This is a genomic window from Mycobacterium sp. IS-1590 (assembly GCF_001500025.1).
Lineage (GTDB): Bacteria > Actinomycetota > Actinomycetes > Mycobacteriales > Mycobacteriaceae > Mycobacterium.
This window is the reverse complement of record NZ_LQIW01000045.1, coordinates 285693-343363: the sequence shown is the minus strand read 5'-3', so window position 1 is coordinate 343363 and position 57671 is coordinate 285693. Positions and strand designations below refer to the sequence as shown.

General features: G+C 67.1%; 49 protein-coding genes and 1 tRNA gene (1 of these 50 only partly in view). 28 read left to right on the top strand and 22 right to left on the bottom strand.

Annotation, left to right across the window (positions count from 1 at the left end; genetic code table 11):
* The first annotated feature begins 167 nt into the window (after positions 1–167).
* From AU197_RS20990 to AU197_RS20965, 6 genes are all read left to right on the top strand, one after another.
* The gene (locus tag AU197_RS20990; RefSeq protein WP_064405112.1) at positions 168–1946 is read left to right on the top strand and encodes an Hsp70 family protein; all 1779 of its coding nucleotides are present in this window, start codon (positions 168–170) and stop codon (positions 1944–1946) included.
* 4 nt (positions 1947–1950) lie between these two features.
* The gene (gene iniR / locus AU197_RS20985) at positions 1951–4491 is read left to right on the top strand and encodes an isoniazid response ATPase/transcriptional regulator IniR (protein ID WP_064405033.1); all 2541 of its coding nucleotides are present in this window, start codon (positions 1951–1953) and stop codon (positions 4489–4491) included.
* Positions 4492–4611: 120 nt separating this feature from the next.
* On the top strand, positions 4612–6312 hold the full coding sequence (locus tag AU197_RS20980; RefSeq protein WP_064405032.1) for an Hsp70 family protein: 1701 nt from the start codon (positions 4612–4614) through the stop codon (positions 6310–6312).
* Positions 6313–6448: 136 nt separating this feature from the next.
* Positions 6449–9520, top strand: a complete 3072-nt coding sequence (locus AU197_RS20975) for a heterodisulfide reductase-related iron-sulfur binding cluster (protein WP_064405029.1) — start codon at positions 6449–6451, stop codon at positions 9518–9520.
* Between the two features lie 46 nt (positions 9521–9566).
* Complete coding sequence (locus AU197_RS20970) at positions 9567–10841, top strand: pyridoxal phosphate-dependent aminotransferase (protein ID WP_064405028.1); 1275 nt, start codon at positions 9567–9569, stop codon at positions 10839–10841.
* 95 nt (positions 10842–10936) lie between these two features.
* Positions 10937–12178: a YibE/F family protein gene (locus AU197_RS20965; RefSeq protein ID WP_064405025.1), complete on the top strand. Its 1242-nt coding sequence runs from the start codon at positions 10937–10939 to the stop codon at positions 12176–12178.
* On the opposite strand, the gene AU197_RS20960 is transcribed toward AU197_RS20965, so the two are convergent.
* The 5 genes from AU197_RS20960 to dcd all read right to left on the bottom strand — a co-directional run bounded on the left by AU197_RS20960 (position 12175) and on the right by dcd (position 18188).
* Positions 12175–12918 carry a maleylpyruvate isomerase family mycothiol-dependent enzyme gene (locus tag AU197_RS20960; protein ID WP_064405023.1) on the bottom strand — a complete coding sequence of 248 codons (744 nt, stop codon included), beginning with the start codon at positions 12916–12918 and terminating at the stop codon, positions 12175–12177. The genes AU197_RS20965 and AU197_RS20960 overlap by 4 nt on opposite strands.
* Before the next feature lie 78 nt (positions 12919–12996).
* Positions 12997–14307, bottom strand: a complete 1311-nt coding sequence (locus tag AU197_RS20955) for a cytochrome P450 (protein ID WP_082696787.1) — start codon at positions 14305–14307, stop codon at positions 12997–12999.
* A gap of 46 nt (positions 14308–14353) precedes the next feature.
* Positions 14354–15691 carry a UDP-glucose dehydrogenase family protein gene (locus AU197_RS20950; RefSeq protein WP_064405021.1) on the bottom strand — a complete coding sequence of 446 codons (1338 nt, stop codon included), beginning with the start codon at positions 15689–15691 and terminating at the stop codon, positions 14354–14356.
* 74 nt (positions 15692–15765) lie between these two features.
* Complete coding sequence (locus AU197_RS20945) at positions 15766–17400, bottom strand: DUF7159 family protein (protein ID WP_064405020.1); 1635 nt, start codon at positions 17398–17400, stop codon at positions 15766–15768.
* A 215-nt stretch (positions 17401–17615) separates the two neighbouring features.
* A complete protein-coding gene (dcd, locus tag AU197_RS20940; protein ID WP_064405018.1) occupies positions 17616–18188 on the bottom strand; it encodes a dCTP deaminase in 573 nt (190 codons plus the stop codon).
* A 45-nt stretch (positions 18189–18233) separates the two neighbouring features.
* Between dcd and AU197_RS20935 the strand changes: the two genes are divergently transcribed.
* The 10 genes from AU197_RS20935 (at position 18234) to AU197_RS20890 (ending at position 28198) form a co-directional block, all read left to right on the top strand.
* Positions 18234–18307, top strand: a tRNA-Gly gene (locus AU197_RS20935).
* A gap of 348 nt (positions 18308–18655) precedes the next feature.
* The gene (locus AU197_RS20930; protein ID WP_231745113.1) at positions 18656–19879 is read left to right on the top strand and encodes a glycosyltransferase 87 family protein; all 1224 of its coding nucleotides are present in this window, start codon (positions 18656–18658) and stop codon (positions 19877–19879) included.
* A 64-nt stretch (positions 19880–19943) separates the two neighbouring features.
* Positions 19944–21287, top strand: coding sequence for a lipase family protein (locus tag AU197_RS20925; RefSeq protein WP_064405016.1), 1344 nt, complete (start codon positions 19944–19946; stop codon positions 21285–21287).
* A gap of 56 nt (positions 21288–21343) precedes the next feature.
* Entirely contained in the window at positions 21344–22408 is a 1065-nt protein-coding gene (locus AU197_RS26710) for an ABC transporter substrate-binding protein (RefSeq protein WP_231745106.1), read from the top strand.
* A gap of 118 nt (positions 22409–22526) precedes the next feature.
* Positions 22527–24365, top strand: a complete 1839-nt coding sequence (locus AU197_RS20915) for a serine/threonine-protein kinase PknD (protein WP_064405013.1) — start codon at positions 22527–22529, stop codon at positions 24363–24365.
* A gap of 12 nt (positions 24366–24377) precedes the next feature.
* The gene (locus tag AU197_RS20910; RefSeq protein WP_064405010.1) at positions 24378–25541 is read left to right on the top strand and encodes a BTAD domain-containing putative transcriptional regulator; all 1164 of its coding nucleotides are present in this window, start codon (positions 24378–24380) and stop codon (positions 25539–25541) included.
* Between the two features lie 99 nt (positions 25542–25640).
* The gene (locus AU197_RS20905; protein WP_064405008.1) at positions 25641–26024 is read left to right on the top strand and encodes a hypothetical protein; all 384 of its coding nucleotides are present in this window, start codon (positions 25641–25643) and stop codon (positions 26022–26024) included.
* A gap of 105 nt (positions 26025–26129) precedes the next feature.
* Positions 26130–26312 (top strand): hypothetical protein, encoded by a 183-nt coding sequence (locus AU197_RS20900; RefSeq protein ID WP_064405006.1) that lies wholly within the window; start codon positions 26130–26132, stop codon positions 26310–26312.
* On the top strand, positions 26309–27664 hold the full coding sequence (locus AU197_RS20895; RefSeq protein WP_064405004.1) for a hypothetical protein: 1356 nt from the start codon (positions 26309–26311) through the stop codon (positions 27662–27664). Before AU197_RS20900 ends, AU197_RS20895 begins: the two co-directional genes overlap by 4 nt.
* Positions 27665–27778: 114 nt before the next feature.
* The gene (locus tag AU197_RS20890; protein WP_064405002.1) at positions 27779–28198 is read left to right on the top strand and encodes a hypothetical protein; all 420 of its coding nucleotides are present in this window, start codon (positions 27779–27781) and stop codon (positions 28196–28198) included.
* Positions 28199–28227: 29 nt separating this feature from the next.
* Here the strand turns inward: AU197_RS20890 and AU197_RS20885 are convergent, their stop codons facing one another.
* The gene (locus AU197_RS20885; RefSeq protein WP_197415614.1) at positions 28228–29217 is read right to left on the bottom strand and encodes a GlxA family transcriptional regulator; all 990 of its coding nucleotides are present in this window, start codon (positions 29215–29217) and stop codon (positions 28228–28230) included.
* 88 nt (positions 29218–29305) lie between these two features.
* On the opposite strand from AU197_RS20885, the gene AU197_RS20880 reads away from it, so the two are divergent.
* The 3 genes from AU197_RS20880 to AU197_RS20870 are packed head-to-tail and all read left to right on the top strand — an operon-like array spanning position 29306 to position 31234.
* Positions 29306–29959 carry an HD domain-containing protein gene (locus AU197_RS20880; protein ID WP_082696773.1) on the top strand — a complete coding sequence of 218 codons (654 nt, stop codon included), beginning with the start codon at positions 29306–29308 and terminating at the stop codon, positions 29957–29959.
* A 17-nt stretch (positions 29960–29976) separates the two neighbouring features.
* The gene (locus AU197_RS20875; protein ID WP_064405000.1) at positions 29977–30681 is read left to right on the top strand and encodes a nitroreductase family protein; all 705 of its coding nucleotides are present in this window, start codon (positions 29977–29979) and stop codon (positions 30679–30681) included.
* 10 nt (positions 30682–30691) lie between these two features.
* A complete protein-coding gene (locus AU197_RS20870; RefSeq protein ID WP_064404996.1) occupies positions 30692–31234 on the top strand; it encodes a cupin domain-containing protein in 543 nt (180 codons plus the stop codon).
* A gap of 16 nt (positions 31235–31250) precedes the next feature.
* On the opposite strand, the gene AU197_RS20865 is transcribed toward AU197_RS20870, so the two are convergent.
* The 3 genes from AU197_RS20865 to AU197_RS20855 all read right to left on the bottom strand — a co-directional run bounded on the left by AU197_RS20865 (position 31251) and on the right by AU197_RS20855 (position 36220).
* Positions 31251–32117 (bottom strand): cyclopropane mycolic acid synthase family methyltransferase, encoded by an 867-nt coding sequence (locus tag AU197_RS20865; RefSeq protein WP_064404994.1) that lies wholly within the window; start codon positions 32115–32117, stop codon positions 31251–31253.
* 567 nt (positions 32118–32684) lie between these two features.
* Positions 32685–35258, bottom strand: a complete 2574-nt coding sequence (locus AU197_RS26705; protein WP_064404992.1) for a PE-PPE domain-containing protein — start codon at positions 35256–35258, stop codon at positions 32685–32687.
* A 293-nt stretch (positions 35259–35551) separates the two neighbouring features.
* Entirely contained in the window at positions 35552–36220 is a 669-nt protein-coding gene (locus AU197_RS20855; protein ID WP_064404991.1) for a VldE C-terminal domain-containing protein, read from the bottom strand.
* 88 nt (positions 36221–36308) lie between these two features.
* Here AU197_RS20855 and AU197_RS20850 point away from each other — a divergent pair, with 88 nt between their 5' ends.
* Positions 36309–37079, top strand: coding sequence for an SDR family NAD(P)-dependent oxidoreductase (locus AU197_RS20850; RefSeq protein ID WP_064404989.1), 771 nt, complete (start codon positions 36309–36311; stop codon positions 37077–37079).
* A gap of 6 nt (positions 37080–37085) precedes the next feature.
* Here the strand turns inward: AU197_RS20850 and AU197_RS20845 are convergent, their stop codons facing one another.
* Genes AU197_RS20845 through AU197_RS20825 form a run of 5 tightly spaced genes read right to left on the bottom strand, consistent with a single transcriptional unit; the run spans position 37086 to position 41930 of the window.
* The gene (locus tag AU197_RS20845; RefSeq protein ID WP_156431511.1) at positions 37086–37493 is read right to left on the bottom strand and encodes an ATP-binding protein; all 408 of its coding nucleotides are present in this window, start codon (positions 37491–37493) and stop codon (positions 37086–37088) included.
* A 9-nt stretch (positions 37494–37502) separates the two neighbouring features.
* On the bottom strand, positions 37503–37835 hold the full coding sequence (locus tag AU197_RS20840) for an STAS domain-containing protein (protein WP_064404987.1): 333 nt from the start codon (positions 37833–37835) through the stop codon (positions 37503–37505).
* A complete protein-coding gene (locus AU197_RS20835; RefSeq protein WP_197415613.1) occupies positions 37832–39772 on the bottom strand; it encodes a glycosyltransferase in 1941 nt (646 codons plus the stop codon). The genes AU197_RS20840 and AU197_RS20835 overlap by 4 nt, the downstream gene beginning before the upstream one ends.
* A gap of 26 nt (positions 39773–39798) precedes the next feature.
* Positions 39799–41037 carry a PP2C family protein-serine/threonine phosphatase gene (locus AU197_RS20830; protein ID WP_064404983.1) on the bottom strand — a complete coding sequence of 413 codons (1239 nt, stop codon included), beginning with the start codon at positions 41035–41037 and terminating at the stop codon, positions 39799–39801.
* Positions 41034–41930, bottom strand: coding sequence for a glycoside hydrolase family 26 protein (locus AU197_RS20825; RefSeq protein WP_064404981.1), 897 nt, complete (start codon positions 41928–41930; stop codon positions 41034–41036). Before AU197_RS20825 ends, AU197_RS20830 begins: the two co-directional genes overlap by 4 nt.
* Positions 41931–42128: 198 nt before the next feature.
* Between AU197_RS20825 and AU197_RS20820 the strand changes: the two genes are divergently transcribed.
* Positions 42129–43334: a DUF7159 family protein gene (locus tag AU197_RS20820; RefSeq protein WP_064404980.1), complete on the top strand. Its 1206-nt coding sequence runs from the start codon at positions 42129–42131 to the stop codon at positions 43332–43334.
* A gap of 2 nt (positions 43335–43336) precedes the next feature.
* On the opposite strand, the gene AU197_RS20815 is transcribed toward AU197_RS20820, so the two are convergent.
* Both AU197_RS20815 and AU197_RS20810 read right to left on the bottom strand, forming a co-directional pair.
* Positions 43337–43780, bottom strand: a complete 444-nt coding sequence (locus tag AU197_RS20815) for a cupin domain-containing protein (protein ID WP_064404978.1) — start codon at positions 43778–43780, stop codon at positions 43337–43339.
* A gap of 25 nt (positions 43781–43805) precedes the next feature.
* On the bottom strand, positions 43806–45521 hold the full coding sequence (locus tag AU197_RS20810) for an Hsp70 family protein (protein WP_064404976.1): 1716 nt from the start codon (positions 45519–45521) through the stop codon (positions 43806–43808).
* 111 nt (positions 45522–45632) lie between these two features.
* Here AU197_RS20810 and AU197_RS20805 point away from each other — a divergent pair, with 111 nt between their 5' ends.
* The gene (locus AU197_RS20805) at positions 45633–47138 is read left to right on the top strand and encodes an FAD-dependent oxidoreductase (protein WP_064404975.1); all 1506 of its coding nucleotides are present in this window, start codon (positions 45633–45635) and stop codon (positions 47136–47138) included.
* On the opposite strand, the gene AU197_RS20800 is transcribed toward AU197_RS20805, so the two are convergent.
* Positions 47122–47883, bottom strand: coding sequence for a DUF3159 domain-containing protein (locus AU197_RS20800; protein ID WP_156434499.1), 762 nt, complete (start codon positions 47881–47883; stop codon positions 47122–47124). The genes AU197_RS20805 and AU197_RS20800 overlap by 17 nt on opposite strands.
* 46 nt (positions 47884–47929) lie before the next feature.
* Here AU197_RS20800 and AU197_RS20795 point away from each other — a divergent pair, with 46 nt between their 5' ends.
* Positions 47930–48388 (top strand): nuclear transport factor 2 family protein, encoded by a 459-nt coding sequence (locus AU197_RS20795; RefSeq protein ID WP_064405105.1) that lies wholly within the window; start codon positions 47930–47932, stop codon positions 48386–48388.
* Position 48389: 1 nt separating this feature from the next.
* Here AU197_RS20795 and AU197_RS20790 read toward each other — a convergent pair whose 3' ends face one another.
* The 3 genes from AU197_RS20790 to AU197_RS20780 are packed head-to-tail and all read right to left on the bottom strand — an operon-like array spanning position 48390 to position 50476.
* Positions 48390–49049, bottom strand: coding sequence for a L,D-transpeptidase family protein (locus AU197_RS20790; protein WP_064404973.1), 660 nt, complete (start codon positions 49047–49049; stop codon positions 48390–48392).
* Between the two features lie 9 nt (positions 49050–49058).
* Positions 49059–49886: an SRPBCC family protein gene (locus AU197_RS20785; protein ID WP_064404971.1), complete on the bottom strand. Its 828-nt coding sequence runs from the start codon at positions 49884–49886 to the stop codon at positions 49059–49061.
* A complete protein-coding gene (locus tag AU197_RS20780) occupies positions 49877–50476 on the bottom strand; it encodes an ArsR/SmtB family transcription factor (protein ID WP_064404970.1) in 600 nt (199 codons plus the stop codon). The genes AU197_RS20785 and AU197_RS20780 overlap by 10 nt, the downstream gene beginning before the upstream one ends.
* Positions 50477–50533: 57 nt before the next feature.
* Here AU197_RS20780 and AU197_RS20775 point away from each other — a divergent pair, with 57 nt between their 5' ends.
* Positions 50534–52027 carry a bifunctional phosphatase PAP2/diacylglycerol kinase family protein gene (locus tag AU197_RS20775; RefSeq protein ID WP_064404968.1) on the top strand — a complete coding sequence of 498 codons (1494 nt, stop codon included), beginning with the start codon at positions 50534–50536 and terminating at the stop codon, positions 52025–52027.
* Here AU197_RS20775 and AU197_RS20770 read toward each other — a convergent pair.
* Positions 51981–52652, bottom strand: a complete 672-nt coding sequence (locus AU197_RS20770; protein ID WP_064404966.1) for a phosphatase PAP2 family protein — start codon at positions 52650–52652, stop codon at positions 51981–51983. The two genes, AU197_RS20775 and AU197_RS20770, sit on opposite strands and share 47 nt — an antisense overlap.
* 47 nt (positions 52653–52699) lie before the next feature.
* On the opposite strand from AU197_RS20770, the gene AU197_RS20765 reads away from it, so the two are divergent.
* Complete coding sequence (locus AU197_RS20765) at positions 52700–53182, top strand: hypothetical protein (protein WP_064404964.1); 483 nt, start codon at positions 52700–52702, stop codon at positions 53180–53182.
* Positions 53183–53221: 39 nt separating this feature from the next.
* Here the strand turns inward: AU197_RS20765 and AU197_RS20760 are convergent, their stop codons facing one another.
* On the bottom strand, positions 53222–54709 hold the full coding sequence (locus tag AU197_RS20760; RefSeq protein WP_064404963.1) for an HNH endonuclease signature motif containing protein: 1488 nt from the start codon (positions 54707–54709) through the stop codon (positions 53222–53224).
* Positions 54710–54899: 190 nt separating this feature from the next.
* Between AU197_RS20760 and AU197_RS20755 the strand changes: the two genes are divergently transcribed.
* The 3 genes from AU197_RS20755 to cysD all read left to right on the top strand — a co-directional run.
* Positions 54900–56267: a sulfatase family protein gene (locus AU197_RS20755; RefSeq protein WP_064404961.1), complete on the top strand. Its 1368-nt coding sequence runs from the start codon at positions 54900–54902 to the stop codon at positions 56265–56267.
* A 65-nt stretch (positions 56268–56332) separates the two neighbouring features.
* The gene (stf0, locus tag AU197_RS20750) at positions 56333–57133 is read left to right on the top strand and encodes a trehalose 2-sulfotransferase (protein ID WP_064404960.1); all 801 of its coding nucleotides are present in this window, start codon (positions 56333–56335) and stop codon (positions 57131–57133) included.
* A protein-coding gene (cysD, locus tag AU197_RS20745; protein WP_064404957.1) for a sulfate adenylyltransferase subunit CysD crosses the window boundary here: on the top strand, positions 57130–57671 show its 5' portion. Its footprint extends 370 nt past the window's final position; the window shows 542 of its 912 coding nt (coding positions 1–542); it begins with the start codon at positions 57130–57132; the stop codon falls past the right edge of the window. Before stf0 ends, cysD begins: the two co-directional genes overlap by 4 nt.

The following is a 57671-nucleotide window of genomic DNA, read 5'->3' as shown; positions in this document are numbered from 1 at the left end:
CCACGATGCTATCGATGGCAACCGCCGCGGTGATCGGTGCGAATCCCACCTACTCGGCCGGGTCGTTAGGGGATGCCGCGTTAGGGGATTTTCTTCCACTAGGGGCAGCTCCCGTCTCCGACGACATCGAGCCGCTATCGTGATGGACGGCCGAAGCAGAGGTGGAGATGAGCGACTCACTCGGGTTGTCGATCGGTTCGACGAATTTGGTGGCGGCCCGCATCGGCCGTCCCCCGGTCATGCGCCGATCGATACTCACCGTATTCGACGATCGCGCGCCGGAGGTCGGCGTACCGGCCGAGAACCCCAACCTGAACCAACCCGGCATGGTGCTCAGCGGTTTCGTCGAACGTGTCGGCGATCCGGTGCCGTTGGTCGCCGCCGATGGTTCGCCGCATCGCGGAGAGCAGGTGCTGGTCGAGGCGCTCGACGCCATGTCGCGCACGGTCGGCGGCGGTGCCCCGGTCGTGATCGCGGTGCCCGCGCACTGGGGAGCGGCCACGACGGGCGCGCTGCGGGGCGCCCTGCGGGGGGCGCGGGGCCTGGCCCCCGACGGGGTCGCGCCGGCGCTGGTGCCCGATTCGGCGGCCGCGCTCGCCGCCCTGCAGGCCGCGCCGGGGTTGCCGTCGAGCGGTGTCGTGGTGCTGTGCGATTTCGGCGGCAGTGGAACCAGCATCAGCCTGGCCGACGCGTCAGCCGGCTTCGGCCCGATCGGCGAAACGGTCCGCTACACGGATTTCTCCGGCGACCAGATCGATCAGCTTCTGCTCAACCACGTCGTAGCGGGCATCGCGGCGGCCAACGACGCCGACCCGGCGGGCACCGCCGCCGTGAGTTCGCTGGCCCGGCTGCGCAACGAGGCCCGCGCGGCCAAGGAGCAGCTGTCGGCCGATACCGCCGCGGTCGTGCACGCCGACCTGCCCGGCTTCAACTCCGACGTGCGCATCACCCGCACCGAGTTGGAGCAGCTGATCAGCGAGCCGCTCGACGGGGTGCTCAATGCGGTGCAGGAAACGTTGCAGCGCAATCACATTCCGCCGGCGACGGTCTCGGCCGTCGCGACCGTCGGCGGCGGGGCGAACATCCCGCTGGTCACCCAGCAGCTGTCCACCCGGCTGCGCGCGCCGGTCATCACCACGCCGCAGTCCCAACTCAACGTCGCCGCGGGTGCCGCGCTGATCGCCGACGCCGCCGAAGCGGCCACCGGGATGGCTGCTGCCGCCGCCGATGCCCCGACCGGAATGGCGCCGACGAGCATGTCCGCCGCCGCGTGGGCCGCCGGAGCCGCAGGCGTCGCGGCTGCCGAGTCGGCCGCCGACGGCGCGGGCTCGGCGACCTTCCGCGCGCTGGCGTGGTCGCAGGACGACTCACCGGCCGATGAGCCCGTGCCCTATGCCGGTGAGGATTACACGTTCGAAGCCGGCGGAACCGGCGCTCGACCCGCGATGGAGTTCGCTCACGAGGAAGAGCAGTACGAACCCGAGCCCGAGCCACTGCCGTGGTACCGCAGACCGGTGGTGCTGTTCGGCGCGGCGGCCGCGGCCGCGCTGCTGGCCGCCGGTGGACTCGCGGTCACGCTGACGAGCACGACCGGCGACAGCTCCCCCGTCACCGAGACCGCGACAACCTTCGAGTCGGGGCCGTCGCCGGAGACGACGACTTCGGTTGCGCCCCAGACGGTTACCGTCACGGGAACCGATGGGCGTCCGACCACCAGCGTGGTCCCTCCGCCCCCGCCCCCGGAGACGACGACAACCACGGCGCCCACCACCACCACGACAACGCCCACCACCACCACCCCGCCCACGACCACCACGACGCCGCCGACGACCACCACGACGCGTCCCACGACCACGCAGCCGACGACCACCCAGCCGCCGACCACCGACCCGCCCACCACATCGGTCGAACCGGAGCCGGACATCCCCGTTCCGGACGCGCCATAGGCACATGACCGCGTCGGACCCGCGGACCGATATCCCGCCGCCCGCACGCGAGGCGGTCGCAAGGTTGGTGGCCGCACCGACCGAGCCGGTCAAACTGCTTGTGTCCGGCGGGATCGGCACCGGCAAGAGTTCGGTGCTGACCGCCGTTCGATCCGCGCTGCGGGCTGCGGGCCTACCAGTGCTCACCCGCAGCCCGCGCGCCGATGACGATCCACGGGCAGCGGTCGTCATCGACGATGCCCATCTGCTGGACGACCATGAACTCGACCAGCTCGCGCAGCGGGCGTCGGATCTGCCCGCGACCCTCGTCGTCAGCAGTGAGCCCATCGCGCATCGCCCGGCAATGCGCGCCTTGTTCACGGCACTCGAACGCGAGAACCCGACCATCGCCCTGGGGCCACTGACCCCGGCGGAGGTTGCAGGCCTCGCCGCCGAAAAGCTCGGCACCACCGCACCATCCGACATGGTGCGGTCCCTGCTCGTCGCGACTGCGGGCCTGCCGTTCCTGCTGCAGCCGGCGATAGCTGCGATCACCCAACCGCAGGACGAGGCACCGGCCACCGCGATCCTGCCGACGGTGGCGTACACGTTGACCGAACGGCTGCGCCGCATCGACGACCCCACGCTCGACACCCTTCTGATCACCTCGCTGAGCAGAGATCTCGGCCCCGACGACGTCGCCGCGGCGTTACGGATGGACGCCGAGCAGGCTCACGCGGTGGTCGACCGCGCACGCGCTACCGGACTGGTCGAGCCGTCCTACAGCCGGGCCTTCTTGCGCGCGCTGCACCGTTGCGTCGCCCAGATTCTCGGCACCGCACGTCATCACGACACCGAGGTCGCGCTTCTGGTATCGCAACTCGGATCGTCCACGCTCACAGCCGAGTTGGCACTCCAGATGGCCGAGCACGGTCTGCGCGACGATCGGCTCGCCGCCGCGCTGGCCGAAATGGCCGCCCGTAGCCATGGCCAACCCGCGAGGGCGGCAAGGCTTTACCGCGCCGCCGTCGATGCGGGGGCGACCACGCTGAGTCCGCAGCTGGCCGACGCGCTGGCGCTGACCGGTGACTGCGTCACAGCGGGCCGGCTCACCGATCAACTGCTCGGCTCCGACGATGCCGCCGAGAAGGCCGCCGCGGTCCGGATCGCCGCCAGCATCGCCCTGCACGACGGCAGCGCAGCACAGGCCGCGGACTTGTTCCGCTGGCTGGGCCCATATCCGGACGCGTTTGTGAGCGCGGCGGGCGCGGTGGTGACCCTGGCCGCGGGTGACCTGTCGGCCGCTCGGACGGCGATGTCCACCGAGAGCGTCGGCCCACCAACGTCGACGGCCCGCGCCGCGCGCAGCCTCGGCGAGGGGTTGTTGATGTCACTGGATGCCCCGTACCCCGCCGCCGTCTCCCGGTTGGGGCAGTCGATCACCGCCGACCAGCCCGCGGCCGGCGTGGCACCCGACACCCCCGCGGCGCTCGTGACCCTGTCCGCCCTGCACGGTGGCGATCCGGTGCGGGCCCGCAGCGTGATCGCCCGCGCGGTGCGCGCCGGTCTCGAAGAGGGTTCGGAGGCCGCGCTTTTCGTCGCCCGCAGACACCGGCTGCTGCTGGGCTGGGTCCGGATGCAGGACGGGCAACTGTCCGCGGCGACGTCCGATGTGGCGATCGCGTCCGCCGACGCCGTCACCTCCTCGCTCCACCGGCGCGACGCGTTGTGGGCGGCCGCGCTGCAGACGGCGATCGCCCGGCGCAGCGGTGACACCGGGGCGATGCAGAAGCACTGGTACGCGGCGGTGGAGGTGCTGGCCGAGTATTCGATGGACCTCTTCTCCCTATTACCGCTCGGCGAGCTGTGGGTGGCCGCATCCCGGATGCGTCAGATCGACCGGCTGCAGCACACCCTCGACGAGGCCTTCGCGCTGCTCGGCTCTCTCGGCGACCCCGTGTTGTGGTCGACCCCACTGCGCTGGGCCGGCGTGCACGCGGGCATCCTCGCCAACGCCCCGGACGCCGTCGCCCCGCACGGCCAGGCGCTGACCGCCGCAGCTGCGCACAGCCCCTTCGCCAAGACGCTGGCCACCGCGGGCCGCACGTGGCTGCGGGTGCTGGCCAATCACGTCGACATCGACGAGGTCACCACGGCCGCACGCCTGCTCGCGCAAGTGGGCCTCACCTGGGATGCGACCCGGTTGGCGGGTCAGGCCGCCCTGCAGACCCCCGATGGGCGGGTGTCCGGCGCGATGCTGCAGCTCGCGCGCGACCTGAAGCAGACGGTCGCACCCGACGACGCCCCGGGGGCCGACCAGCTCGCGGCGCCCGAGACCGCGCGGACCGGCTCGACACGTCCGGTGGCGTCTCGTCTGTCCGACCGCGAGCGCGAGGTCGCCGAACTGCTGCTCCTGGGCATGCCCTACCGCGACATCGGCGCGCAGTTGTTCATCTCGGCGAAGACCGTCGAACATCACGTCGCCCGGATTCGTCGTCGTCTCGGCGCGGAATCCCGCTCGGAGATGTTGTCGATGCTGCGGGCCATGCTGGCGCCGCAGTCGTGATCCCGCAGTCGTGATCCCCCAGTGCGCCGTCATCCCCTAACCGAGATCCCCTAACCGCCGTGTGCGACGACGGGCCCGGCGCCGGATTCGCACGCCGACGTCGCGCCATAGCGTCATGCCATGTTCAATCACCAGGCACATCCGGACCGGCCGCTGGGTGTTTCGGTCGGCGCGACCTACCTCGCCGCGACTCGTGACGGACACGCCGCGGTGGTCCGCCCCTCCGAACTGACGCTGCAAGGGCAGCGGCTCACCGGGTTCGTCGACCGCGTCGGCGACCCGGTTCCCCTCGTCGCCCCCGACGGCTCCGCCCATCGCCCCGAGCGGCTACTCGCCGAGGCGCTGCGCTCACTCACGCAATCGGCCGAGGACATCACGGTGGCCGTACCCGGGCACTGGCGGCCGTCGATCGCCGATTCCCTGCGCACCGCCCTGGGCAACGTGCCGGTGGTCTCGGACGCCACCGCAGCTCTGGCCGCGCTGAACGCCGACCCGGGGCTGCCCTCTCGTGGCGTCGTCGTGCTCTGCGACTTCGGCGGCAGCGGCACCAGCATCACGGTCGTCGACGCGTCCTCGGGCCACGCGGTCATCGGCGAGACCGTCCGGTTCGCCGACCTTTCCGGCGACCTGGTGGACCAAGCGCTCTTGACACATGTGATGACATCGCTGCCCGCAGGCCCCGATCCGACCGGAACGGCTGTCGTCAATTCGCTGGGGCGGCTGCGCGACGAGTGCCGCGCCGCCAAGGAGCGATTGTCTGCGCACACCGCGACAGCCGTTGCCGTCGATCTGCCCGAGCACCACGCCGATGTCAGGGTCACCCGCGCCGAGCTCGAGCTCATCATCGGGCGCCCGGTCGCGGATTTCCTCGCCATGGTGGACGAGACGCTCGAGCGCTACGGGGTCCAGGCCGCTGCGGTGTCGGCGGTCGCGACTGTCGGCGGCGGCGCACGCATACCCCTGCTCACGCAGAAGCTGTCCGAACACCTGCGGGTACCGGTGGTGACGACCGCCCAGCCGCAACTGGCCGCCGCCGTTGGGGCCGCACTGATCGGCGCGCGCCGGCGTGTCGTCGAACCCGCCACCACGCTCGCGCCCGCCGCGGTCGAGGAAGTCACCGCCCGAGTCGACACACCGTCGAGCACGTTCGCCGCGCTGGCCTGGTCCGAGGACGACCACGAGGATGCGCCCCTGCCGCTCGCCGATTCACGCCCCGATCTTCGCTTCCAGCACGAGCAGTGGCAGGACGAGGCGGCACCGCGACGTTCTCCGCTCGTCCTGTTCAGCCTCGCCGCGGCTGCAGCGGCGATCACGACGGCCCTGTTCGGCTTCATGCAGTTGCGCGGTGACACCGCCACCCCGGTCGAGGCGGCGACCATCTCCACGTCCGACAACGCGCCACCCCCCGCGCCTGCGGCGCCGGCTCCAGCACCCCCGGCGCCGCAGGCCCCTCAACTCACCACTGTCGTCGTACAACCGGCGCAACGGTCGTCCACGCCGAAGCAGCGCACTCCGCGCCCAGCGCCGGCCGCACCGACGGCGCCGGCCGCACCGCCCTGGACACCCCCGCCGACGACCACTGCTCCCCCACCGGCCGAACCCGAGACCCCACCCGCCGAACCCGAAACTCCGCCGGCCGAACCAGAGACCCCGCCGGCCGAACCGCAGAACCCGCCGGCATCCGACCCTCCACCCATCGATCCGGGGCCCGGCAACGGGACTCCGTCACCTGAAGACGGTCCCGTCAACCCGGATTCGAGCAGCGAGCAAACGGGTACCGACACGGTGCCCGACGAGTCCAGCCCGACCGGCGGTGCGTAGTTAGGTCAACCTTCGTAGCGGTGTTTCCTTTGGAGATGCAACTATGACTCCCGGGCTTGAGCAGGCCTGAGTTAAGTTACCCACCGGTAACTTACGATAAGTTACTCTTGGGTAACTTGAGAATGGGAGGCGCGCGGTGGATACGCAGATGCTGATCAGGCTCGTCGTCGGACTAGGGCTGACGGCCCTTGTTCTGGTCTTCGCTGCCAAACGCGTGCTCTGGCTCACGTCGTTGATCCGCTCCGGCGCGCCCACGAGCCCGGAGAACAACCGCAAGGACAACCTCGGCAAGCGCATCACCACGCAGGTTGAAGAGGTCTTCGGGCAAACACGGCTGCTCAAGTGGTCGCTGCCCGGCCTGGCCCATTTCTTCACCATGTGGGGCTTTTTCATCCTGGCGTCGGTCTACCTCGAGGCGTACGGGCTGCTCTTCGACCACGACTTCCACATCCCGATCATCGGCCGCTGGGACGTTCTGGGCTTCCTTCAGGACTTCTTCGCCGTCGCGGTGCTGCTCGGCATCATCACGTTCGCGATCATCCGGGTGAGGCAGGAACCCAAGCAGCACGGGCGCGACTCGCGCTTCTACGGATCGCACACCGGCGGCGCCTGGCTGATCCTGTTCATGATCTTCAACGTCATCTGGACCTATGCGCTGGTGCGCGGCGCCGCGGTCAACACCGATGCCCTGCCGTACGGCAACGGAGCGTTCTTCTCCCAGTTCATGGGCTGGTTGATGAGCCCGCTTGGCTATACCGCGAACTCGTGGATCGAGACCATCGCGCTGCTGGCCCACATCGCGGTGATGTTGGTGTTCCTGCTGATCGTGCTGCACTCCAAGCACCTGCACATCGGCCTGGCGCCGATCAACGTCACGTTCAAGCGGATGCCCGACGGGCTCGGCCCGCTGCTGCCGGTCGAGTACGAGGGCAAGCGCATCGACTTCGAGGATCCGCCGGAGGACGCGGTGCTGGGCCGCGGCAAGATCGAGGACTTCACGTGGAAGGCCTACCTCGACATGACCACGTGCACCGAGTGCGGTCGGTGCCAGTCGCAGTGCCCGGCGTGGAACACCGGTAAGCCGCTGTCGCCCAAGCTCGTGATCATGAACCTGCGCGATCACCTGTTCGCCAAGGCGCCCTACATCCTCGGCGACAAGGAATCGCCGCTGGAGAACACCCCGGAGGGCGGTCTCGGCGAGGAACTGCGCGGCGAGAAGAAATCCGAGGAGCACTCGCACGACCACGTTCCCGAGTCCGGCTTCGAACGGATCCTCGGGTCGGGTCCCGAGCAGGCCACCAGGCCACTGGTGGGCACCGAGGAGCAGGGCGGGGTCATCGACCCCGACGTGCTGTGGTCCTGCACGACGTGCGGCGCCTGCGTCGAGCAGTGCCCCGTCGACATCGAGCACATCGACCACATCGTCGACATGCGCCGCTACCAGGTGATGATGGAGTCCGAGTTCCCCGGCGAGCTCGGCGTGCTGTTCAAGAACCTGGAGACCAAGGGCAACCCGTGGGGCCAGAACGCCAAGGACCGCACCAACTGGATCGACGAGGTCGATTTCGACGTACCGGTGTACGGCAAGGACGTGGAGTCGTTCGACGGCTACGAGTACCTGTTCTGGGTCGGTTGCGCGGGCGCCTACGAGGACCGCGCGAAGAAGACCACCAAGGCCGTGGCCGAACTGCTGGCCGCCGCGGGCGTGAAGTACCTGGTGCTCGGCGAGGGCGAGACGTGCAACGGCGACTCGGCGCGCCGCTCGGGCAACGAGTTCCTGTTCCAGCAGCTGGCCGCGCAGAACGTGGATACGCTCAACGAGTTGTTCGAGGGTGTCGAGCGGGTGGACCGCAAGATCGTCGTCACCTGCCCGCACTGCTTCAACACCCTGGGCCGCGAATATCCGCAGGTCGGCGGTAACTTCACGGTGCTGCACCACACCCAGCTGCTGAACCGGCTGGTGCGCGACAAGAAACTGATTCCCGTCACTCCCGCCGACGGTGGCGCGGACATCACCTACCACGACCCGTGCTACCTGGGACGGCACAACAAGGAGTACTCGGCGCCGCGTGAGCTGATCGGGGCGTCCGGCGCGAAGCTGACCGAAATGCCTCGGCACGCCGATCGGGGCCTGTGCTGCGGCGCCGGTGGCGCGCGGATGTGGATGGAAGAACACATCGGCAAGCGCGTCAACACCGAGCGCACCGAAGAGGCCATGGACACCGCCTCGACCATCGCGACCGGCTGCCCGTTCTGCCGCGTGATGATCACCGACGGTGTCGACGAGGTCTCCGCGGCCCGCGAGGTGGAGAAAGCCGAGGTGCTCGACGTGGCCCAGCTGCTGCTGGGTTCGCTGGACAAGAGCACCATCACGCTTCCGGAGAAGGGCACCGCGGCAAAGGAGGCCGAGGAACGTGCCGCCAAGCTGGCCGCCGAAGCACCCGTGGAGGAAGCCCCCACCGAGGCGGAGGCCGAAGCGGAGGCGCAGGCCGAGCCGCAGCCCAAGGTCGAAGCGGCGACGGCGACCGAAACCAAACCGGTCAAGGGCCTGGGAATCGCGGGCGGCGCCAAGCGTCCCGGCGCCAAGAAGACCGCCGCGCCCGCCGCCGACAAGCCCGCGGGCGACGAAAAGCCCGCTGCCACAGCAGCACCCGCCAAGGGGCTCGGGATCGCAGCAGGCGCGAAGCGGCCCGGAGCCAAGAAGGCCGCACCGGCCGCACAGGCGGCGCCCGCCGAGGCCGAAGCCAAGACGGACGCGGAAGCCAAGCCGGAGCCCGAGGTCAAGGGCCTCGGCATCGCGGCAGGCGCCAAGCGGCCCGGCGCGAAGAAGAAGACGCAGGCCACGTCGCCCAACGAGGGCCAGGCGACTGTCACCCAACCGCCGAACGTGGACCCGGACAAGGCGGAGCCGGGTGCCAAGACCGACACCGCCGACTCGGACCGGGGCCTGGAGCCCAAGCCCGAACCCGAGGTCAAGGGCCTCGGCATCGCACCGGGCGCACGCCGGCCCGGAGCCAAGAAATCGGCGGCGCCGGCACAGCCGCCCGCCGAGCCCAAATCCGCTGCCGCACAACCGGAGCCGAAGGACAACGGCGAATCCGTAGCTGCCCCAGAGCCTTCCGGCGGGGACGACGGAGACAAGCCCGAACCGCCTCCGGTGAAGGGACTGGGTATCGCCAGAGGCGCCCGGCCCCCCGGTAAACGATGAACCGTTGACCGGCGATTTTGGTTAATCGCTGGACAAAAGTGAGAGCATGAATGATGTGACCGCCCACCACGTGCCGATCCATGCCGCCGGACATGGACCGCGGCAGCGCACGTTCACGCAGTCGTCGAAGCTGCAGGACGTCCTGTATGAGATCCGCGGACCGGTGCACGAGCACGCGTCACGGTTGGAGGCCGAGGGGCATCGCATCCTCAAGCTGAACATCGGCAACCCCGCGCCGTTCGGTTTCGAGGCGCCGGACGTGATCATGCGCGACATCATCGCGGCCCTGCCGTATGCCCAGGGCTACTCCGATTCCAAGGGCATCATGCCCGCGCGACGCGCGGTGTTCACCCGCTACGAACTCGTCGACGGGTTCCCGCGATTCGATGTCGAGGACGTCTATCTCGGCAATGGCGCGTCCGAGTTGATCCAGATGACGTTGCAGGCGTTGCTCGACAACGGAGATCAGGTGCTGATTCCGGCGCCCGACTATCCGCTGTGGACGGCGTGCACGTCGTTGGCGGGCGGCACCCCCGTGCACTACCTGTGTGACGAGACACAGGGCTGGATGCCCGACATCGCCGACCTGGAATCCAAGATCACCGAGCGCACCAAGGCGATCGTCGTGATCAATCCGAACAACCCGACCGGCGCGGTGTACACCCGCGAGATCCTCACGCAGATCGCGGATTTGGCGCGCAAGCACGAGCTGCTGCTGTTGTCCGACGAGATCTACGACAAGATCCTCTACGACGACGCCGAGCACATCGCGACGGCATCGGTGGCACCCGATGTGCTGACCCTGACCTTCAACGGCCTGTCGAAGGCGTACCGGGTGGCGGGCTACCGGGCGGGTTGGCTGGTGATCACCGGGCCCAAGGAGAACGCCACCAGCTTCATCGAGGGCATCAGCCTGCTCGCGAACATGCGATTGTGCCCGAATGTTCCTGCACAGCACGCGATCCAGGTCGCGCTCGGCGGGCATCAGAGCATCGAGGAGCTGGTGCTGCCCGGCGGCCGCCTGCTGGAGCAGCGCGATGTGGGTTGGCAGATGTTGAACGAGATCCCCGGGGTGTCCTGCGTGAAGCCCCAGGGGGCGCTGTATGCGTTCCCGAGGCTGGACCCCGAGGTCTACGACATCGTCGACGACGAGCAGCTGGTTCTGGATCTGCTGCTGCAGGAGAAGATTCTGGTCACCCAGGGCACCGGGTTCAATTGGCCGACACCGGATCACCTGCGCATCGTGACGCTGCCGTGGGCCCGCGATCTGGCCAACGCCATCGAGCGGCTGGGCAACTTCCTGGTCAGCTATCGACAGTAGCGGCGCCCCGTCGACGCGAGCGCTCAGGTGCGTACAGATGGAAGGCCGCAAACCGCACGTAAGAAAGCGCTCGCGGCTGCCTCTACCCTGACCGGGTGACGCACTCACACGGACACGCGCATTCGCACTCTCCCGCGGGCCCGGCGCCGCTGGGGCCGATCGCCGCGAAAGTCGTCGTCGGCCTGCTGATCGCAATCGGAGTGGCCGTCTTGGCGGGGGCGGCGTGGCTGTGGCCGAGCCAGCAGAAGACCGAGATACCGCTGCCGTTTCAGAACGCCGAGGGCGGCGCCGTCACCACCGAATCGGGCCTGGTCCGGTCGAGCAGCACCACGACATGCGGCAGCCCGTCGGTCGGTCAGGTGCTCACCGCCGATCCCGCCCCGTCCGCGGGTGGCGGAGCCGAGTGCGTACAGACGCTGATCGGCATCCAATCGGGTCCCAACAAGGGCGCGGCGACCCTGCTCGAATTCAGCGGAGGCCCCGGTCAACCCACCCTCGCCCCCGGTGACGAGGTCAGGATCAGCCGTCAGGTCGATGCGGCCGGCACCACCACCTATTCGTTCTACGACTACGAACGGACGTGGCCGCTCGTCGCGCTCGCCGTGGCGTTCGCCGTGGTGGTGGTCGTCGTCGCCCGGTGGCGGGGGTTTCGCGCACTCATCGGCATCGTGGTCGCGTTCCTGGTGCTCGTGGTGTTCATGCTGCCGGCGCTGCGTGACGGCGCCGCGGCCGTCCCGGTCGCGCTGGTGGCCTCAGCACTGATCCTCTACGCCGTCATCTACCTGGCCCACGGTGTGAGCCTGCGGACCAGCGCCGCCCTGCTCGGAACGCTCACCTCGCTTCTGCTTGCCGCGTTCCTCTCGTGGGGGGCAATCGAATTGGCTCACCTGACGGGTCTTTCGGAAGATCGCAACAACGAGGTCGCGGCCTACCTGGGCAACGTGTCGATCACCGGCCTGCTGCTGGCCGGTTTCATCATCGGGTCGCTCGGTGTGCTCAACGATGTCACGGTCACACAGGCCGCGACGGTGTTCGAATTGGCCGAGCTCGAGGGCAGCTCGCGGCGGACCATCTACCTGGGCGCGATGCGCGTGGGACGTGACCACATCGCGAGCACGGTCTACACGCTTGTGTTGGCGTATGCGGGTAGCGCGTTGCCCTTGCTGCTGTTGTTCAGCGTGGCCAATCGGGCCCTGGGCGACGTGCTCACCAGCGAGAGTGTGGCCATCGAGATCGCCCGCTCGGCGGTCGGCGGCATCGCGCTCGCCTTGTCGGTACCGCTGACCACGGGTATCGCCACGGTGCTGGCGACGCCCGCTCGCCCCCGACGCGGCTAGAAGTCGGTGCGCTCCAGCCACGCGTCCCACACCGCGGTGTCGCCGAACATCTCGACGCCGCTGTCTGCGGCCGTGCGCCGGCGCGTGATCGCCAGGAGCAGGTCGGCGGCGCGGCCGCGCAGAGCGGTGTCGGCCTTGCTGTGGTTGTGCGACCACCAGAGGCCGTCATCGTCGTGGACGATGGTCCACTCCCCGGTCGGCCCCAGCCCGTCGTCGGTGGCGTGCATGTGGATGCTTCTGCCGTGATCCAGCGCGGATTGCGATCCGGGGCCGACCATCAATTCGACCCATTCGCTGATCGCGTCGGCGGCCAGCTCGGGCGGCGGGTTGAAGTCGGCCCCGATGGCGAGCGCCGCATCGGCGTGGTGAACGACGACCTCGTGTAGCCGGCGGCGGATCCACCAACCCGCGGGGCGCGGGCCGCGGAAGGTCCACACCCTGGTGGCCGCCCCCGCCCGCTCGACCGCATCGACCACCAGTTGCGCGCCCTGGTTGAGCCAGTCGATCGCCCCGTCGGTGTCGTCGGGTGGTCTGCCGTCGCGCACCTCACGCGGATCCAGCGCCGACATCCGGCGTTCGGCGATGATCTGTGCCGCCCACCGGTTTCCGCGACCGACGTGGCGGAACAGGTGTTTGAGCGTCCAGTCGGGACAGGTCGGCACCGGCGTCGAGGGGTCGGCACTGCGGATCAGTTCCCCGAATTCGCGGGTCTGGTCGAGCAGCGCGGCTCGGAAATCCACGCCCCCGAACGTACTCAAAGTCGGCGCCGAATAAGGGCGATCTCGCGCCGCGTGTTCGGCTTCGAGGGATCGGACCGGTCAGGACGGTGAACTGATCGGCGAGCGCGCGGTGCCCAGGGCGATCGGCAGCGACGCCCAACCCCTCAGCACCCGGGTCTCGCGCCTGCTGCCCTCACCCGCCAGTCGCGCACTGGGGAAGCGCTCGAAGAACGCCCGCAATCCGACCTCGCCCTCAGCGCGGGCCAGGGCAGATCCGAGGCAGAAGTGCCTGCCACCGGAGAACGACAGATGTCTCCCTGCGTTTTCCCGTTCGAGGTCGAAGCGGTCCGGGTCGTCGAACACCTTGGGGTCGCGGTTGGCGCCGGCGATGTAGATGAGCACGGCTCTGCCCCGGGGGATCTGGTGGCCCGCGATCTCGGTGTGCTTTGTCGCCCGGCGCGCCGTGAGCTGCACCGGCGGGTCCAGGCGCAGGATTTCCTCGACGGCGGTCGGCCACAGTTCGGGTCGCCGCGCCAGGGTCTCGAGGTGCTGCGGGTGATCGAGCAGCATCCGGATTCCGTTGCTCAGCAGGTTGACCGTCGTCTCGAATCCCGCGGCCAGCACGAGGCCGGCGGTGGCCATCAGTTCCTGCTGGTTGAGTCGGGCGCCCTCGTCGGACGCCGCGATCAGCTGGCTCATCAGGTCGTCGCCGGGATTGCGTCGCAGCTCTTCGAGGTGCCCGGACAGCCAGTGGTTGAAGCCGACCACGCTGCCGGAGACGATGCGGTATTGCGGCCAGGTCAGGCCGATGTCGAGGCTCGCCGCACCTCGCTCGCCGAACTCCAGGACGCGGGACCGGTCTGCGTCGGGAACGCCGAGGATGTCGCCGATCACCGCGACCGGTAACTGCGCGCAGTACCGCTCGACGATGTCGACGGTGCCGGCTTCCGCGAGGTCGTCGAGCAGGGATTCGGCGGTCTCCTGCACCCGGTCCCTCAGCGCGGCAACGGCTCTGGGGGTGAACACTGAGGACACCAGTTTTCGGTACCGGGTGTGATCCGGGGGTTCGACCGCCAACATCGACGGCGGCTCCAGGGGATGGAGCAGGTCGGTCTTGGTGCGGTTCGCGACCCATCGGACCGGTTTGGGCAGGTTGGAGCCGATCGGCATAACCTCGAAGTCGTCGGAGCGCAGCAGATCGCTGCCGATCCCGTGGTCGACGGTGAGGTGCACGATGGCGGCCTCCACCATCGGTCCCCGTGCGCGCAGATCGTCGGCGAACGCTATCGGATCGGCGCGAACGGTCGGATCGGCGATCATCCGGCCCTGGGGATCGCCGCGACGGGCGAGCAGCTTCGAGGCACCGCGCACGAACCCGTGCACCGCAAGCCAGCGGATTCGTTGACGAATCGGTCCACCGTGCCGAGCCGGACGAATCGGTTCCACGCGGCCGAGCCTACCGATTCTGAGACGTCACGCCCCTGCCCAGGCAGTGGATCTGCCAACCGGCTCGTGTCCAGCGGTCGATGTCAAGGCAATTGCGGCCGTCGACAATGACTTTCGCGCGCACCGCACCGGTGAGGTCGGCGGGGTCCAATTCGACGAATTCGCGCCACTCGGTGAGCACCAGGACGGCGTCGGCCCGGTCACAGGCCTCGGTGACCGAGGTCGAATAGGTCAGCGTCGGAAACTGGCGTCGGGAGTTGTCCATCGCCTTCGGGTCGTAGACGTTGACGGCGGCACCGTTGAGTTGCAGCATCCCGGCGACGTTGAGGGCGGGTGAGTCGCGCACGTCGTCGGATTCGGGTTTGAACGCGGCCCCGAGAACTGCAATGTTGGCGCCGAGCAGCGATCCACCACACGCGACGGTCGCCAATTCCACCATCCTGCTGCGCCGTCGCATGTTGATGGCGTCCACCTCGCGCAGGAACGTCAGGGCATGGTTGGCGCCCAGTTCGCCGGCTCGCGCCATGAAGGCGCGGATGTCCTTAGGCAGACAGCCGCCACCGAAACCCAGTCCGGCGTTGAGGAAGCGACGCCCAATCCGCGGGTCGTAGCCCAACGCGTCGGCGAGAAGCGTCACGTCGGCGTCGACGGCCTCGCAGACTTCGGAGATCGCGTTGATGAACGAGATCTTGGTGGCGAGGAAGGCGTTGGCGGACACCTTGACCAGCTCGGCGGTCTGCAGATCCGTGACCAGCAGGGGGACCTGCTGATCCAGCAGCGGGGCGTACAGCTTCCTGATCGCCGCTTCGGCGGCACACGAATTCGGTTGTACGCCAAGCACGATCCGGTCGGGATGCAAAGTGTCGTGCACTGCGAAACCCTCCCGCAGGAACTCCGGGTTCCAGGCCATCTCGACGTCGACTCCGTCGGGTGCCAACGCACGTGCCCGCTCGCCGAGTTGGGCGGCGGTGCCGACGGGCACCGTGGACTTGCCGACGATGACCGCCGACGTGCGCAGCCTTGGCACCAGCATGTCAATGACGGCATCTACATGTCGCAGATCGGCGGCGAACTCTCCTTTCTTCTGCGGTGTCCCGACGGCGAGGAAGTGCAGGTCGGCGAACCCGGCGGCAGCGTCGTAGTCGGTGGTGAACATCAAGCGCCCCGCGGATATGTTGTCGCTCAAGACTTTCCGCAAGCCGGGTTCGTAGAAAGGGGTTTCGCCCGCTGCGAGTTTGGCGATCTTGCCGGCGTCGATGTCGACACCGAGCACCTCGTGGCCCAACTCGGCCATACCCGCCGCGTGGGTGGCTCCCAGATATCCCGTGCCGAAAACGGTGCACCGCATACCGCCTTGATATGCAGCTTCGATGAGCTGACCGCTACGCGACACTGATCACGCGGCCAACGGCAGGTTACGGGCTAGCGGCAGAACCCCAGGAAGCAGTTCGACCCGCCGCGACTGGACCCACCCGAGCCCGGTCCGCGGGAAGATCCACCGTCGCTGGACCCGCCCGAGCCCGGCCCGCGGGAAGATCCGCTGTCATTCGACCCACCCGAGCCGCTGCCGGGGTACCGCCCCGAACCGCTGCCGGGATAGCCACCCGAGCCGCTGCCCGGATAGCTGCCGGATCCGTTCTGCCACGGCGGCACCTGAGGTCGTGGCAGTTCTGGCTCCTCGGGTTCGTTCTGCCACGGCGGTGTCCAGCTCGGCGGCTTCGGCGGCGTCCACCTCGGTGGGTACCAGGGGTTCTGCGGCCGCGGATAGTACTGCGGCGGGGCGATCACCGGCGGCACGTACACCGGGACCGGGGCCGGAGCCACCGGGGCGGGAGCCACAGGTGCCGGCGCCGGCGGTGGTGCCGCGGGCGGAGGAGCGGGCGGCGGGGCTTGCGGCGCGGGAGGTGGCGCCTCGACGTAGACCGTTCTCGGGGCCTGCGGAGCGGGCTGCTGCTGGACGACCGGTACGGGAGCCTTGATGGTCTCCGCCTTGGGAGGCGGCGGCGCCTGGACCGGTTGCGCCTGCTCGGTCGGCGGAGCCGGTGGGGCGGGCGCGACGCTGCTGGGCACGATCGCGCTCTGTCCCGGGCTGGGCCGCTGGTCGGCCGTCGGCCGGATGCTGACCGCGAGCGAGATCACCAGGGCGACAACGCCGACGACGAAGATCGACGCCATCGCGCTGCCGACGAGCAGGAAGGGCTTGCGATCCTCGTTGGCCGCCGCGGACAGGTCGGTCTTGGGCGCATAGTCGGCGGCGTAGGCGCCGTCGCCACCGGCCGGCGCCAGTTGGGTTTCCGCGCCGGCGAGTCCGGCGTACACCGAACCCGCGGTGGTGCCGTCGGGGTCCTGGGAGTAGGCCAGCCCGACGGTCGAGGCCTCCAAGGCCGGCGCGGCCGCGGCGGCCAGCGCTGCGCCCCGCGCCAGCGCCATCTCCGGCTCGTCGGGGGCGTGCACCGGCAGGCTCACCAGATGCTCGAGATGGTTCTTCACCGAGCTCACGTCGACACCGGATCCGACGACGAACATGCCCTGCGGCGGGTTGTCCTGGGCGTCGACGGCGGCGGCCATGTCGGCCAGCACAGCCATCGCGTCCTGGATGTGCAGGCTGCTGCTGAGCACCTTGACCACAGACCCGTCGTCGGTCTGAACCACCGACAACGTCGCGGTGTCACGGTCGATGAAAAGCAGTGCGGTGGTGTCGTAGCCGACCGCCCGCCCGACGGCCTGGGCGAGCGCGGCCGCTGCGTGGCCGTCGGAGACGAGCATGACGTCGTCGATCTCGCGGGCGGCGAGCGCGTCACGCAGTTGTGCGGCCTCGGCGTGATCGCTCCACGTGACGCCGATGGCCTTCAGGTCATGCCCACCCGCCTCGGCGCTCTCCTTGGTGCCGAGTACGGCGTCCACCACCTGGGCGGCGGCACCCGATGTTGCTGAGCCGTCACTTCCGCTGACATCGAAGACGTCGTGGTCGACGGTGGCCCCATCGGCCATCTCGCCTTCGACCAGCACCATGCGGACCGTCGCAGGTGTCATCGACACACCCAAAACGATGTCCACTGCCCCTCCAAAACGTTTGCTACCAAGCCTGGATCGCCGATCGGCATCTCGCCACGCACAGGTCGGCGACTAGTAGTTCATCGCCGTGAGCAGCACAGGCGTTACGCCTCCACCGACATTTGCTGGGGTCGATGCTGCCGACGTTGGTATCTCGACCCTACTCGTGTCAACGGCCGTCCGCGCCGAGCGGTTCAACGGTTCAACACGGCGCAGGATCAACTGGACTTGATGAAGTTCTGGTACGACCGCGACGGCGTCGGACCGCGCTGCCCCTGATACTTCGAGCCGACCCGCGCGCTGCCGTACGGGTGCTCGGCGGGGCTGGTCAGCCGCAACAGGCACAGCTGGCCGATCTTCATACCCGGCCACAGCGTGATCGGCAGATTGGCGACGTTCGACAACTCGAGCGTGATGTGGCCCGAGAACCCCGGGTCGATGAACCCCGCGGTGGAGTGGGTCAACAGCCCCAGACGGCCCAGGGAGGACTTGCCCTCCAGCCGGCCGGCCAGGTCGTCGGGCAGGGTGCACAGTTCCAACGTCGAGCCGAGCACGAACTCGCCGGGGTGCAAGACGAACGGCTCGCCCGGCTCGGCTTGGACCAGGGTGGTCAGCTCGTCTTGCTGCTTGGCCGGGTCGATGTGGGTGTAGCGGGTGTTGTTGAATACGCGGAACAGGTTGTCGAGGCGGACGTCGATGCTGGACGGCTGAACCAGGGAGTCGTCGAACGGGTCGAGGCCCAGTCGCTCGGCAGCGATCTCGGCGCGGATGTCGCGGTCGGAGAGCAGCACCCGACGAGCCTAGCGGCTCGGATGTTAGCCTTCGTGCTCAAACAGGCCGGTGTAGTTCAATGGCAGAACATCAGCTTCCCAAGCTGAGAACGCGGGTTCGATTCCCGTCACCGGCTCCACGAACCCACACTCTGCGGCATGGTCGCGGCTGCCAATGCGCATCGAATCTGAACTCCGGGTGTGACGGGGAATCAATCACTCCAAAACCGTTTGCCGGACGCCGCGGCGGGAACAAGCGTTCCGGGGGCCATTCGACATAGCACCGACCGGGAATGCTTCATCCCAGTTCGCGGCGAGGTGCTATCAGGATTGTCCGCAATCTCCGCCCGCAAGAAATGTCAGGGCAGCGAATATGGCACCGATGTAGGAGTCGCCTAATAGTGCAGGCCGATCTCATCGCTCGCCCCGTCTCTCGAGCGGTCCGTGTGTTGGGGCCGGTCGTCTTGGTGGTTGGGTTGGCGTTGTACGTGGCCGCATATGTTCGGTGGCCCAGCCTGGCCAGCCAGGTGGACCTGCAGGTCTACCGGTTCGGAGCACTGCGCGTCTGGGATGGTCAAGACCTGTACTCCGTGGGGATGACCGGAGATTCGAACACGATGCTGTTCGCCTACACGCCGTTCGCCGCTCTTTGCTTTCTGCCACTTATCGGGTTGAGCCAGCCTGCCATTCTCGCCGTTGGCCTTCTGCTGAACATGGCCGCCGTGGGTTACATCGTCAACCGGATGCTCAAGGCTGCAGGAATCACGACCGCAACCGGTTTGTGGGGGTTGACGGCGCTTCTGACGGCTCCGATCATCTGGCTTGAGCCCGTCCGACTTTCGCTGCAGCTCGGCCAGATCAATTTGCTCATCATGGCCATCGTCCTCGCCGACGTGCTGGCGCAACCGCCCCGTAGGTGGACCGGAATAGGAATCGGGATCGCCGCCGGGATCAAACTGACACCCGCGCTCTTCATCGTCTTCCTCGTCGCAACCGGGCGGCGTCGCGAGGCAGTCGTCGCTGGCTTGACCTTCGTCTCGACCGTCGCGGTCGGGTTCGTAGCACTCCCAGCCGATTCGATCGAGTTCTGGCTGCGGGGGCGGTTTCAGGATGTCCGACGGATCTCCAGTGACCCCCTGGCGAATACCAGCCTGACCGGGCTCCTCGCGCGCCTTGACTGGGCGACGCGGTGGGAGAGCGCGGCCGGAGTCATACTCGCGATCTTCGCCATCGCAATCGCCGCGGTGGCGTGGCGCCGGGGTCATTTGCTCTTGGGCGTCGCCATCGCGGGCATGACGTCGGCCGCCGTGTCGCCTTTCAGCTGGAGCCACCACTGGGTGTGGTTCGCGCCGCTCCTTGTCCACCTCGGGCTTCTCGGCTTCGTGCACCGCTCGCGCGTCGCGGTGCTGGCCATGTGGACGCTCGCTGCGACCTTCGGGGGGTGGTTCATCGCATCCAGAAGCTCGCCTCCACAGGCAGGCCTGATGTCTTTGCGCCACCCGGGAACGTGGGATCAGCTTCTCCCGGCGGCTTACGTTTTCGCGCTTTGCCTCGTGCTCGTCTGCAGCGTGTACACGATCTGGCGGGGACGACAGCACCTAGCGGCCTCAACGATCGGCCTTGACGGAATCGCGGGACGCGCAGTCGGCCCACGCGAGCTCAGGAGCATCGATTCGGCTCACGGACGGTTGGCACCCCGTTACCCGGGGTAATGGATACCTCGGGCGGCGGCGAGGCGCGCGCTGTCTTCGATACGCCGAGGGGGGCCCTCACACCATGGACAACTCATCCGCGACGCCAGTCAAAGTCGCAAGTCCGCCGCACCACGCTCTGCGCCGCGGCGAACCTCCGATCTCACCGGACGACGACCCGTTCTACCGAGCACCACAGGGTTACGAGCAGGCGGACCCGGGAACGGTGTTGCGGTCACGCGACGTGGAGATCGGATTTCTCGGTCTGGTCAGCCAACGAGTGAAAGCCACTCAGTTGCTGTACCGGACGACGAACCTGCACGACGAACCGGAAGTCGCGGTGACGACGGTGCTTGTCCCGTCACAGCGCCAGTCGAACGTTGCTTGCCCGGTCCTCTCGTACCAATGCGCGATCGACGCGGTCGCGTCGCGCTGTTTCCCCTCGTTCGCGATGAGGAGAGGCGCGCGACCGATCGGGGCATTCGTCCAAGCCGAATACTTGTTGGTGGTCGCCGCGCTGGCCGAAGGCTGGGCGGTTTGCGTGCCGGACCACGAAGGCTGTCACGGCATGTGGGGTGCTCCCATCGAGCCCGGCTACCGGATTCTGGACGGCCTGCGTGCCGCGATGCGGTGCGAGCGCCTGGAATTAGCCTCGTCTGCACCAGTCGGTCTCTGGGGTTATTCAGGGGGCGGCTTGGCTTCGGCGTGGGCAGCCGAGCTGTGTGAGCGATATGCCCCGGAGCTCAATATCGTTGGCGCCGTGCTGGGTTCACCTGTCGGCGACCCGGGGAGTGTGGCGCGCCGACTCAACGGCAGTTTCTTCGCCGGTCTGGCCGCGCTGATGATCTCCGCATTGACCCAAGTCTTCCCAGGCGCACAAAACGTCGTCGACGAGCACGCGACCGACGAGGGCAAGGCCTTGCTCGAAAAGTTGCAGACTATGACGACAGCGCAGGCCGTGTGGCAGTTGCGCAACGTCGACATCGGGTCGTACGTCGACATGACGGCCGACCAGTTGTGGGACCTGCCCGAGGTGCGCCACATCTTCGACGAGACCAAGCTCGGCAAGTCCAGACCCAAACCTCCCGTGCTTGTGGTCCAGGCCGTGCACGACGGAATCATCAGCGTCGACGACGTCGATGCCTTGGTGGCCGAGTATGAACGCATGGGTGCAGCGGTCACCTACCACCGCGATCGATTCTGCGGTCACCTGCTCTTGCACCCGCTGTCGGCGCCCATGACGCTGAGGTGGCTGCGCGATCGCTTCACCGACCGGCCGGTCGACGAACACAGAACTCGCACCGTGTGGCCGACCTTGTTCAACCCGTCGACGTACTTGGGCATGGCCAAGTTGGGCATCATCACCGCAAAGGTTGTCCTCGGGCGCTCCGTCGAACGCCAACCGCTGTCGACGACGGATGCTCAGTAACCAACGAACCCGGTCCTCGTCGCGTACGGTCAGCGCAACCTACAACGAGGAGACCCATGCCACCCAGGAGCGCTCGACGCCGTGCGACGTGCTTGATAGCCGTCGGTACCGCCAGCGCACTCACGTTCGTAAGCGGTACCTCTGCTCTGGCGCAGCCGGTCGCGCCAATCACCGGGGAGTCGCTGCGCATCGTGCTGGGGGCACAACCACAGCCGTCCCAGATCCCGCTGGTCTACGGTGTAGACCGCTACGGACCCGACTTCGGACTGACCCTCAGTACCGAGCAGAACATCATCCAGTACGACACCCACACCGACGCGGTACAGACCTTGCGCGACAACGAAGCCCAGGTCCTGGCGACGTCGGTGTCCGCGATCCTGGATGCGCGTGAGCACGGCGAAGACGTCAAGATGTTCTGCCCCTACGTCAGCATGGACGACTTCGTCCTTGCCGGCGCCAACGGTGTGAACAACGCCGGCCAGCTGTTCGAACCATCGACGCGGGTGGGCATCGACAGCCCGGGCGGCTCGGGCGCCATCGTGCTCAACGCGCTGCTGAGCGGCATCGGCGAGCACCGCGACGTCCACGAGATTCCGAATCCGGTGATCCTCGAAAGCTCCCGCCTCCGACTCGATGAGTGGGTCGCAGGCCAGCTGGACGCGACGGTCATTCACGACACGCAGTACGACGGTGCGAAGGCAATGGTGAATCAACCGGTGTTGATCGCCACCCTCTATGACAATGCCCCCGGATTCATCAAGGTAGCCCAGGCCGCCCGCGGGGACTGGCTCGCACAGAACCGCGAGCTCGCCGCTAGATACTGTGCCACCACGTTGCGCGCGATGCGGACGCTGAAAAGCGACTACGCCCTGTTCCGAAGCGCGGTTGACGAATACGTCGAAGCACCCCCCTCCGAAGAATCACTCAGGGAGCTGTTCGATCTCATCCAGCAGCACCCGTTCTGGACCGATTGGGGCGGCCTCACCGACGACAGCGTGAGGTTCATGATCGACATCGCGAGCGAGTCCGGCGTCCTCACCCATCCCATGAATGCGGCCGATGTCGTCGACCGTCAGACGCTGAATCGGGCCGTCGAACTCGCCAACCTGCCGACGCAGTAGTCGGCCGACACCGCACGTCCCATGAACGTCATTGCGCAACAGCCGCCTTATTGACGTTTAGGCTGGTTAAATAGGCGCGTGCAGGCGTCCGTCGCGAGAGAGCCGAGTCGACAACACGATGGATGACACGGTCAGAGACGACGGCGCCACGCAGGGCGCGGGTCCCGGCGGCGAGGCCCCGCCGCGCGGACGCGACGAGCGCGACGAGAAACCCACCAGGCACTTCGGCCGCTACGGACTGCTGTCGCTGCTGGGCGCCGGTGGCATGGGCCAGGTGTGGCGGGCGCGCGACTCGCAGACCAATCGCGTGGTCGCGCTGAAGGTGCTGCCCGAGCACTCCGCCAACGACAAGGAGACGCGCGAACGGTTCCGTCGGGAGTGCGAGGCGGTGGCACAGCTGACCGAACCGCACATCATCCCGATCCACGACTTCGGCGATGTGGACGGCCGGCTCTTTCTCAACATGCGACTGGTGGACGGCACGGACCTCCGGACGCTGATCAAACAAGAGGGCGCACTTGCCCCGGCACGCGCGGTCGCGATCATCACCCAGGTCGCCGGGGCGCTTCAGGCGGCCCACGACGTGGGCCTGGTACATCGCGACGTCAAGCCCTCCAACATCCTGGTGTGCACCAACGATTTCGCCTATCTGATCGACTTCGGCATCGCTCACGCCTCCGGAGACGCCACGCTGACCAAGGCCGGCGAGACCATCGGCACGGCGGCCTACATGGCTCCGGAAGCCATCGGCGCAGCCGTGAAGACCCATTCGCGCGTGGACGTGTACGCGCTTGCATGTGTGCTGTACGAATGCCTCACCGGCGGACCGCCTTTCACCAGCGACATGGGCGTGCAGGGGATGATTGCCCATCACCTCCACACTCCGCCGCCGCAGCCCAGTGCCAGCAATGCCGACGTTCCTGCGGCTCTCGACGCCGTCATCGCCAAGGGGATGGCCAAGAACCCCGACGACCGCTATGCGAGCGTTCAGGATCTGGCCCTGGCCGCCCGGGCGGCGTTGGGCGACACCACCGCCATTGCCAAGACTTCGGGTAAATCACGGAAACGCTTGTCACGCAGGGCTATCGGCGTCATGTCAGCGGCCGTTGTGGCGGCGGTAGTGGTCGCGGGAGTCGTGATCGTCGGACGACAATCGTCGGACGCCGAGAGCGCTTCACCGACACCGGTCGGTCAAGGTTTCTCATCGCAGATACCGTTGCCGTTCAACGGGCTTCAAGTATCGGCGGGAATTGCGGTCGAGGCCGATGGAACAGCGTACGTCACCGGTATCGGCATCGACCAGGTGATGCGACTGGAGCCTGGCGCAGCGACGGCGACGCCGCTGCCGATCGAGGGTCTGAAGAATCCACGAGATGTCGCTGTGGATGCGAAGGGCGATGTCTACGTCACCGACTCGGGTAACGACCGCGTGATGTGGCTTCCCGTCGGCGCACCTGCGGCGACCCAGCTGCCGTTCACCGGCCTCAACGACCCTCGCGGTATCACCGTCAAGCCCAACGGCGACGTCTATGTCGTCGACCGCGGCAACAATCGAATCTTGTTTCTGCCGGCGGGCGCGACGACTCCGAGGGCGGTACCGTTCACCGACCTCAACGACCCCCGCGGCGTGGCAGTTGGCCCGGCAGGCGGTGTCGTCGTCACCGACACCGGCAACAACCGGGTACTGCAGCTGGCGGCCGACTCGACCGAGGCCACCCCCCTGCCGTTCGCCGGGGTGAACGAGCCGCACGGTGTGGCCGTGGACTCGCAGGGCAACGTCTACGTGACCGACCGCGGGAACGCCGGGATCGTCGAGCTCCGACCCGGCACGAGCGCGCCGTTTCCGCTGCCGTTCACGGGTCTCAACGACCCTCAAGGGGTGGCGGTCGACGCGGCGGGCAACGTCTATGTCACCGACGTGGGCGCCAACCCCGTGGTCAAGCTCTCGGTCGGCTGATACAACGGGCCCATGGTTGCGTCGGGCCTCGATTTCGGTGTGCTGGGTCCGCTGCGTATCAGCGTGAACCGCCAACCGGTGCCGTTGGGCACGCCGAAGCAGTGCGCCGTGCTGGCGCTGCTGCTGATCAACCGCAACCGTCCGGTGCCGCGCGACTCGATCATCGCCGCGATCTGGGACGAGGACATGCCCGAAGCCGACGCGATTCACAACCTGCACGTCTACGTGGCGAACCTGCGCAAGATCCTCGGCTCGGGCGGCGCGGACCCGAAGGCGGTCTTGGCCAGTGCCCGGCCGGGCTATCAGCTCAACATCCCGGACGCGGCCTGCGATCTGGGGCGGTTCAACACCGAGAAGGCCGCTGGGGCGCAAGCGGCGGCCGCCGGCCGGTTCGCGCTGGCCGCCGACCGGCTGTCAGCCGCGTTGGCGCAATGGCGGGGTCACGTTCTCGACGACCTGCGGGAGTTCCGCTTCGTCGAGCCGTTCGCCGCCGCCCTCGTCGAGGACAAGGTCGGAACGCATGTGTTACGCGCTGAATCCGAAATCGCCTGTGGGCGTGCCGATTCGGTGATCAGCGAACTCGAGGACCTGGTCGGTGAGCACCCGTATCGGGAACCGCTGTGGGCGCAATTGATCACGGCTTACTATCTGGCCGAGCGGCAGACCGATGCCCTTGACGCATACCGCGGGGTCAGGTCCACGCTGTCGGATGAACTGGGCATTGATCCAGGGCCGACGTTACGCGCGCTGCACGAGCGGATCCTGCGCCAGGAGCCGTTGGACGTCCAGCGGATTGCGCGCAGTGATGCCTCCGACGTCGTCACCATGATCGAGAGCCATATGTCGACCACCATCACGGCCCCGTCGAGATCCAATCGGGCACAGCTCCGTGACGTCGCCGGACGCTGCTATCCGTTGGAAACGGTGGTGACCGGGATCGGGCGCAAGGCCGACAACGCCGTCGTGATCGACGATCCGAAAGTCAGCCGGTACCACGCGACGATCATCGACACCGGCGCCAGCTTCGTGATCAACGACCTGCGGTCCGGCAACGGCATCGTGGTGGCGCACGAGCGGGTTCGCGGCAGTACAACGCTCGGCGACGGCGACGTCATCGACATCGCCGGCCACCAGTTCACCTTCGAGATCGCACCGGGTGACTCACCCGCTTTCTGACCGCTGAGCTGCACGAACGCCGCATTGAGTTTCCATTGAGGACCGCGCCCCATTCTTTTCTCAACGCCACACCAGATGGCCCCGAGAAAAGGAACTCAGATGATCAAGAACCGCATCGCCGCCACCGCCGCCCTCGTCATCTTCGGACTGGCCGCCCTGGCCGGCATCATCTCCGCGGCAAGCGCCAACGCCGAGACCGGCTCGAGCACCTCAGGCACCGAGATGACCGGTACCGCCCAGCAGTCGGTCACCAACGCCCGCCAGGCACTCGACGAGCAGCTCGACGCGGCCCGCGACGGCAACGGAGTCGGCGTCCCCGCCCCCGGCACCGCCCAAAGCGAACAGCACATCACCTTCCCCAAGACCCCCCACGGCCCCTACACCGGCAAGCCCGGCCACAACGACGGCGCCGACCCCGCCACCGGCTCGCAGGCCCCCCAGCCGATGCAGGTCGCCTCGACCCAAGTCAAGACCGCGCACTGACCAACCCACCCCACCCGCCGGCCCAACAACAGGGCCGGCGGGTTCTTGTTGTGAGCACCACTGGCCCGCAACCACTTCGCCATATCGTTCGCGTCGGTTTCGGTCGTGATCCTCGTGAACATCCCGTACGGGATGACGCTCGTCCCGGTGATGATCGTCGTCGGCATGCTGCAGCGGGAACATCCGAGAGCGGCGGGGCGCAACTTTCGCGGCGTGTCCCTCGCCACGGCCGCGAAGAATCTGCCAAGGTCGCAAGTCTGTGCCCACACGCGCCAGGAGATCACGTGAACGAAGCTCGAAGCGCCCTCTACCGGCGCGGTGCCCTCGCCTTGTCATCGGTCGCGGTCACGACGGCAATGTGGCTCGGTGCCGTGCCGCCCGCTTTGGCCGATCCGTACGACGACGGCGACGCGCCCGAGATCGTCGATGACTCCGGCTCCTCCTTCGAGCCTGTCGAAGAACCTGGCCCGGTGGACCAGGGCGAGCCGATCGGCGAGGCACCCGAACCCGAAGCGCCGGCTCCAGACCTGGAGGAACCCGCTCCCAACGTCGACGAGCCCGGCCCGGCCGAGGCGCCGGGCGAACCGGGACCGGCCGAGGCGTCCGACCCCGGCGGTGTGGAGGAACCCGGACCCGCCGGGGCGCCCGAGGAACCCGGACCCGCCGGGGCGCCCGACGAACCGGGGCCAGCCGAGGCACCGGGGGACCCGGGCGATCCCGGTGACCCCGACACGAATGTCGCCGACCCCGCCATCGATGCCGAGACCTCCGACCCCGACATCGCCGAGGTGTCCCAGGAGGACTTCGACGAGGCTCACGACGCCGAGGCGGTCGACGTCGACCCGCCGACCGCGTCCGAGACGGAGATCACCGAGATCACCGAGTCGCTGGAGTCGTTCACCAGCACCACAACCACCACGTCGTCGACGTGGAGCAGCCCCGTGACGCAATGGAATTCGCGATGGACCGGCTATGACCGCTGGTATCGACCCGTCTTCACCAATCCGTACAAAACGCCGCTGCAGATCATCTATCCGTACAACAACACCACCCGAGTCTTCGACGTCCCGCCGAGCGGACGCGCCGTTCTCACGGCCCCCGGTCCCGGCGTGTACAGCTTCACGGCGGTGAACCGCGACCCCTCCGGCAAGCCGGTCACGGTGTCCACCGGCAGCTTCTCCGGTGGCGGGTATCGGCCGGCTCCCGGTCAGCCGCCGCCCCCGAAACCCAAGCCCCCGACGAGCTTCAAGAACGTGCTCGTACAGCTCAAGTACAAAGACGGAGAATCCAAGCCGTTCCGGGTCAAGACACTGTCCGATCTCGGCGACGACCCAGCGGTCGGTGGTCACCGCGTACTCCTCGACGAGGAGACTCCCGCGTGGGGGCGCTGGACCAAGACCGCAGGCGGTGAGCGCTTGTTCGAGATCACCAGCACTCAGCAGCTACCCGGGCTGGTCCAGCCGTCGCAGGGCCCCCTGCCCGGTTACCAGGTTCAGCTGACCAGCAGCGAGACCGAGGCGCCGGCCCAGAACACGTGGGTGAAGCCGGTGGCTATCGGCGCGGCCGTTGCAGGAGTCCTGGCGATCGGTGCGGTGGTGTATCTCCTGCTGTCAGGGCGCCGACGCAAGCCGACGTCGTAGCGGCGGAAATCCACCCCGAAGGTCTCGATTCAGCGACATGACGGACACAACCCGGGATTCGCGTGTCTCGTCGCCGTCAGTACCCCTGACAGGACCGTAAATTCCTGAGTCACTATGACAAAGGTCTTGCACACATTGGCAATCGCGGTCGCGCTGCCGGCGATCACCTGCGTTGCACTCGCCGGGACGGCATCCGCCGATCCTCCGCTGCTCAACGGCGCGTACACCGAAGTGGACGGCGACTCCATCCTGGTGTTGACCTTCGCGACGAGCTGCGGGCCGACCGGTTGTACCGGTACGGTCGCCAGCAATCAGGGATGGCGGACCCCCACCACGTTCTCCGGCGGCCGTTGGAACTTCACCGTGTCCAAGCCCGGCGGTCTCACCTGCGAAGACGGCAGCTATGAACCGGCCGTGGTGTCGATGTCGGTGGACCCGACAAGTCTCGGTGGCGTGGTCGTTTCAGACTCCAATTACGGCTGCGCGGGTGGTGTCGTGACCCAGAGCCCGTTCCAGCTCCGGAAGGTCGGCTGACCCAGTGCCAAGACCGGTTCGCGCGGTTGTCAGCCCCGGATGGCGGTGCGGAATCTGTCCCGGTAGGCCTTCGGTGAGACACCGAGATGTTCGACGAACGCTCGCCGAAGGGTCTCCGTACTGCCGAACCCGGCGAGGTGCGCGGTATCGGTGACGGTGCGGCCGGCGTCGAGCGCAGCGCGGGCGGCATCGATCCGGATCATCTCGACGTATTCTGCAGGCGTCGTTCCAAGCTCGGAGCGGAACAGTCGTGTCAACTGGCGAGTGCTCAACGAAGCCCGCACCGCAAGGGATTTCACGCTGTGGTCGGCCGCGGGATCGGCGGCGATCGCCTCGGTGACCACTCGAAGCGCCGACTGGGGTGGCGGGTTCGCCTCGATGAGCGCAGAGAATTGCGATTGTCCACCCGCGCGTTTGAGATAGACGACCAGCCAACGAGCCACGTCGCGCACGAGGTCGGCCCCGTGATCCTGCTCGACCAGGGCAAGCGCGAGGTCGATGCCCGACGACACCCCGGCCGAGGTGAAGATGTCGCCGTCACGGACGAACAGCGCGTCCGGCTCGACGGTGATGTCCGGGAAAGCCCTTGCAAGCCTTCGTGTTTCTCGCCAATGCGTGGTGGCACGCCGCCCGCTGAGCAGTCCTGCCTGCGCAAGGATGAACGACCCGGTACAGATCGAACCGAGCCGCCGGGTCCGGTCCGCGATCGACTTCACCGCCTCGATCAGTAGAGGGTCGACCGGGCGCGCCGGAATGTTGTCACTGCCGGCGACCAGGACGGTGTCGGCGTGTTTGATGGACGCGATGCTGTCGGTGACGCCCAGGCGGATCCCGATCGAGCTCGTCACATCGCGTCCGTCAACGGATGCGATCTTTATCAGGTAGTCGCCGCCGAATCGGTTCGCCTCGGCGAAGACCTCCCCCGCCCCGGCGACGTCCAACATCGTGACGTCGTCGAAGACGACGATCACCACCACCCGTGAGAGGGCACTCGCCACCACAGCGTCATTGTGTCGCATTTTGTGGGCCGGACGGCGCAAACACCGTGCGTACACGGTCTGCTGTCCGCGTTGACTCAATCGCAAGGGTCCAGAACCGAGGAGGCTGATGATGACAATCGAATCGATCCACACGATCGCCGGCGTGGCGATCCCCGACACCGCACTGGTGCGCGAGGCGACCGACTACATCCGCGACGCCGAAGACGACCTGCTGTTCGACCACTCGCGCAGAGTGTTCTTGTTCGGCGCGCTGCGAGGCAACCGGTTGGGGCTGAAGCCCGACCTCGAGTTGCTCTATGTCGCTGCCATGTTCCACGATCTGGGGCTCACCGAGCGCTACCGCACCTCCGAACTCCGCTTCGAAGTCGACGGCGCCAACGCGGCCCGCGACTTCCTGCTCGAGCGCGGCGTCGACGCAGCCGATGCCCGGAAGGTCTGGCTGGGCATCGCCTTGCACACCACCCCGGGAGTGCCGCAATTCCTCGACCCCGAGACCGCTCTGGTGATCGCCGGCGTCGAGGCGGACGTCGTCGGAATCGGCCGCGAGGAGCTCTCACCGCAGGCCATCGAGGCTGTGACCGCGGCCCACCCTCGTCCCGACTTCAAGAACCGCATCCTCGCTGCCTTCAACGAGGGCATGAAGCACCGCCCGGACACCACGTTCGGGACGATGAACGCCGATGTGCTGGCGCACTTCGACCCGACGTTCGAGCGGCAGGACTTCGTCGACCTCATCTTGAACAACAGCTGGCCCGAGTAGCGGGAAGGAGTACAGAAATGGACGTCCACGAAGCGCTGTACACCACCAGGATGATGCGGCGATTGCGGCCGGATCCGATTCCGCTCGAGACGCAGGCCCGCATTCTGGATGCCGCGGTTCGCGCTCCGAACGGAGGCAACACCCAGCGCTGGCATTTCGTCGCCGTAGACGATCCGGAACTCATCCGTCAGTTCGCGCAGCTGTTTCGCCAGGCCCGCGACCTCGAATACGAGAAGTTCATGACCGGTACGGGACCGATGGTCGCGACGGCACCCGGCGCCGACCGCGCCACGCACGTCGAAACGATGCGCCGCATGAAGGGTTCGGGCAACTACCTTGCCGACCATTTCGAGGAGATCCCCTTGTTGCTCTTCGTATTCGCCATCGACGACCTCGGGGGCGCCAACATCTATCCGGCGATCTGGAGCGCATTGCTCGCAGCCCGCGCCGAGGGCGTCGGCGGCGTCATGACGATGGTGCTTCGCAACTTCGAGGACCGGGTGAACGAGCTACTCGGTGTTCCCGTCGGCGAGGGCTGGAAGATGTCGGCGATGCTGGCGCTGGGCTACCCACTGGGCAGATGGGGTGTGGCAGCCAACCGCCGTCCCGTGCACGAGGTTTCGTCGCGCAACCGGTGGGATTCACCGTTCGGTGTCGAGGTTCCGCAGCCGTTGTGGCCGCCGCAGGATGCGACGGCGGTCCGCCTGGCCGCGGCGGGATAGGGGTAGCGATATGCCTGAGCAAAATGCCGCTGAGCTGACTGTGCTGCAGCCCGGCGAAGGCAATGTGGTGGCCATTCCGGGCTTCGGGGCGGTTGTCAAGCTGACCAGTCGAACCACCGGCGGCTTGGTGTCAATCGTGGAGCATCCGTTCCCTGTCGGCACGATCACCGCGGCGCATCGCCACACCCGCGAGGATGAGCACTCGTATGTACTGGCCGGCGAGATCGGTTTCCGATCCGACGACAGCGAAGTGGTGCTCGGGCCGGGCGGCTACATCACCAAACCCCGCGGCCAGATGCACGCCATGTGGAATGCCGGAACCGAGCCCGGTCGAATCATTGAAATCATCGCTCCGGGAGGCGGTTTCGAGAACTACTTCCGCGAGCTCGGCGAGCTGCTCCTGTCCGGCGAAGCAGCGGCACGACCCGACGCCCCGTTGCACGAATCGGCCGAGTTCACCGAGCTCGCAACCAAGTACGGCCTGACATACGGAACGCCGGATTGGCTGGACGATGTGGTGCGACGGTACGGACTGTCTCCCGCCACGCACTGAGAGACTGGCACGACAGCTACTTCTTCAACGTGAACTGATTGACGTCGATGTATCCGTCGCGAAACGCCTTGGCGCAACCGGTCAGGTATCGCATGTAACGCTGATACACCTCTTCGGACTGGATCGCGACAGCCTCGGTGTGGTGCGCCTCCAGCGCCGAGGCCCAGTGGTCGAGGGTCCGGGCGTAGTGCAGTTGCAGCGATTGCCGGCGAGTGGCCGTGAAACCCAGCTTGGCCGCGTGGAACTCGACCATCTCGATCGCCGGTAGCTGACCCCCCGGAAAGATCTCCCTGGCGATGAATTCGTTGAAGCTCACCTGCTCGTCAGATAGGTCAAGCCCACGTTCGGCGATCTGCTCCGCGGTCAGCATCGTGATCGTGTGCAGCAGCATCACCCCGTCGTCGGGCATGACGCGGTGGGCCATCGCGAAGAAGTCGTCGTAGCGGTCATAGCCGAAATGCTCGAAAGCCCCGATGGAGACGATCCTGTCGACGGGTTCATCGAATTCCTCCCAGCCGTGCAGCAGCACCCGCGTGCTGCGCTGGGTGTCGAGCCCGTCGAACATGTGCTGCACGTGCGCGGCCTGGTGTTCGGACAATGTCAAGCCGATCACGTTCACGTCGTACTTCTCGATGGCGCGGCGCATCGTGCTTCCCCACCCGCAACCGACGTCCAGCAGCGTCATTCCGGGTCTCAGCCCCAGCTTCCCCAGGGACAGATCGATCTTGGCGACTTGTGCCTGTTCGAGCGGAATGTCGCGCTGGCGGTCGAAGTACGCGCAGCTGTAGGTCATGGTGGAATCGAGGAACAGCCGAAAGAAGTCGTCGGACAGGTCGTAGTGCGCCTGAACTTCTTCGAAGTGCGGTGTGAGGTTGTCGGCCATAACCGGTGCCCGCCTCTGGGGATCAACGGGATTCGCTGGGGACCTCCCGGAAGAATTTCTATGAAACCCCCGGACCAAGATCAGTACAAGGCCTGTCACACTTTGTTCACGAATGCGCGTCAATTCCACGAATTCAACGCCATATTGGCGATAGTCTCGCCTCAGCCTCGCAGTGAGCGGCTCGAATTTGCCAAGCATTCTCACCGAGGCTGTCGAAGGAGGTGTTGAATGTCCCGTCTGTCACAGGTTGTTAGCCGATGCGCCGGTGCGGCCGTTCTCGGATGCGCGCTCGCCGCGGGTTCCGTCATCACCGCGCTGGGCGGCGCCTCTGCGCAATCGGTCGCCGAACCCGCGTGCAGCGGAAGTGAATCCATTGTCGACGGCACACCGACGTGCGCGCCGTCGCCTGCGGCGCCGGGGGTGTCCAACGTGCAACCTGCCCCGGCCGACACTCAACAGCAAGACGGCGGACATCACTGAGGCTTGCGCCGCTCGTCACGACGCCGGGCCCGCGAGACGACAGCCCCGGGCCATCCGGCACCGGGGCTGCCTGAGGGCAGAGGGGCCTTAGTCGTCGCCCCCTCCGTCGCTCTTGTTGTCGCTGTCGTTGCCGCCGTTCTCGTCGCCTGCCTTGGTGACGTCCGAGGCAGCGGCCTTGTCAGCGTTCGCGGCGCTCGATCCCGGCACCCTGGCCACGGTTCCGGGCTCGACCTTGTTGGCGCCGCCGTCCCCATTGTCCTTGCTGATGCCGCGGTAGCGCGCATCCGGAGTCGCCTTGTTGGCGCCACCGTCGGCGTCGGTCCTGCTGCTGGCGCCGCTTCCATCGGTGCCGTCGCTTTCGCCGGAGCGAGCGCCGACGCGATCGAGATTCTCCACCGCCGACCGCACTCCGCCGACGGCATCGTTGACCCCATCCCGCACGGTGGCCAGCCCTTGGCCGACCTCCCGCTGCCGCTCGCCCAGGTCGGCCTGGCTCGGCCTCGGCATGTCGGGTGTTTGGCGCTCAACCTCCGAGGCCACGCTCGAGACCTGTTCTCCGAATTGGGAACTGACGATCTTCAAGATCGACCCGGGCGCCGCCAGCATTGTGTTGAGTTGAGCCCGCTGCTCGGTCGTCAGCCCGATCTGGGCCCGCTCGACCAGTCGCGTCACCGCGCGCGTCAACACATCGGTCATCTCGTCGCCAACCCCTGCACCCAGTAGACGAATGGAATCGCCTGGCAGCAGGGCCATCTGGGCCGGCGTCAGGGTCGGCGTGCCGAACAACGTCGGCTCACCGAACTTGTCCAGCGAACGGCTGTACGTCCCATCCGCATTACGGACGACGTCGGAATACCCGATGTTCACCAACATCTTGAGAACCGGCTCGAGCGCGTCCGCCAGCGGCGTGTTGACGTCTTCGCCGGTCGCCAGGCCGATGGCGGCCGAAGCCAATCGGGGCAGCGCCAACAACGGCAACTGATCCACCGGCAGCGTGTAGTAGATCGTGCCGTCCGGGCCGACATATCCACCCGCGCCGAGGTTTCCGAAGTCGACACCGGTCAACAGATTGGTCAGGAGCACAGCCGACGCGACCGAGTTCGCCCATGCGATGGGGTTGGCGGTCGCCGGAGCGTCGGAGAGCAGATCGTACTGCCAACCGACATCGGCCTTGACCGTCACGATGATCGGTTCGCCGTCCACCGAGTCGATCACGGTCTGCAGGTTGCCGAGTTCGTCGAACGTGATGTCGCCGGCGTTCCCCGTGAGCAGCTTGGTGATCAGGTCCGGGTCAAAGCCTTCGGGCAGCACGTCCTGGCGGTCGGGGGTCACCGGGTTGACCCCCGTGAGCTCTTCGTACATCGGCGCGAAGCGCGAGTAGAGACCACCGTTCGCACGGCCCGGATTTCTCACGAGCAGCAGCGACAAAAGGGTCACGTCGATCACGCCGCCCTCCTGCACCGTCTCCCAGCCCACGGGCGGCGCATCGGGGAATTCGAGGTCACCGGGTAGCGGGATCTCGAGCGGATTGTTCGTGGTGTCCGTCCGCGTCACCGTGACCTTGCCGTCGCCGAAGGTGAGGCGGATTTTGCGCGGACCGGTCTCGGGATCGCCGACAGCGAAGGGGTGGTAGCCCTCGTGGGTGTTGCCGTTGGCGCTGTCGATGAAGGCTTGATACGCCTGACCCGCCGCGATCGCCCCGTCGCCGTAGGCGATCAGGTTGACGTTGGTGAGGTACGCGGTCCAGTTCAGCACGGGCGCAAGAGCGCTGAGATCGCCGCTCTCGACAGCGTGCGCCAGATAGGCGAGCTGTCCCACCGTCGGCAAGGCGGCGACGTCGTCAGGCGACGCGACCCATTTACCCGAGGTGGTCGTGGTCCAGTAGCCGTCTTCCGTCCAACCGAATTCCGGTACCTCCGTGGTGAATTCGATGGTCTGGGGAATGTCGGTCACCGCGGCCAGTGCCGCGGCCAAGCCGGCGCTGTGCCCTGCAGCGGCGGCAGCGGCCGCAACGGTGGGGTTCTTGGCGGCGGCCTGCGCAGCCGCGACGGCGGCCTTACCCGCCTCGACGGCTGCCTCACCCTTGGCGAAGGCGTCCGCAGCCGTCTTGATCGGCCCCGAGGGATTCTTCGGATTGCAGAAGACCTTGCAGTACTTCTGGACGTACTCGTTGTACTTCTGCGAGTACACCCGGTTGTACGTCGTGTTGTACGCCGCGGTGGAAGCGTCCTCCGAGGCCTTGGCGATGTACGCCGCGCGGGCGACCTCGTAGCCGCCGTCGTAGGCGAGGTTGTACGCCTCGCCATAGAGGGGGTTGGGTTCGTTGACCGATACCGTGTGTGAGCCGGTCTGGCCCCACTCACCCGGCGTGTAGTACTGCTCCTGGCCCGGGTCCGTCGGATCCAGCGGATTGACCGGCGTGTACCACTTCACCCACACCGGCTTCAGCTGCACAGGACCCAGACCCCACGCCACCAGCGGATTGCGGTCCTTCGCCGCGATGATCGCGTTGTTGATCGCGACCGGGTCATTCGGCAGCCGGGATCCCTCGCCGATGGGCAACCAGTCCGGAACGCCCACGAAGTAGGTCTGCGACGACGCTGCGTTAGCCAGTGAGGGCGTCAAGATCATCGCCAAAGACGTCGTCGCGATGGCACCCATCAACGTCAGCTTTTTGCCGCCCCCACGGTTGAGTCGGCGCCTCCGGGCCCGAGCACCCTCTGGTTTCGCGCTGCAACTGCGCATGCGTATCCCACCCCTGAAAATAACTGTGCTTACTTACGGATGGAAATATTAACCGCGCAATGGCCGAGGCCGGCAGGAGCTGACCCGGCCAGACACCTCGGATGTGTTTGCTGGCGAAAATTTGCGTGCGCGTAGCTGGCGATTCTCAGCAAACTGTCAGATTGGTCACACCTGCTGGGGTACGCGGCGTCGCATCCCGCGACGGCAACTCAGCGCAGGTAGGTCTCTTCGCCGGTCGGATAACCGCCGCCATGCGTCGTGATGTGCACATGGTCGTAATGGCCGTAGCCGCCTCGTTGAGCGCCGTCCGGCGTGTAGTACACGCCGCGCCAGATCGCATCCTGCAGGCCGAATCGTTTCGCGTTGCGCAGCACGTAGGAGACGATCTCGTCACCGAGCGCAATTCCCTCTGCGCTGCCGTGGTTGGGGATCATCACGTCGAGCGCCAAGCCGTTGGGATGCCACCTCAACGAATCCGGCCGCACCCCGCCGATGTTGCTGATCTCGGGGAAGGCCTCGCTGATCGCGCGCGACGCCAGGATCGTCTTCACCTGAAGGCCGCGCTCGGGGGCGATGCCGACCGGGAGTGCGCGGTCGACGGTGCGGTAGCGGGCCGCCGCGACCATGGCGTCGGGCGTCACACCGAGGCTGACATGGCCGATGGACGCCGCGGGCGCTGTCGCGGGGGCCGCAACGACCTCCAAACAGCACGGTTGCGCGTCTGCGACCTCTTCGACGACGGGTTTGCTCTCGGGGGCCGGACGGGCCTGAAGGTGAACGTCGCCTCCGACCGCGAAGAAGACCGCGGCCGGGCCGAGCACCGCAGCCACGCCCAACGGTGACGTGCGCCGCTTCTTGGCTACGGAGTGCCGACCCACGCAGGGTTGTATATCAAATCGTTACATTCGCCGCAATCCAGGACGATCCGCTGAGACGGTGCTCGACCAGGGTGGATCATCTCCAGACGTGGCGGGATTGCTCGAAGACAAGGTCATCATCGTCGCCGGCCTCGGCGGCATCGGCAACGGGCTGGCGCGCAGGTTCGCCGACGAGGGAGCCCGTCTGGTGATCGGCGATATCGACGCTGAGCTGGTGAAACGGGTCACCGACGAGCTGGACCCCGCGGGCGAGCGGATCCGCGGAAGCTACCTCGACGGCTCCGATGAGCAGTCCGTCATCTCGACGGTCGCGCAGGCCGTGGACACCTTCGGTCGCCTCGACGGTATGCATGTGAACTTCACCAATGCCGCGGACGCCTACCTGCCCGGCGGGGTCGTGGAGCTTGCACTCGAAGCCTTCGACGAAGTGATGCGCGTCAACACCCGCGGTTTCGTCATCTGCGCCAAGCACGCCATCCCTGCGATGGTCGAGGGCGGCGGCGGTTCGATCGTCTTCACCGCTTCCATCGACGCCTACAACGGCGCGGGCACCCGAGTGTCGTACGCGATGAGCAAAGCGGCCGAGTTGGCCCTGATGCGGCATATCGCCCGCCGATACGGACCGAAGGGCATCCGATGCAACGCGATCGCGCCCGGCTTGATCTGGCACTACAAGTTCGATCAACAACCGATGCCCGACGGCGTCGTCGAGCAGGCCCGCGCGCGGCAGATGATCAAATCCCGGTTCGGGGCACCCAACGACGTCGCGGCGTTGGCCGCCCTGCTGCTCTCCGACGACGGCAGCTTCATCACCGCACAGACGATCAGCGTCGACGGCGGAGTCACGTTCCGGCCCTGACCCCGGTCAGTGCAGACGCGACACCAACGTCCAACGGTTTCCGGTCTCCTCGCGCCGATAGGACAGCTCGTCGAGCACCCTCAGCGTGATGGCCAGCCCCCGGCCGCTTTCCGCGAGTTCATCGGGCAGCTCCACCTGGCTGAGGTCGACGGGGGACGGTCCGCCGTCGTCGATGAGGGTCGCGATCACTTCGGTCGGCGAAACCGTGACCTCCATTCGCAACCGCACCGACTGGCCGCCCCCTGCATGCTCGATGATATTGGCGCCGATCTCTCCGACCGCCAGATCCATCGACATCCGGGTCCCATCGGGAATGTCATGCCTCTGCCACACCTCGTCCAATGTTTCCTGCAGGGCTGCAAGGGTTTCGGGTCCAGTGGCCATTTCGACGACGGCGGCGGGATTCTGCATCATCGGTCGCTTCTAGTCGAATGCGGCGTCGGCGGTGGGATGTGCGCGCAGCACTCGGTCCAGGTTCGTCAGCGACAACACGGTCTCCACCTGCGTGGTGGGCGCCGCGATTCTCAGATCCCCTCCGGCCTGCCTCGCAAGCTTGAGTCCGGAGATCAGCGCCCCGAGACCCGACGAGTCGATGAACTCCGTTGCCGACAGATCCACGACCAGCCGGGTGTTGCCGCCCTCGATGAGGCCGTGTAGTTCCTTACGCAGCGCCGGCGCCGCCACCATGTTCAGCCGCCCCTCGGGCTTGACCACCACTGCACCCGAAGATGTTGTACGCCTAGTCGATCCGGTCACTTCTCACCTTCCGCTTCATGGCCGCGATACCGCACCGCCTGGAACACCACGCTCAGGATGATCAGGTCGAAGAGCACCCAGAATAGATTCACTCCGACGCCCAGCACCGAGATTGCGCCGAAATACAGTTGGACGATCCCGATGACCGAGGCGACCACCAGCAGCACCATGGCGGCGATCTGCCATTTCACCAATCCCCACGGGATGGCGCCCGCGCCCTGCCGCGTCTTGGGTGTCACCGCAAAGCCGAGGGGCCGGTCGAAGTAGACATTTCGAAATGCCGTGATACACGCCTTGATCCACACCGGGAACAGCGCAAGGCTGTACTGCTGGCCACGCCAGGTGGGCGTGCCTCTACTGACGACGATGAAGAGGAGCTGGTTGAGGATCAGGAACGGAATCAACCGCCCGAAGAAGTCCCAGCTGTATGCCTGCACCGGCATCACGTTGAAGATCAGGAAGATCGCCGGGGCGGCGATGTAGGCCAACGCCGCGAAACCGGCCAGGTAGCTCCACATCGTCGCGAAGTACATCAGGCGCTGTCCGATGCTCAGCCCCTTGACGAACAGTGGGTTCTCCTTGAGCATCACCTGAATCGTGCCCTGCGCCCAACGCAGCCGCTGCGTGAGCATGGTTCGCACGTCGTCGGGCGCCAGCCCCTTGGCCAGGATCTCGTGGTGGTAGGCCGACTTCCACCCGAGCGCGTGCATGCGCATGCAGGTGGCCATGTCCTCGGTCACGGAGATGGTGGCCATCGGCAGCATCGGCTGGGCCTCGTCGTCCCTCCCGACGTCGACCGCGCGGATCATGGTGCGGATCGACTCCAGCGCCCCCAACGGTGACCAGTCCCGTCCGGCCAGCGATTCCAGCGCCTCGTCATCGAAGATGACTGCGGTGTCGAGTTGTTCCCCCTGCCCACTCAACGCGGCGATGGCATCGAGGTCGGCGCGCATGGCGCTGACATCGGCGTCAACCAAGCTCTTTGTCGCCGCGTCGACGCGTTGCTGGAACAGGTAGGTGATGTCGGCCAGCGGTTGCTTGTTCTTGAGCGCGGCACGGGACTCGTGCACGGCGTCCTCGACGCTCGTCAGGGCGGCCAGCACGTCCGGTTGGTCCCTGCCGATCCTGCGCTTGGCCTGCTTGAGGATCTTTCGGGAGGTGTAGAGCGCGCGTTTGATGCCGTCTTCGACCGCGCGGACATAGCCCGTCACGCCGAGTTGCATCAGCGCGTCGCGGCGCAGCACCGCGTTGGAACCGCAGAAGTAGGCGGCGTTCCAGCCGTCCTTGCCTTGCTGGATGGGACCGTAGAACAGTGGCGCCTGGCTGCCCAGCGGGTCGGAGAACGGGACGTTGACGAAGTATTGCGGCGTCTGCACCAACGCCATCTTCTCGTCGCGGAAGTACCCCAGTGTGCGGTCGAGGATCTCCGGCTCCGGCACCTGGTCCGCATCCAGGATCAGGATGAACTCGCCTTCGGTCTCCAGCAGTGCGTTGTTGAGGTTGCCCGCCTTGGCGTGACGCGGCTTGTCCAGCCAATGCGAAGATCGGACGAGGTAGCCGATCCCCCGCTCGGCAGCCGCCTCCGCCAGTTCATCCCGCTCCCCGTCGTCGAGAATGTAGGTCTGGTGCGGGAATCGAATGCGTTGCGCGGCTTCGGCTGTCGCGATCACCATGTCGATGGGCTCGTTGTAAGTCGTGATGAACACGTCGACCGTCGCATCCTCACGAGGCGGCGGCGGCGGGGGTCGACGACGCAGCCGCCACATCGTCATACCGAACAACAGCGAGTCGATCAGGCTGTAGGTCTCGGCCATCACCAGCGGTACGGCGATCCACCAGGCCGACCAATTCGTCGAGGCAAGCCACCGCCAGACAACGTAATTGATGCCCAGCACGGCGGTCACCACGATCAACAGCCGCAACCACGGAGACGGCATGGTCCCTTCGGGCGGAAGTTGATGTTTCACAGGTCGTCCCGGCGGACCGCTATCAACGTCACGTCGTCCAGTGGCGGCTTGCTGGTGGTCAAAGCGCTTACCCCCGCACAAAGGTCACCCGGGTTGGCGTGTTCGGCAACGTAATTCAGTATGTCCTGCTCCACGGCGCTGCGGCCGAGCAGGTCCAGCGACCCGTCGGATGCGACGACGAGCATGTCTCCCGGATTCAAGACGGTCTCCTGAGTCTTCCAGGTGTCGTTGGGCACGACGCCCATCGGCAGTCCACCCGTGGGCAGGCGTTCGACGGTGCCCGCCCGCCTCAACACCGCGGCGATTCCGTGGCCCGCGTCGACGTATTGCAACCGCCCGGTCGTGGTGTCCAGCCGGCTGTGAAATATCGTCACGAAAGTGTCTGTGCGGCTGAAGTCCTCGGCCAGTTGACTGGCGACCGAGTTGATTGCCGCCGACAGGTCGGCATCGTGTGCGACCTGGTCGACGGCGCGCGACGCGCCCCTCAGCGCCGACCGGACGCTGGCGGTCAGCAACGCCGCCCCCAATCCCTTGCCCATCACGTCGGCGACGGTGAACACCGCGCCGCGCTGCACGGGGTAGTAATCGTAGAAGTCGCCGCCGACCGCGAAGGCGGGCGAACACATCGCACAGACGGAATACCCCGGGAGGTCGCCGATCTCCGGCGGCAGCAGCAGCCGCTGAATGGCGGCCGCACGTTCCAGGTCATCGGACCGTTCGAGTTCATGCTGTGCCCACACGGCCAGCGCACGGAACACCTCGCGCTGCCGGGCGTCGAGTGAACGCGGTTTCAGGTCGTAGATACAGAAGGTGCCGACCGCGTGGCCGCCGGGACCGAACAGCGGATAACCGGCGTAGAACCGGATTCCGTCCTCGGCCGCGATCGCGGGCAGCGCCGCGAATTCCGGCGCGGCAGTCAGATCGTCGACGATCAGGGCCGGCTCCGACGGTTTGTCATAGGTCCGCGCGATGGTGGCCCGACACACCGAGGTCTCGCGAGGTCCGCTGATCTCCAGGCCCTCGCCCACCGCCTGCTTGCACCATTGCCGGTCGCGGTCGATGAAGTTGATGTATGCCCTCGGCACCTCGAAGATCAGTTGCGCCATCCGGATGATCCGATCGAACCGCTCTTCGGCCGGGGTGTCGAGAATGTCCAGTTGCGCCAGGGAGTGCAGCCGCTGCTCCTCCACCTCGGCCGGGAGCGCGAAGGGGTCATGCGCCACGTCCGATGTCATGACACCAACCGCAGATCCCGCATCGCCCCGGCCATCGCGGCCGCGGACTGCGGCGTGCTCTCGATCCGCCAATCGGTCTCCTTGTCATGGTCGAACCACACGAATCCGATCACATCGCGCTGCTGCCATAGGAATTCCATGAAGTTCTCGATCCATTCGGATTTGCAACCGCCGGACTCGGCGCAACCCACCTCCGCAATCAGGATGGGCTTGCCCGCGGCGATCGCCCTGAGCTCGTCGAGGGCCGCTCCGAAGAGTTGCTCGGGATCAACCCAGCTGGTGGACGGCAGGCTGGTGCCCCAGTTGTATCCGTCGACGCCCAACACATCGACGTATTCGTCGCCCGGATACCAGTCGGCCAAGTTTCCCGCGGAGGGCACGGTGGGCGCCCAGATCCATTCCACGTTCGCGACATGTCTCTCGGTGAAGATGTCGCGCACATGCCGCCACGCGTCGACGTACGCCGACGGCGGAGTGCCGCATGCGGGCGTCCAGGGGTACCAGTCGCCGTTGAACTCGTGCGCGAACCGGATGAAGGTGCGCTTCCCCCATTCGCCGATCTCATCGGCCCAGCGGTAGATGTAGTCGTCGAGGGCCCCGGCGCGTAGCGACTCCATGACCGCCGGCGACCGATCGTCGGTCCAGCACCATGGCTCCCACGAGACGATGGGATCGGCGCCGCTGTACGCCGCCACGGCCATCGCGGGCACCGGGGGTAGAGCAAAGAAATCCTCGAACGCCATCACCAGCTCGGGCCGGTGTCCGACCGCATCGGCCACCGCTTGTAGCTCGCGCCCCGCCGTGAACCCGCCCGGCGTGCTCACCCCGAAGCGCAGGCACGAGGTGCGCACCCGAGATCGCGGGTCCGAAGTCGTCTCGGCCGGCGGGTCCACGTATTGCTCCCCCTCACACACATCGGTGACGCAAATGTTTCCCCCGCGCGCCATCGTCGCAAACTCCACATCGTGCCACCGCCACAATCGTCGGATACGTGGCCCCGCCGCAATCGTTGGGTGCCGCGGCTGAGTGGGTACCGAGTCAGGCGAGAGGTAACCTCAAGGCCTGATTCACCGCAAGAACGGGGACACGATATGGACCTCGTGCTCGGCCTGTCGATGACGTCCAGCACGGTTCGGTGGGTGCTCGTCGAGGGCACCACCGGCGAGGGCGCCACTGTCGACCGCGGATCGTTGGACTTCGACTCGGATGTCGACCCTGACGATCTGCTCAATGTGGTGCTCGCCGACGTCGTCGACGGCCCGATCCACGCCATCGGCGTCACCTGGACCAGCGAAGCCGAAGCCGTGGCGTCCGGTGTGCTGGACGCCCTGACCGCCCGCGGTCACGGCAACGCGATCGCGATCTCCGAGCTCGAAGCGGGCGATGTGCTGGCGGCGGGCATCGCCGAGATCGCCGACTACGAGGACGTCGCGGTGTGCATCGTGGAACCCGACGCCGCGGTGGTCGCGATGGTCAACGGCGAGGCCGTGACCGTCGACCGCATCGCCCGGCCGCTTGACGGCGCGGACGTCGTCGAGTTGCCCAGCAGCGTGATCGCCATGCTCGAGCTCAACCATTGGCGACCGGAGGCCATCTTCGTGGTCGGGTCGGCCCGCGATCTCGAGCTCATCACCTCCACACTCGGCGACGTGACGGACTCCCCCGTGTTCTCCGCCGCCGAAGCGGACTTGGCGTTGGCTCGCGGAGCGGCGCTGGCCTCGGCACGTGCGGTCAACGGGCTGGACGCCGCGATGCCGAAGGGGCCGTCGAGGATCGGGGCGCTGGCGTCGGTTCTCGTCGCCGCGGTGGTCACCTTCGTCGTGTCGACCTCGACGGCGGTCGGCCTGAGCCTCACGGGCGAAGACACATCCACGCGCCAGGAGACGCGCGCCGCCGACAAGGCAGCTGAGGCCGTCGCGGAAGAGGCGCCGCGGCCCGACGAGAACGAGATCCACAGCAAGAAGGCCGCTACGACCCCGGCCGAGGCCAGGCCGGTCGTCGCACAGACCATCGCGGTGGCAGCCCCGCCGCCGCCCGCCGCTCCCCCGGTCGAACCGGTCTACCAACCACCGGCTTACGTACCGCCCGCACCGGCGTACACCGCACCGGAACCCGTCTACACGCCGCCGGCCCCCGTCGACACCGCCCCGGCGTACACGCCGCCCGCACCGGTTTACGCGCCACCGCCGGCACCTGCTTATGTACCGCCTCCGCAGCCACGGCTACGCGACAGAATCATCGAGCGGATCCCGATCATCAACCGCTTCCACGAACCGGACTACTCGTACGGGCGTTAGCCCTACGGGCAGGCGGCCGGCGCGTCGTCCCGCACCGCGCGGTCGGCAGGCAACGTGTAGGTAACCGTCGCCTCTGCGTGCTCAAAGCCCTTGTTGGACACCACATGTGGGACGCCGGCAGGCACGAATATGGCCTGCCCGGCACCGAATACCGCAGGCATGCAGCCACCGGCTGTCTGCAGACTCACCTCGCCGCCGTTGATCACCGAGTGCTCCGGACCGGGGTGGGTGTGCCAACCACTGCTGGACTCGGGGGCGAGCACGAGGTTCTGTATGTAGAGGGTGGTCGGTTGGCCCACGGCGACTATCGCAATGGGTGCATCTGTCGTGCCCTTCGCCACGTCGGTGCGCTCGATGTCGCCCTCGGCGGGGGTGGCGGCCGCCGACGGCGCTGTCACCGCCGCCGTGATCGCCAGGGCCGCCGCGACGGAAAGTAACCGGTTCATCGCCGCATTATCTCCACAGGTGGATCTACGGTGCCGGCTGGTAAGGGTTCTGCGGCACCTGAATCGGTATCGGAACCGGCACGAACGGCACGGTCAGATAAGTGGTCGTCATCGGCGTGGTGGTCGTCGTCGTGGTCGTCGTGGTCGTCGGCGTCGTGGTGGTTGTAGTCGTCGTCGTCGTTGTGGTTGTGGTCGTCGGTTGTGTCGTCGTGACGACCGTCGTGGTCGGTGGAGGTGGCGGCGCTTCGGTGGTCACCGGCGGAGGGGGCGGAGCATCGGTCAGCGTGACGGTCTCGACCGGCGGCGGCGGCGTCTCGGGTGCGACCGGTTCGGGCGCCGGCGCCGACGGCGGCGGCACCGGTGCGGTCCGCGGTGCCTCGGTCACGCCGGTGTTGCCGCTCGCGCTGGTCAGGGCGATCGCCACTCCGCCCACTGCGACCACTGCGATCGCGGCCGCCACGCCCATCACCAGCCCCGGTAGCCGCTGCCAGATCCGGGGTTCGTCGATCGGTCCCGTCGTCGGGCCCACGTACTGCACGGGCGGCGGGCGCATCGGCCCGGAGTCATACGGCGTTTCATAGGGCCCTGCGCCGGTGTACGGCACGGGCTCGTCCGCCGCATCGTCCTGCGACCAGGCCAGCGCGCGAAAGGTCGACGATCCCGGCGGCTCGGCCTCCGTCGGGGACACCGGCGCCAAACCCGTCGGGGCGTCCGCGGGAACCACGGGCGCCAAGCCGGTCCGCGCTTCGGCGGCCGAGGTGTACGCGCCGATCAGCGCCGCGCCCTTCGCGGCGTCCAACCCTGGCCGCGCGGTGGCGAACACCGGTATGCCGCAGTGCTCGGCCAGCCGCCGTGGAATCAGCGGCATGCCGGCGCCACCGCCGACGGCAACGAGTGCGACGATGTCTTTCCAGCCAATTCTGTTGCGCTGCAACGTGTCATCAATCGCCGCCAGGACACCGTCCAGTGGTGCCGCGACCAGAGCCTCGAGTTCCTCTCGCGTCACCCGGACCACCGAGTGATGATGCGGCAACCGCACCTCGACATCGGTGGCTTCGTGCGTCGACAACCGTTCCTTGGCGTCGCGGCAGTCTTCTCGCAGACGCGACAGTGATCCCACGGCTGCCGTGCTCGTGGGGTCGTCGCCTCCCGAACCCGCGAGCCCGGCGAGGACGTGGCTGAGCAGGGCTTGGTCCACGTAGTCACCGGAGAACTCCGCATGACGAGTCGTCTCGTCGATGGGCTCGAAGGCGTCGCCTGCATCCGCCAGCGTGATGCCGGTTGCACCGCCACCGAAGTCCACCAGCGCCACCACACCCTGTGCCGGGAGGCCGAGCTCGCTCTGCAGCGCGGTCAGCGAGGCCTTCCCATCCGAAACGAGTCGGGTGATCGTGCCATCGGCGCCGAAAATGGGATGACCACGCAGGGCGCTGCGCAGCGTCCGCAGAGTGGCCGGCCCCCAGTGCGCCGGGACGGCGACCGAGATATCGGATGACGCCGGCCCGCCAGCTTCGACGAGATCTGCGAGCGCGGCGACCAACAGTCGGTCGGCCGAGTGTGACGACCCGTCCGCGGCGACCAGTGGCACATCGTCGCCCACCCGCTCGACGAAGCCGGACATCACAGTGCCGTCCGGCACGGTGTATACCGGACGACGGAGCACGGGCTGATCGGCTCGATTGTCGATGCGTACCGCGACCAAGTTCGTCGTCCCGATCGACAACCCCAATGGGTCGCTCATAACGGACCACACGATAGTCCTCCGACCACCGGGAACCGGTCAGACACTCCGGTGCGAACCCCGTTCGGCCGCCACGGTTTTGGCGTGCGCCAAACGGGTACCTGCAATGCCATGACATCTCTTTGGCTGGCAAACCGCGTCGAGCGGCCGACACCGCCCGACCCGCTGGTCGAAGCGGACCGGTCGGCCGACGTCGTCGTGGTCGGCGCCGGAATCACCGGCCTCATCACCGCGGTGCTGTTGGCGCGCGCCGGCAAGGACGTACTGGTGCTCGAAGCGCAGCGAGTCGGGGCCGGCGCCACCGGCAACACCACCGCCAAGATCAGCCTGCTGCAGAGCACCAAACTGTCGAAGATCGTCTCCAAACACGGCCCCGGGACCGCCAGGCAGTACGTCGAGGGTAACCGCGAGGGCCTGGAGTGGCTGGTTGCGCACTGTGAGGCGCACGGGTTGTCGGTACAACGCGAGGACGCGTTCACCTACGCCCAATCCGAAAAGGGGGTCTCCTCGGTACGCCAGGAGCTGGAGGCGTGTGAGGCCGCGGGGTTGGACGTCGACTGGGTCGACGACGCCGATGTGCCGTTCCCGTTCCACGGCGCCGTGCGGCTGGCCGACCAGGCACAGTTCGACCCGATGCCGCTGCTCGACAGCTTGGTGGTCGAGCTCGACGAACGGGGCGGGCGGCTGGCGCAAGGTGTTCGGGTGCAGAAGGTTTCGAACGAGGGTGACAAATTGGCCCTCGGTGTGCGCACCGCCGCCGGTGACGAATTCGACGTGCACGCCAAGCAATGCGTCCTCGCGACGGGCATCCCGATCCTGGATCGCGGCGGCTTCTTCGCCCGCCTCAAACCGCAACGCTCTTACTGCATGGCCTACAAAGTCCCCGGAAACATCACAAGGGGCATGTACATTTCGGCCGACTCGCCGACCAGGTCGCTGCGTTACGCGCCGACGCCCGACGGTGATCGGCTGATCGCCGGTGGCGCGGGACATCCCGTCGGCCATGAGAAGAGTCCGGCGTCGTCGGTTCAGGAACTCGACCAGTGGACGAAGCTGCACTTCCCCGGGGCGATGCAGACCCACTACTGGTCCGCACAGGACTACTCACCCATCGACGAATTGCCCTATGTGGGGCCGATTCTGCCCGGCAACGACAAGATCTTCGTGGCAACGGGTTTCGACAAGTGGGGCATGACCAACGGCACCGCTGCCGCGCTGGCGCTCTCGAGTCGCATCCTCGGCGGCCGGATGGACTGGGCCCAGGCCTTCGACAGCTGGAGCCCGCACGAGTTGTCGGGCATCCCCAAGGCGATGCAGACCAACGCGCAGGTGGCGCTCTACCTGACGCGCGGATGGATTACGCCGGTCACCCGCATCCTCAACCGCACTCCCGAGGAGGGCGGTGTGGTCAGTGGCCCGCCGTGGGACCTGGAGGCGCGCAGCGTGGTCGACGGCCGCGAGTATCGCGTCTCGCCGGTCTGTCCGCACCTGGGCGGCATCGTCAACTGGAATGACGCCGATGAGTCGTGGGAGTGCCCGCTGCACGGGTCCCGCTTTGCTCCGGACGGAACCCTTCTCGAGGGTCCGGCGACGCGCAATCTCACTGCGGCGCAGTAGATATCGGCTTCTCCGGCAGGAACTTTCGGACGGCAGCCGATCCGACGATGCCGACCGCGATCAGGGTGATCGCGACGGTGTCGGACGTCGAATCCGACACCCAGCCGACGATACCGGTGACGGTGAGGAACGGCGGAAGCCAGTCGATGGCACCCGACCACGAGTCCGACTCCCCCGTCGCGTAATCGGGATAGAACTCGGTGAACGACGCGGCGAACACGAGGGCGCCGATCGGGATGATCCACGCGGTCCAGAAGTTGTCGTTGTCACGCAGAATCGCATCGCCGATACCACCCGAGATGGCCGATACCACGAACGCGGCGGCCCATGCCCCGGTGATCGCGAAGTTGATGCGCCGAAACGGTGGGCTGTCCCAGTGCTCGCGCGGCGTGGTGTCCTTCGCGTAGGCCATCGTGAACGGGCGGCGCACGATCAGGGTGCCGACGGCGAACACGGCCAGCACGATGTTGCTGAGCTCGCCCGCCCAAAGCTGTAGCCAGTCGATCACCCGATCCGGCGCGAGCAACCCGACCACGGCAAGGACGCCGAAGTAGGCGATCGTCAGCACCTCGAGGGCATGAACGGGCACGCTGCGGCGGGTGCCGACCCACAGCGTCAACAACGCAAGACCGAGTGCCGCCGAGGCGGCTTCCTCGAACCGGCCGGGACCCGCGACGATCGCCATGAGGACCCACGGCGCAAGCCCCGCGAACGGAGACTTCACATAGGCGTCGACGAATTTCATGTCCGGAATGTACGCGCTGCGGCGGTGCTGTGTTGCAATGTCGGGCATGGGCGACATCGACGAAATCCAACAAGTGAAGTTCCGCTACCTGCGCGCGCTCGACACCAAGCACTGGGATGAGTTCGCCGACACCCTCACCGAGGACGTGGTGGGCAAGTACGGCGAGTCGATCGGCGAAGAGCACCACTTCACCAACCGCGACGATCTGGTCAAGTTCATGCGGGACTCGCTCGGCCCCGAGGTCATCACCGAACACCGCGTCACCCACCCTGAGATCACCGTCGACGGTGACGAAGCGACGGGCACGTGGTACCTGCAGGATCGGGTGATCGCGCCGGACTTCAACTTCATGCTGATCGGCGCGGGCTTCTATCACGACCGATACCGGCGGACGAGCGACGGATGGCGGATCAGCGAAACCGGTTACGACCGCACGTATGACGCGTCGATGTCGCTCGAGGCACTGAACTTCAAGGTGAAACCCGGTCGTGCGCTGAACATCTGAGTCACTGTGCGACCGCGATCAACGCGCCCGGCCGAAGCCACCGCATGATCTCGACCAGCTTGCCGTCGTCGATCGCCACACATCCGGCCGTCGGTCCGCCGTCGGTGGCGTGCAGGAAGAATGCACCTCCGTTGCCGGGCACCCGCGCCTTGTTGACGCCCATCACGACCGCGTGCACATACTGCGGAATCTGGAGGTTCTCGGTACCGCTGGCGGGGTCGGTGTCGAATGCGCACTGCGCCTTCTTGCAGACCTGCATGGTGTTGTAGGTCGGGCTCTTCATGTCGCCGTCCCACCAGTGGTCCGGTCCGACCTGCACGTAGGGCAGGCCTCCGCCGGGGTTGGGTGCGGTGCCGAAGGCGAAATCGAGCGTGAAAACGCCCATCGGCGTTTTCATTTCGCCGTCGTGGCTCTGCGGGGTCATGCCGTTGGCACCGATCCAGGCCGGTATGCCCGCCGCAACCGGCTGCCACCCCGCACCGGTCCGCTGGTAGACATCCATCTTGGCTTTCGAACCACCCACGCCGACAACGGAAATCACCTGGGTAGCCCCTCCGACGGACTGAGCGAACCACGGCGTCGTCTGCGCCACTGCGACGGGGTTTGCGGCCATCACACCGGCCAACACCGTCGCGCAGATCACCGCCACCAACCGCCGCACCGGCTCATGCTAAGCGCCGACGGACTGCGACTGGAGTAGGCCACGCAGCCATGTCGACCATCGGGGTTGTTCGGCGGCGGCAACCTGTTCGGCGTCGTCGCCGTAAAAGTAGATGCTGATCGTGGTGTGGGCGCGCTCCCCGACCGTGCATGCGCCGACGAGCGCCACACCGGCCGCCGGCTGCTCGATCCGCATCGTGATCAGGCGTGCGCGCCCGTCCTGGTGGATGCGGTTGACCACACCGGCGAGGCGAGGGACGTCCGGCGCGGTTTCGCGGAGCTCGCCGACGTCGGCGCCCGCGATGCGGAGCGCTTCGGTGAGCCGCTTCCAGACCTGCAATTCGCCGGCCGGGGAATCGGCCGCGGCGTGCACCAATGCCGATCGCGCGCCGGGGAAGTCCGCGAGATAGACCTTGAGCACCTCGTAGAAGCCGGGCCACCCGGTCTCGAAGCTCTCCAGTTCGTCGTCCCAGTCGTCACGCTCGGTGAACAGGCTGTGCACCATGCGGATCACGCACCGGTCACCGGAGCGGCTGGTGACGGTCACCTCGGTGGCCAGCGGCGGCGCGTCACCGCTCCAGTCGTATTCCTGGTAGGCGAACCGGCGTGGCGGATCCCACGCCGTCACCTTCCCGGCTTGCACGGCCTCGCCGCAGTTCTCGTCACCGAAGTCGAACCGGATGGCGCCGCCGACGTGTTCTTGCACCGACGTCGGCGTGAACCAGGCACTCATCCCGGCGCCGGTGGCGATGGCCTGCCATACCTGTTCGGGTGTGCCGGGCACGAGGGTTTCCGACGCGACCCAGCGGCGGCCGGGTTCTTCTATGTTCAAGGGCATTTCGTGTCCTCCTCGTGCGGTTGCGGATAGGCGGCCACGAGTAGGCGGTAGCCGCGGGCGTTCGGATCGGATTCGTCGTGATAGCGCGCGATCAGCGAGGTGATCGTGTCGGACAGATCGCGGGTGAAGGCCGCCCGGTCAGACGGTGAGCGAAATCGGATCGCGGTGTCGATCGACAATGTCGCCAGCCTCTTGTTCTTGTCGCGGGCGGCCGCCCACAGCTCGCCCACTTCGCGGACGGCGCGGGCGGCAAGGGCGATCAGGTAGCTCGCGGACAGCCGGTCGTTGGTGCGGCCAGGATCGGCGGCGACGGGCCCCATTGCACCGGGCGACACGACGTAGGTCGCGGCCGTGGCGACCAGCAGTCGCTCACGCAGGCCGCCCCACCGCCGCTCGCCGGCTTCGGCGACCAGTCGGTGCTCCTCGAGCGCGCGCAGATGGTAGTTCACCTTCTGCCGCGATATCCCGACCCGTGTGGCGAGCGCCGCCGCGGAGGCCGGTTCGGTGAGCTCGGCGAGCAGGCGGCCGCGGATCGGGTCCAAGGCACTGACCGCGGCCGCGGGATCGGCGATCACTTCCACGTCGAGCATGACGCCACCATGGCCTTGACAAGATTACTTGTCAAGGCTCGTGGATACGGTGGGGAAATGGATGTTGCGCAGGTGGTCGGCCGGCCCGCAGGTCTTCGGCGAATCACTCACGGTCTCGGCGCTCTCGACCGGGAGATCTTCGAGGCGATCGCGGAGTCGCCGACCCCGCTGCTCGACACCGTGATGCCGCCGCTGACCCGCGCGGCCGATCACTCCAAGCTGTGGTTCGCGATCGCGGCGGCGCTGGCCGCGACCAGGAATCCGAGCGCGCGGCGCGGTGCGGTGCGCGGGGTGCTCACGCTGGCGGCGACGAGCCTGATCACCAATCAGGGCGCCAAGCGCATCCGGCGACGGCCCCGCCCGCTGTTCAACTCCGTACCGCTGGTACGCCGCACGCGTCGCCAACCCACGTCGAACTCGCTTCCGTCCGGGCACTCGGCCAGCGCCGCCGCCTTCGCGGTGGGGGTTGGACTGGAGAGCGCGTCGATCGGCCTTCCGCTTGCGCTCCTGGCGGGGCTCGTCGGCCTGTCCCGTGTCGCCGTCGGCGCGCATTACCCCGGGGACGTGATCGCCGGATTCGGCCTGGGCGCGGCGGTCGCGGTGCTGGGCGGGCGGGTGGTTCCTCCAATGGTGCCGACGAGACTTCCAACCGCCGACCCGCTGCGGGTGGAAACCCCGCCGCGCCCCGACGGGGCCGGTGTGGTGCTGGTCGTCAATCCGGCGTCCGGCAGCGGGACCGGAGCAGACATCATCGAAGAGGTCCGAGAGGCGTTGCCGCGCGCGGAGATAGTCGAACTCTCCGACGGCGATGGCTTCGACGCCGCGTTGCGGTCGGCAGCTGAGCGTGCTGAGGTTCTGGCGATCGGCGGCGGGGACGGAACGGTGTCGTGCGCGGCTGCGGCCGCCATCGAGGCGGGTGTGCCGCTGGCGGTGTTCCCGGGAGGTACGTTCAACCACTTCGCGAAGGACATCGGTTGCGACACGGTGCAAAAGACGATCGACACGATCCGGCAGGGCAGCGTCGCATGCGTCGACATGGTTTGTCTCAACGAGAAGCAGATGGTGGTCAACACCGCGAGCATCGGGGCGTACCCGGCGTTCGTCCGCACCCGAGAGAAGTACGAACGCAAGATCGGCAAACCGCTGGCCGGGCTCTACGCGATGTATCACACGTTGCGCCACGAGGATCCGGTCCGCATTCGTTACGACAACAAGACGTTGCAGACGTTTCTGTTCTTCCTCGGCAATTCGGCCTATCTGCCTTCGGGATTCGCGCCGTCGCGGCGCGACCGGATGGACGACGGTTTGATGGACGTCCGGATCCTCGAGACCGGTCACCGATTCAGCAAGCTGCGCATCCTGGTTGACGTGGCACTCGGCCGGCTCGAGCGCAGCCCGTTCTATCACGAGATGCGGGTACCCGAGTTCGAGTTCACCGCGGTTGACGGTCCGATTCTGTTGGCGCACGACGGCGAGGTCGGATCCGAGTGCGAAACGGCCAGCTTCAGCGTGCGATACCGGGCGCTTCCGGTGTTTCGGCCACTTCCATGACCGGCCACGACGGCCGCACGGCGAGAAGACAAAGCACGAAATACGCGTAGCCCAAAGCCCATCCGGCCACGACGTCGGTCGGATGATGAACGTTGAGCACTACGCGGCCAACGCCGATGAGGACGACGACGCCGAAGCCCCCAGCGATGAGCCACGCACGGACGGCCGGACGCATGGCAGGCAGACCGACGGTCAGCAGGGCGAGAACGGCGACGATCACCCCGAGGGCGTGGCCGGAGGGGAACGATGTTCCGAGCGCGGTGACGAACGCGGTGTCCGGGCGGGGCCGGTCGGCGGCGCCCTTCGCGATCTCCGTTACGAGTCCGGCCAGTTCCACGGTCACGATCAGGAATATCGCGATGCGGATCCGGCGGCGCACGAACGCGACAACTATGAAGACAACGGTCACTACGCGGAACATGCCCGGGCCCAGAGCGGTGCAGAAGAGATCCCATCCGAGCACCCATCCCGGATGGTCGACACCGAGCGGATAGAAAGCGTCGAGCGCCGCGGAATCGATGTCGGCCAACCACGTCCACTGCTGCGCGGAACCGATCCACAGCAGGGCATACACCGCGACGGCGGCCAGTGCCGATATCACCAGCCGAGGCGTGTGTGATGCCATCGTCCACCTCTACCACGTGGGTGCTGCGGCCGTTAGGGTGACTGCTCATGGCCGTATTCCTGCGCAAGCTGCTCCGTATCGGCGGTATGCCAGACGACTTACGGGCCGAGGTGGAAGCCGAGGGTGTGCTCTTCCTCGCCGAATACATCGCGGTGACCCGACGGTTCAGCGGCAAGATTCCGGGACGACGTGCGAACGCAAACGTAACCAGTTACGTGGGCTCGCTGGCGCTGACCAGCCAGCGTGTACTCGCCACGCTGTCGACCGTGCCGAAACTGGCGGGCCGCACCATCGATCAACGCTGGGACGCTACGCAGGCCGGGACCGTCACCGCCCAGCTCTCGGAGACCGGTGTGCAGCTCGATGTCGACATCGCCGGGGTCGATTCGCGCTTCACCGGCGAACTTTCGATGCATTACAAGGTCTCCATTCCCGAGGACGTCCTCTCACGCCTCCCCCGGCGATCGGTGTCCTTCGATGTCCCGCCCGAATACGTGTTCCGGGCCGTGGGAGTGCCCTACGACCCGTAGGTCGGGTCGGTCTTACACCTCGCGATCGCCCCGTCGCTTTCAGAAGGGTGGGGGTTTGTTGCGTTCGGCGAGTTGTGCGTCGACGATCGGTTGATTGTGGCGGCGTTCGTCGTTGATGGCTTGGGTTCGGGCTTGGGCTCGGGTTTGTTTGCGGCGCGGCATTTTCAGGGTGCGCGCGTCGTCGGATGTGGTGTCGATGGTGGGATCGATCAACGCTGGGGCGGTGGGGCGGCACAGTTCGGGAAACAGCAGCCGGCTGCCAGGGTGGGTGATGTAGGTCTGGCCGTGTCGCGAGGTCCATTCGATCATGCCGTCGCGGTGCTGTACTTCGCGCCAGCCGACGAAGGTTTTGAGCAGGTGGTGTTGTCGGCACAGGCATTTGAGGTTGGAGGCTTGGGTGGGCCCGACCGGATAGGCCACGCTGTGGTCGATGTCGCAGTCGGTAGCCGGGACATCACAGCCGGGGAACCGGCACGTCATGTCGCGGCAGCGCACAAACCACGCCAGCACCTCTGAGGGGCGGTAGCGCGGTTCAGGCCCGGCGTCCCCGGGATGGATGACGGGTTGGATCGTGGCGGTGCCGGCCAGCTTGGCTGCCAGCAGGGGGGCCGGTAGCAGGCCCTTACCCATCAGATAGCCCGGGTCGGTGCCCGCCGGAGCGGACGGTGGCTCCTGCTCGCTGGGGGGCACGCGCCCGTCCAACGTGGCCGGGGTGTCATCGGTCAGTGACTCTTCGCGCGCGATCATGTGCATGACCACCGCACTCGGTGTCGCCGCCGCGGCGCCGCAGTCGGGGCGCCCACAGCCACAGGCCAGGCGGTCGGCGCCCTGGCCGAGGGCGCCCAACGCATCGGAGCGGCGTTGCTCAACGGTACGTGGGTCGTGGGCACATACCGCGGCGGCCATCGCATCCAAGCGGGTGTCGAGGGCTTGGCCGTCGGTGGCCAACAATGTGGCTTCCAGCGCGACGGTGCCCGACCCGTCGCGGGGGTCGTGGATGTCGACGTGGCGCCCGCGTGCGGCGTATTCGGTGCGCCGCACCGCGGCGGGATCATAGCGGTCGACGCAGGTGTCGATGGCGGTGTGCAACCGCTCGGTGGACAGGGTGCCCCACTGGGTCAGCTGGGAGGCCAGCTCGGCGTCGAGTTTGGCCAGGGCATCCGCATCGCGCACCAGGCGGCTGCGGTGTGACACTGCGGCCACGGTGCGGTAGGAGATCGCGCCGGTGGCGAACACCGCGCTCACCGCCGGCAGGCGCCGGCGCAGGTCATCGGCGAGCATCAACTGGTGGGAGGCCACCCCCAGCGAGACGCCTTGGGCGGCGGCGACCTCGGCGGCCGCGATCGCCCAGTTGTCGATGCACCACTGCTCACGATCGACGGACCCGGCTTCACTGATCAGGCGATCAAGCACGTCAGCGGCAGCCGCCAGCCGGTACGCGCTGGCGGCGTTTTCCACTCGCGCCCACGCCCCGACCGCACCCGCGCCCCGGACACTGAAGGCCGCGGCCACCAACTTTTCGAACATGTGATCGAAACTATCGACCTGCTGGTGGTGTGACCAGCGGTCAACACCCGTCTGTGGATGAATCTCAACTTGGGGATAACCCGCCCGTCGCGAGTCAGACGGTTGTGGATAACGTGCCGACCGAGTCGAAGGCTTGCCCTATCGGGCCGAGCACGTTGAAGTGGGGGCGTCGACGACGAAAGGATGTGACGTGACAGAACGGCGCCGAGACAACGTGCTGATCGTTCACTGGCACGACCTCGGCCGCTATCTCGGCGCCTACGGCCACCCTGACGTGTCGAGTCCGCGTCTCGACGAACTCGCTGCCGACGGCATTCTGTTCACCCGCGCGCACGCGACTGCGCCGCTCTGCTCGCCATCGCGCGGATCGTTGTTCACGGGCCGCTACCCCCAGAGCAATGGCCTCGTCGGCCTGGCCCACCACGGCTGGGAATACCGTGCAGGCGTTCGTACGCTGCCACAGGTTTTGTCCGAATCAGGTTGGCACACCGCGTTGTTCGGTATGCAACACGAAACCTCATACCCCGCCAGGCTCGGCTTCGATGAGTTCGACGTCTCGAATTCCTACTGTGAATACGTCGTCGAACACGCGACACGGTGGCTCACCGAGCCACCAGAGAAGCCGTTCCTGCTGACGGCGGGCTTCTTCGAGACGCATCGACCGTATCCGCGCGACAGGTATGAGCCAGCCGACGCCACCGGCGTCGACGTCCCCGAATATCTGCCCGACACTGCGGAGGTCCGGCAGGATCTCGCCGAGTTCTACGGATCGATATCGGTGGCCGATGCCGCGGTCGGCCGTCTGCTCGACACCCTTTCGGCGACCGGCCTCGACCGCACCACCTGGGTGGTGTTCGTGACCGACCACGGCCCAGCGCTTCCCCGCGCCAAATCGACTCTGTACGAAGCGGGTACGGGCATCGCGCTGATTCTGCGCCCACCTCGCGACGCGCCCGTCCAGCCGAAGGTCTACGACGAGTTGTTCAGCGGCGTGGACCTGCTTCCCACACTGCTCGAACTCCTCGATGTCCAGGTACCGGCCGACGTCGAGGGACTCTCGCACAAGGCCGCACTGCTGGCCTCCCCCGGGCCGCCCGTGCGCACCGAGGTGTACACCGCGAAGACCTACCACGACTCCTTCGACCCCATCCGCGCGATCCGAACCAAGGAATACAGCTACATCGAGAACTATGCGTCGCGCCCGCTCCTCGATCTACCGTTGGATATCGCCGACAGTGCGCCCGGGCGCATCGTCGCGCCCCTCACGCGTGCCGAGCGACCGCAACGAGAGCTCTACGACCTGCGCGCCGACCCCGACGAGTCGAACAACCTTCTGGCCCAAAGCGGCTCAGATGTGGCCGAATCCATCGCCGACGATCTCGCCCTGCTACTCAACGACTGGCGCGTCAAGACCAACGATGTGATCCCGTCGGAGTTCGCAGGCACCCGCATATCGGAGCGCTACACCGAGACATATCTGCAAATTCAAGGTCAGCTGCCGAGCCGCTCCGCACTCGCGGCCGAACGCGGCGTCACGGGCGACCACAGCGACCAATAGTTTCGCTCAGCATGAGCGAAAACTCTTGGGGTGTCAGATGTTTGCCCTGTGGGTAAGCTGCGCGCATGTCAGCCCCGACGGCCTATCTCGTCCTGGCCTCTCAACGCAGCGGCAGTACCCTGCTGGTGGAGTCCCTGCGCGCGACGGGGGTCGCCGGAGAGCCCGGCGAGTTCTTTCAGTACCTGCCGAGCACCAGCCAGTCACCGCAGCCCAGGCAGTGGTTCGAGGGTGTGACCGACGAGTCGATCCTGCGCCTCCTCGACCCACTGGACGAGGGCAAGCCCGACCTCGCTCCCCCGGACATCTGGCGCGATTACATCCGCACGGTCGGCCGCACCCCCAACGGCATCTGGGGCGGCAAGCTGATGTGGAACCAGACCCCGTTGCTGCTCGATCGCGCCGGCGGACTGCCCGACCGCTCCGGCACCGGCCTGCTGTCGGCCATCCGGGACGTCATCGGTAGCGACCCGTTCCTCATCCACGTCTTCCGTCCGGACGTCGTCTCCCAGGCGGTTTCGTTCTGGCGGGCGGTCCAAACCCGGGTATGGCGAGGCAGGCCCGACCCAACGCGCGATGCCCGCGCCCAGTACCACGCCGGCGCCATCGCCCACGTCGTGACGATGCTGCGGGCCCAGGAAGAGGGCTGGCGCAACTGGTTCGCCGAGGAAGGTGTCGCGCCGATGGAAGTGCCGTACCCGGTGTTGTGGCGCAATCTTTCCCAGATTGTGGGCGACGTCCTCGAAGCGCTCGGACAGGACCGGCGGCTGGCGCCGCAACCCGTTCTCGAGCGGCAGGCCGATCAACGCTCCGATGAGTGGGTCGACCGGTACCGCGCGGACGCAGAAAGAGAAGGACTTCCGACATGACAGTGGACACCCTGCACGTCGACGAGCTTCGACTGTTGGAGGCCGAGGCAGTACACATCATCCGCGAGGTCGTCGCCGAACTGGAACGGCCGGTGCTGCTGTTCTCGGCGGGCAAGGACTCGATCGTACTTCTTCGTCTCGCGGAGAAGGCTTTTCGCCCATCACCGCTGCCTTTTCCTGTCATGCACGTCGACACCGGCCACAATTTCGAAGAGGTCATCGAGTTTCGTGACCGCCGAGTCACAGGCAAGGGGCACAAGTTGACGGTGGCTTCGGTGCAGGAGTCGATCGACAAGGGCCGCGTCCCTGATCCCGGCCCCGGGGCGTCGCGCAACCGTCAGCAGACCCGTACCCTGCTCGACGCGCTCGAAGAAGGACGGTTTGACGCGGCGTTCGGCGGAGCCCGCCGCGACGAGGAGCGCGCCCGCGCCAAGGAGCGGATCCTGTCCTTCCGAGACGAGTTCGGTCAGTGGGATCCGCGAGCCCAGCGGCCGGAGCCGTGGTCGCTGTACAACGGCCGCATCAGGAAGGGCGAACA

Bases quoted from the DNA above. Each gene is read 5' to 3' on its own strand.
- AU197_RS20990 (WP_064405112.1), top strand. From the start codon at position 168: ATGAGCGACTCACTCGGGTTGTCGATCGGTTCGACGAATTTGGTGGCG.
- iniR (WP_064405033.1), top strand. From the start codon at position 1,951: ATGACCGCGTCGGACCCGCGGACCGATATCCCGCCGCCCGCACGCGAG.
- AU197_RS20980 (WP_064405032.1), top strand. From the start codon at position 4,612: ATGTTCAATCACCAGGCACATCCGGACCGGCCGCTGGGTGTTTCGGTC.
- AU197_RS20970 (WP_064405028.1), top strand. From the start codon at position 9,567: ATGAATGATGTGACCGCCCACCACGTGCCGATCCATGCCGCCGGACAT.
- AU197_RS20950 (WP_064405021.1), bottom strand. From the start codon at position 15,691: ATGCGGTGCACCGTTTTCGGCACGGGATATCTGGGAGCCACCCACGCG.
- AU197_RS20925 (WP_064405016.1), top strand. From the start codon at position 19,944: ATGGACAACTCATCCGCGACGCCAGTCAAAGTCGCAAGTCCGCCGCAC.
- AU197_RS26710 (WP_231745106.1), top strand. From the start codon at position 21,344: ATGCCACCCAGGAGCGCTCGACGCCGTGCGACGTGCTTGATAGCCGTC.
- AU197_RS20915 (WP_064405013.1), top strand. From the start codon at position 22,527: ATGGATGACACGGTCAGAGACGACGGCGCCACGCAGGGCGCGGGTCCC.
- AU197_RS20910 (WP_064405010.1), top strand. From the start codon at position 24,378: ATGGTTGCGTCGGGCCTCGATTTCGGTGTGCTGGGTCCGCTGCGTATC.
- AU197_RS20905 (WP_064405008.1), top strand. From the start codon at position 25,641: ATGATCAAGAACCGCATCGCCGCCACCGCCGCCCTCGTCATCTTCGGA.
- AU197_RS20890 (WP_064405002.1), top strand. From the start codon at position 27,779: ATGACAAAGGTCTTGCACACATTGGCAATCGCGGTCGCGCTGCCGGCG.
- AU197_RS20885 (WP_197415614.1), bottom strand. From the start codon at position 29,217: ATGCGACACAATGACGCTGTGGTGGCGAGTGCCCTCTCACGGGTGGTG.
- AU197_RS20880 (WP_082696773.1), top strand. From the start codon at position 29,306: ATGATGACAATCGAATCGATCCACACGATCGCCGGCGTGGCGATCCCC.
- AU197_RS20875 (WP_064405000.1), top strand. From the start codon at position 29,977: ATGGACGTCCACGAAGCGCTGTACACCACCAGGATGATGCGGCGATTG.
- AU197_RS20870 (WP_064404996.1), top strand. From the start codon at position 30,692: ATGCCTGAGCAAAATGCCGCTGAGCTGACTGTGCTGCAGCCCGGCGAA.
- AU197_RS20865 (WP_064404994.1), bottom strand. From the start codon at position 32,117: ATGGCCGACAACCTCACACCGCACTTCGAAGAAGTTCAGGCGCACTAC.
- AU197_RS26705 (WP_064404992.1), bottom strand. From the start codon at position 35,258: ATGGGTGCCATCGCGACGACGTCTTTGGCGATGATCTTGACGCCCTCA.
- AU197_RS20845 (WP_156431511.1), bottom strand. From the start codon at position 37,493: ATGATGCAGAATCCCGCCGCCGTCGTCGAAATGGCCACTGGACCCGAA.
- AU197_RS20835 (WP_197415613.1), bottom strand. From the start codon at position 39,772: ATGCCGTCTCCGTGGTTGCGGCTGTTGATCGTGGTGACCGCCGTGCTG.
- AU197_RS20830 (WP_064404983.1), bottom strand. From the start codon at position 41,037: ATGACATCGGACGTGGCGCATGACCCCTTCGCGCTCCCGGCCGAGGTG.
- AU197_RS20820 (WP_064404980.1), top strand. From the start codon at position 42,129: ATGGACCTCGTGCTCGGCCTGTCGATGACGTCCAGCACGGTTCGGTGG.
- AU197_RS20815 (WP_064404978.1), bottom strand. From the start codon at position 43,780: ATGAACCGGTTACTTTCCGTCGCGGCGGCCCTGGCGATCACGGCGGCG.
- AU197_RS20810 (WP_064404976.1), bottom strand. From the start codon at position 45,521: ATGAGCGACCCATTGGGGTTGTCGATCGGGACGACGAACTTGGTCGCG.
- AU197_RS20805 (WP_064404975.1), top strand. From the start codon at position 45,633: ATGACATCTCTTTGGCTGGCAAACCGCGTCGAGCGGCCGACACCGCCC.
- AU197_RS20800 (WP_156434499.1), bottom strand. From the start codon at position 47,883: ATGAAATTCGTCGACGCCTATGTGAAGTCTCCGTTCGCGGGGCTTGCG.
- AU197_RS20795 (WP_064405105.1), top strand. From the start codon at position 47,930: ATGGGCGACATCGACGAAATCCAACAAGTGAAGTTCCGCTACCTGCGC.
- AU197_RS20785 (WP_064404971.1), bottom strand. From the start codon at position 49,886: ATGCCCTTGAACATAGAAGAACCCGGCCGCCGCTGGGTCGCGTCGGAA.
- AU197_RS20780 (WP_064404970.1), bottom strand. From the start codon at position 50,476: ATGCTCGACGTGGAAGTGATCGCCGATCCCGCGGCCGCGGTCAGTGCC.
- AU197_RS20775 (WP_064404968.1), top strand. From the start codon at position 50,534: ATGGATGTTGCGCAGGTGGTCGGCCGGCCCGCAGGTCTTCGGCGAATC.
- AU197_RS20770 (WP_064404966.1), bottom strand. From the start codon at position 52,652: ATGGCATCACACACGCCTCGGCTGGTGATATCGGCACTGGCCGCCGTC.
- AU197_RS20765 (WP_064404964.1), top strand. From the start codon at position 52,700: ATGGCCGTATTCCTGCGCAAGCTGCTCCGTATCGGCGGTATGCCAGAC.
- AU197_RS20760 (WP_064404963.1), bottom strand. From the start codon at position 54,709: ATGTTCGAAAAGTTGGTGGCCGCGGCCTTCAGTGTCCGGGGCGCGGGT.
- stf0 (WP_064404960.1), top strand. From the start codon at position 56,333: ATGTCAGCCCCGACGGCCTATCTCGTCCTGGCCTCTCAACGCAGCGGC.